Genomic DNA, 54,327 nt, shown 5'->3' with positions numbered 1-54,327 from the left:
TCCGGTCCCGCGCTGCGCACCAACGGGTTGGCATACGGAGATCCGGCCAGCCGTTCCACAATGGACATGGCCTGGGTGGGCGGAGTTTCCCCCTGGACCAGGCGGCGCAGCATGCGGCGGGCCGCTGCCGAAGAGCGGTCCTGCCGCAGGGCCGCGGCGCTGCCGGGCTGGTGGCTGGCCGGCACGGTCTTGCGGGCGCGGGGCTTCCGGGGAGGCAATGCAGTCCCCGCTGATTGATCCGGCCGCACCTTGCCGCGGCCGGCGTCAGATCCCGGGGCGGCCCGTCCGGACCCCAGTCCGCCGGAGGTGCCCTTGGGCAGAGTCTGCATCACCGAGGTGGTGGGCGGCGGCGGCTTGGGCCTGGTGCTCCGCAGCCCGCCACCGGCAGGGCCGGTGGGCAGGGCAGTGCCCTTGGACGCCTTGGATGCCTTGGACGCTTTGGACGCCTTGGGTGCTTTGCGCGGCAGTCCCGGCACGCGCGCCGGGGCACCGTCCACCGGAGTTTTGGCCGCCGTCTTCCCGGCGGCGGGCGCGGTCTTCCCAGTGGCGGGCGCGGTCTTTCCTGCGGCCGCCGGGCGCTGCCGCGCTTCCGGTGGCCGGATGACCGGAATCAGGCCCACCATGGGGTCGGGGTTCTGCGCAGGCTCTTGGCGGTCTGCATCGGACGTGTTCTCCAAAGGACTCACCCTTTCGCCTCTGTAGCCTGAATCCCATTCAGGCCTGATTGCTGTTTAGTAGAACGGCTGCTGGTGCCGGCGCCAGTAAATCTGCCGGGCAACCCGTTCACCGATGGTGTTCCAGATCTTGTACCGCAGCGGATCCAGGACCAGGTCATAGCAGCCCACAAAGTCGGTGACCGTCTTCGAGAAGCTGGTCTTGAACAGGCCGAGTCCGTGGTGCGGATGCTCCTTGTTTTTCAGCTGGTCGCTGGGAGGGGTTCCGCAGAAGTCGTACTGTTCAATGCCGAAGTCTTCCTTCAGCTCCGTGATGGCCGTCCACTGCACCAGGTGCGAGTCGCCGTACTGGTTGCGGCGCGGTTTGGAGCCGCCGTCCTTGTACGTGCCCTTCTTCCCGTAGGCGATGACGAAGGCGCCAACGGTGGGCTCGCCGTCTTCAAAGGCGAAGTAGAAGCGGCCCTGGCCGGCAGCCACGAAGTTGGACCAAAAGCGGTGGTAGTAGTCATAGGAGCGCATCCGGGCTGCGGACCGGTCCTCGATATGGCTCATCAGCTGGTACATCGTCCGCATGTTCTCTTCTGTGGGCTCCACCCGGCGCACATCGGCGGCTTCGCGGATCGCCCGGCGCACTGCATTACGTCCGCGCGAGGAGATGTTCTTCAGGACCTGATCGATCTCCGGCGTGGTGTCCAGCAGTGCGGTGGAGTCATTGGGCTGCAGGTTGAATGTCTTGACCAGGCCGGCGCCGGCAAACTGCGCGCGCACCTCGGGGCTGTCGACAATGTCCGGTTCCACCTTGATGGCGAAAACCTTGCGCTTGGATTCCTTGATCAGCCGGCGCAGCGCGTCCAGGACCTGTGGCACGTGGGCGGGCTCGGCGACGTCGGGGCCCTTGATGAGGTACCAGAGGCTGCCGAGTCCCGGGACGGACTTTTCGATGGCCAGGTTGTAGGTCGTGTAGCCCTGTCCCGTGAACACCAGGTAGATGGGGTTCCATCCGTGGTGGGACTTGACCTCGGCGTAGGAGGCGGATTGCAGCACGTTGCCGCCGCCTGGGTTGGACAGCACGTGGCTGTCCCATTTTTCAATTTCGTCGGCGGTCGCCAGGCGTGCACTAAAGTCTCGCAAAATACCTCAACTAATCGCTTGATCGCTTGATCGTTTACACCATCTGCGGCTGGTCCGCCGTAGCCTCCGCAAAACGGGCCGGGGGCCGTCCTCAAGTCTATCCGCTGGGATCATCACAGAATGAAATCCGGGCAGGTCCCGGCACTGTGAGTTCGGACCCGGGACCACGGCTAGACTAGATGCAAAATCATGGACTTTTGATGGATGGGCGGAAGAGCTACATGGCACAGCGGCTGGAACTCGGACTGGACACCTTCGGCGACGTCACCTCCGACGCGGACGGAGAACGGCTTCCGCAGCACCAGGTGCTGCGGAACGTCGTGGCCGAAGCGGTGCTGGCCGACGAGGTGGGCCTGGATTTCATCGGGATCGGCGAACACCACCGGGAGGACTTTGCAGTTTCGGCACCGGACGTGGTGCTCGCCGCGGTTGCCGGCCAGACCAGCCGGATCCGGCTGGGCTCGGCGGTGACGGTCCTGAGTTCGGATGACCCCATCCGGGTTTTCCAGCGTTTTTCCACCCTGGATGCCCTTTCCAACGGCCGGGCCGAAATCATCCTTGGCCGCGGCTCCTTCACCGAGTCCTTTCCACTGTTCGGCCTGGACCTGGCGCAGTACGACGAACTGTTCGAAGAGAAACTCGAGCTGTTTACCGAGCTGCGCCGAGAGGTGCCGGTGACGTGGAGCGGAAACACGCGGGCACCGCTGCAGAACCAGCGGGTGTATCCGCCCACCGCCGGCGGGAGTCTTCCGGCGTGGATCGCCGTCGGCGGTACACCCCAGTCCGTGGTGCGTGCCGCTCACTACCGCCTGCCGCTGATGCTGGCGATTATCGGCGGGGAGCCGGCACGGTTCGCCCCGTTCGTTGACCTGTACAAGCGTGCGCTGGCACAGTTCGGGGCTCCGATGCTTCCGGTAGGCGCCCACTCCCCCGGTTATGTTGCCGCCACGGACGAGCAGGCGCTCGAGGAGGCCTGGCCGCATTTCGAACGCATGCAGAACCGGATCGGCCGCGAGCGCGGCTGGAGCCCCACCACGCACAGCGATTACCTCGCCTCGGCCGGCCCGGACGGCGCCCTGTTTATCGGTTCTCCCGAAACCGTCGCCACCAAGATCGTCCGGGTGGCGAAGGAACTGGAGCTGAGCCGCTTTGACCTGAAATACAGCCTGGGCACCCTGCCGCATGAGCTGCTGATGAACTGCATCCGGCTCTACGGCACCGAGGTTGCACCGCTGGTCCGCGAGCAGCTCGCCTAGGCCCAACACCGGCGTCGGCCTGCGGCACACGCAGCATCAGGCCGACGCCGGCAGGAACCACCGGGTCAGCGGCGGCTCCTCCGCCAGGCCGGCGGCCTCTCCAATCAGTTTCCGGTCCTCCCCCGTGGTGCGTTCCTGCTCCTGGCGCAGGTATTCCCGCCAGGTTGCGACGTCGTAAATCTCGCGGAACTGCCTGGGATCCGTCACCGAGTGCACCAGCTCCCAATCACGGGCGCCGGTGCGCATCCGGGAAAGCCGCACCTCATGCATCACCTTGACGAAGTCAGCTGCCTTCTCCGGAGCGAGCTCGTAGGCGATCAGGACGGTCACCGGACCGGCATCGGGCTGCGGCTCCTGCGTCGGTTCGATGCCCAGCTCCGCCTCCGCAATGCTGCGGTCCAGCCGGCCGGTGCGCGGCAGCAGCGGCAGCACTACCACGCTCAGCCCCACCGCTGCCAGGGCCGCCCCGGCTGCCGCCAGCACCGGGGCATACCCGTAGGCAGTGGCCAGCGATCCCCAGACGACGGCGCCCAGGGCCTGGGCCCCGGTGGTGATCATGAGGTAGATGGACAGCCCGCGTGCCCGCACCCACTCCGGCAGGGTGAGCTGCATTGAACTGTTCAGGATGGAAAATGTGGCAATCCAGGCCATGCCCGAGAACAGCAGCAGCACGCCCAGCAGCCAGGCCGGCAGGAAGCCGGCGGCAAACGTTCCGGCCCCGAAAACCGCTGCCGCAAATCCGAGCAGCACGCTGTCATTAACCTGCCCCTGCACCCGGGGCAGCAGGATAACCCCGAGAACCGCGCCGGCGCCCAGCGCCCCCAGCAGCAGGCCATACCCGGTGGACCCGAGGCCCAGATGAGCGTTCACGGCGACCGGCAGCAGTGCATACAGCGCGCTGGCAGGGACCATGAAGAGCGCGGTCCGCAGCAGGATCCGGCGCACGCGTGGAGCCGCGCGGATATACCGGAGGCCGGCGGCGAGCGCCTCCTTCATCCGTTCCGGGTCCTCGGGTTCGGCCGGCGCCCGCCAGAGGTAGACGGCCGCTGCGGTGCCAAGGAAGGAGACCGCGTTCAGCCCGAAAACAAATGCCGGCCCCAGCAGCGAAACGAGTACCCCGCCCAGGGCCGGTCCCACGGCGCGGGCAGCGTTGACGGCTGCGCTGCTGAGGGCCGAAGCGGCACGGATCTGATCGCGTGGAACCAGCGCCGGGGTGATGGCCTGCCACGCCGGTGCACTCAGTGCCGTGCCGCATCCGATCAGGAAGGTGTACAGGAGCAGCGAATCCGGGTCCAGCAGCCCCAGCGCTGCGATGATGGCCAGCATGCCTGCCGCTCCGGCGGCGAAAAGGTTGGAGCCCAGAATCAGCCGCCGGCGGTTGAACGCATCGGCGAGCACCCCGGCGATGAGGCCCAGGAGCAGGGCAGGCGCGAGGTTGGCCGTTTGGACCAGGGATACCAGCGCCGCATTGGCGCCGCTTTCCACCAGGAACCACTGGGCACCCACGGTCTGCATCCAGGTACCGATGTTGGACCCGATGTTAGCCAGCCACAGGATGAGGAACATTCTGCGCCGCAACGGCGCCCAGGGCGAGTCCGCGTCCATGCGGGTTACCTCCGCTCCGCCGACCCTAAACCACCCGGGGGAAACCCGCCCAGGCTTTGCGGAACCGTTTCCGTGCCACTTTCCCGTGCTGTTCCTCGAGGGCATGCAGCCGCCCGTAGGTGAAACCGTTCTGGCCGGCGTCGGTGGCCGATGCGCCCAGCCGGCGCAGGTAAGCGAGACTGACCACGCTGTCTTGGTGCTCCCCGAGGATCTTCTGCACGTGTTCGGCTCCGGCAATCAGCTCGCCGGCTCCCTCCGGGCGCACCGGCTGGGCCACTTCTGCTGCGTAGCGCAGCCGTTTGGCCTCTTTGCGGGCCTCGTGCAGGGCTTCCGCCCGCTGATCCTCGCTGCTTGCTTCCCGCGCCTGCCGCACCCGCCGGTGCAGGCGCTTGCGGTCCCGCCGGAGCATCTCACCCGCGCTCTCGGCCGCCGGCATCCGGGCCTCGGCGGTAAACGCGGGTCCGGTGACCACCCGCTCCAGGCTCTGCAGCAGGCGCTCATAGCGGCCGTCGTCGAGCACCTCCCTGATGACGGCGTGCGCGGCGCGATAGTCACCCAGCAGTTCCTCGTCGATGCGCTGCTGCACCGGTCCGAGCACCAGTCCGGCCGGTTGCTCCGCCAGCAGCGCAGACAGTCTGGCCCGCATCACCTGGGCATCCCGGGCCTCCCCCAGGATCGAGGCCAGCCATTTCAACTCGCCACGCAGCTCCCGTGCCGGTTCCTCGGCCAGGACCGCCCGGTAGCTCGCCAGAGCCGAACGCATCCGCCGGGTACTGACGCGCATTTTGTGCACTGCGTCAGCCTCGTTGGCCCGCACCCGCGGGTCCTCGTGCAGCATCGCCACGAACTGCCCGCGAAGGTAGGAGCGCAGCAGCAGCCCGGTGGGTCCGTCCGGTTCCGGAGCGGGCGCCTTGATCGCGGCTACCCGCACGGCAGCCTGGGACGCCAGCCGCTCGGGCCCGGCAGGAAGTTCCGGGGCGTCCTGGTTCCGGCTGCGCTCCGACGGGCCTGGGTTCTCCTGGATCTGGGTCTCCGGTTTCTGGATTTCCGGCTTCTGGATGCTGTGCATGGCTCAGTATAGGGCGGTGAAACGTGGCTGCGGCAGGAGGTAAGCGGTGTTCGTCCAGCCCGGACCCGTCTGCCCTGTACCGGCACGAATGGCGGCGGTAGCATCGCCCCTACGGGCTGCTGGTTCAAGCCCCCGTGGATGGACGGTTGGCGCCGGGCCCGGAGCCAACCGGTGATGCGAAGGCCGCCATGAGATACGTAAAACTGGGAAACTCCGGAGCGACGGTATCGGCTGTGGGACTGGGGTGCATGAGCTTCGGAGACCCCAGCCGCGGAGCCCATTCCTGGACGCTGAGGGAGGCTGAAGCCAAGGCCGTACTCCGGCACGCCATAGAACTGGGCATCAATTTTTTTGATACCGCCAATGTCTATTCCGACGGCGGCAGCGAGGAAATTACGGGCGCCGCAATCAGGCGCTTCGCCCGGCGGGAGGAAGTGGTCCTGGCCACCAAGGTGCATGGCGAAATGGCCCCCGGGCCCAACGGCTGGGGGCTCTCCCGCAAACACATCCTGTGGCAGGTCGATGAGAGCCTGAGGCGGCTGGGCACTGACTACATTGACCTGTACCAGGTGCACCGCTGGGACGGCTCCACCCCTGTGGACGAAATCCTGGAGACGTTGGACGGCCTCGTCAGGGCAGGAAAGGTGCGCTACCTGGGGGCATCCACCATGTACGCCTGGCAGTTTGCCCGGGCGCTGTCCCTGCAGCAGGCCAACGGCTGGTCACCCTTCGTGAGTATGCAGGGGCATTACAACCTCATTTACCGTGAGGAGGAACGGGAGATGTTCCCGCTGTGCGACGCCACCGGTATCGGCTTCCTGGCCTATTCGCCCCTGGCCCGCGGCCGCCTGGCCCGGGGTTGGGGGGAGGCCAGCCGGCGGCAGCGGCAGGACGAAGTCGGCCAGTCGCTGTACTCCGGCAACGATGTCCCCAATGCCGCGACAACCGACGCGGTGCAGCGGGTCGCCCAGCGTCACGGCGTGCCGCGCGCGCAGGTGGCCCTGGCCTGGGTCCTGGCGCACCCGGGCGTGACCGCGCCGGTGCTCGGCGCCGGCAGCACCGATCACCTCGACGACGCGGTGGCGGCCCTGGATCTGGACCTTACCGCGGAGGACCAGGACGAGCTGGAACAGCATTACACCCCGCGGCCGGTAGCTGGATTCTAGGTGGACGGTGGCGTGTGCGGGTCCCGCGCTCGTCGTGGGTGCGTTGGCCGTGCTTGACTGGAACGTCATCCCGCCCGGCCGAAGGAACACCCGCCACCCATGTCCGTTTTTCTCTGGATCCTGCAGATCTTGCTCGCCCTGATGTTCATCGGGATCGGCGGCCAGCGCCTGGTCAGGCGTGAGGCACAGCTGAAACGGCTGCCCTGGACCGACGGCTATCCGCCGGCTGCCATCCGCGCCCTTGGCGTAGCGGAGCTGGTGGCCGGGCTATGCCTGCTGGTTCCGGGACTGTTCGGCTGGGCACCCGTGCTGACGCCGCTGGCCGGCGCCGGGCTGGTGGTGCTGATGGCGCTGGCGGTGGTCATGCACCTGCGCCGCGGTGAACGCCAGTCCGCCATCCTTCCGGCTATCCTGCTGGTGATGTCCGGAACCGTTGTCTGGGGCCGGCTGGACCAGATGTTGTGAGCGGAGCACCATGGCCCAAAAGGCGCAGGCAGTAACGGACCTGTACGCCCTGCTGCCCGAGGCCTTCACCGCTGCCCGCAACCAGCGCGCCGGCGAGGCTGCGAAGGCAGGCGACAAGGAGCTGGGCAAGTCCATCCGCTCCCTGCCAAAGCCCTCGGCCGGTGCATGGCTGGTCAACATGCTGGCGCTGCACCGTCCGGAACTGATGTCCGAGGCCCTTGCGCTTGGCGCGGCCCTACGGGAAGCCCAAGCCGACATGGACCAGCAGCAGCTGCGCCAGCTCAGCGGTGAGCGCCAGCGCCTGCTGCGCTCCGCTGCCCGTGAGGCCCGCAGCCTGGCCGAAGACCTGGGGCGCCCGGTCAGCCCTGCCGTGGCCGCAGAAGTGGAGCAGACCCTGTGGGCGGCAATGACGGACGCGGACGCCGCGGCGGCAGCAGCCAGCGGCCAGCTGGTGCGGACCCTCGAAGCCAACGGCTGGGAACCGGTAACCCTGGACGGCGCACTGGCCGATCCTGACTCGGTAAAGCCGCTGGCACCGGGGCAGCTGCGGGGTCCGGCGCCCGGAAAAGCCCCTCCCGGAAAAGGTGCATCCGAAAAGGCGGCGTCCGCTGCCGGGCAGGAAAAGAAAAGGGCCGAGACAGCCCGGGCACTGCGTGCGGCCCGCACCACGCTCGCGGACGCCCAGCGGGACGCAGCCGGGGCCGAGGAAGCACTGCAGCGCGCCCAGGCGGAGGTCAACTCCATCGCTGATACCCGCGACGAACTCACCGATGAAATCGACGAGCTGCGTGAGAGGATCCGCGGCCTGGAACGGGAGGTGGCCGCCGTCGACCGCCGCGCCGGTACCGCCGAACGAGCCCGCGACACTGCCCGCCGCACAGCCCGGGCCGCACGCCGGGCAGTGGAACGGGCCCAGGCCAAAGTCGAAGACCTGGGCTGAGCCGCCCGGCAAATAGGTGCAATAAATTCGCCCTAATTATCTGCATTCAACGGTGGTACGTTCAAAAAGAGCGCACAAACAGCAGATATATCTCCGTACCTTTTTGGAGGAATCATGACTGACCATGTGGCACCCGTCAGCGACTGCAGCGTCCACAACTGCGACTTCAACCATGACGGCTGTACTGCCTTCGCCATCACCGTGGGCGGCACACCCGAGCATGCTTCCTGCTCCACGTTCATCGACACCACCGAATCAGGCGGCCTGCCCAAGGTCCTAGCCACAGTGGGGGCCTGCCAGCGCAGCGAATGCAGGCACAACGAGAACCTCATGTGCGATGCCCATGACGTAAAAGTGGGCCCGGGCAGGGACCTGGCGGACTGCCTCACGTACCAGCCCCGCTGACCGGCAGGAAGGGTGACTGTGATCCACGCCTCATAAACCCTGTAACCTTGGAGGCCATTGACCTGCCTCAAAGGAGACCCATGCCAGGCTTGGATACGCCCCTGACCCCGTTACGCTTCCTGGAACGCGCAGCGCAGGTCCACCCCGCCAAGACAGCGGTGATTGACGGTGACCGGCGCCTGACCTACCGGGAATTCGCCGCTGCGGTCACGCGAACCGCGCAAGCGCTGCGGGCCTCGGGACTGGCCGTGGGAGACCGGGCGGCGTTCCTGGGCACGAATTCAGCCGAACTGTTGATTGCGCACTACGCCGTGCCGCTGGCCGGCGGGGTCCTGGTCCCGCTGAACACCCGGCTGTCGGCACCGGAGATCGCCTACATCTGCGACCATTCCGGCGCCTCGCTGCTGTTCGGTGACCCCGACCTGCTGCGCGGCCTGGGGTCCGTGGAACTGGCCTCCGTCACCGAGGTCATCACCGTTCCGCTGCAGGACGGAAGCGAAACAGCGCTGGCGGGAACGACGTCGTACACGGCTTTCCTCGACCGCGGCACCGACACTGCACTCCCGTGGGAAGTGGCGGACGAAAACACCGTCATCACCCTGAACTACACCTCCGGCACCACGGGCCGGCCCAAGGGGGTCATGTACACGCACCGCGGCGCATACCTGAATTCCCTCGGCGAAGTCCATCACCAGGGGTTCGGCGCGGACACCGTGTATCTCTGGACCCTGCCGATGTTCCACTGCAACGGCTGGTGCACCACCTGGGCACTGACCGCCGCCTCCGGGACGCATGTCTGCCTGCGGGCGGTCCGCGGCCCGGATATCTGGCGGCTGATCGACTCCTGCGGCGTGGACCACCTGGCCGGCGCACCCACCGTGCTGAGCGCGATTGCCACCGCTGCCGAGGCCCACGAGCTGTCGCACCCCCTGACGATCGTCACCGCCGGCGCGCCGCCGAGCCCCACCATCATCTCCGCCATCCACCAGCTCCGGGCCACGGTGGTGCACGTCTACGGGCTCACCGAATCCTATGGTCCGTACGCCGTCTGTGAAACGCAGCCGGCCTGGGCGGACCTCGACGGGGAGGCGCTGTCCCGGAACATGGCACGGCAGGGCGTGGGGATGCTGACTTCGGACCGGTTGCGCGTGGTCCGCGACGCTGCGGGGGCGTCCGGGGAGCTGGCCGATGTGGCCGATGACGGCGTGGAGATGGGCGAGATTGTCATGCGTGGCAACTCGGTGATGAAGGGTTACTACCGCGACGACGCCGGCACCGCCGACGCTTTCCGCGGCGGCTGGTTCCGGACCGGCGACCTGGGGGTGATGCATGCCGACGGCTATGTCCAGCTGCTGGACCGCTCCAAGGACGTGGTGGTCTCCGGCGGCGAGAACATCTCCACGATCGAGGTGGAACAGGCACTGGCCAGCCATCCTGCTGTGGCGGATGTGGCAGTAGTCGGCGTGCCGGATGAACGGTGGGGTGAACGGCCCAAGGCATTTGTGGTCCTGGCGCCGGGCCGAAACGCCACCGAGGCGGAACTGCTGGCCCACGTTAAGTCCCGGATAGCCTCCTACAAGGCCCCGCGGACAGTGGAGTTCATCATCGACCTGCCCAAAACCTCTACTGGAAAAATCCGCAAGAACGAGTTGCGCTCCCTCGAATGGGAAGGCCGCGCAGCGCGCATCAACTGATGCCCGTCCGGGCCCGCCCCGGAACCGGACGCCGTCCCTGCGCCCGCCAGGAACGTCCCCACCAAAAAGGAGCACCTATGTCCGCCGTTGTGATGGGCTGGAACCCGGTCACCGCCTTTGGCGCCGGACCCGGGCGCACCGACTACCGTGCCGCTGCCCTGACGGTTTACCGGACCGGACTGTTTGGCACCCGGTGGCGTGTATCCCGCGGGCAGCAGCTGGATCCCGGCACCGATGTCTGGCTTTTCGCCCAGGGCCAGCACGGCCGCGGGCTGCTGGGCCACGGCGTGGTGGCGGCCGCGCCTCAGCCCGGCCCCGCCCTTCCGGCCCGGTTGGGCCTGCTCGCCGGCATCGTTTTTGACCTGCTGTTGCCCCCGGGCGAGGCATTGCCCGCCGAGGAGCTGGAGATCCGGGTGCCGGAGGTGAACTGGAATGCGGTGCGGAGCACCGGAACCGGGGTCCCGGGCACAGCGGAAGGGGCCCTGCGGGCAGCTTGGACCGCTTTCCTGCACACCTCGCCCGCCCCCGAGTACGACCTCGGGGTCGCCGACCCGACCGTGCCCTTGCCCGGATCGCTCCCCCAGGACAGCCTGCGCCATGTGGCGGTGAGCCGCTACGAGTACGACGCCGATGCCCTCCGGCAATGTGTGGCCTTCCACGGGCTGCGCTGCGCGGCCTGCGGACTGTCCATGGAGCAGATCTACGGCCCCGCCGGCGCCGCCTTCATCCAGGTGCACCATATTGTTCCGCCCGCTGCCATCGGCCCGGACTACACCCTGGATCCGGTGGCGGATCTGGTGCCACTCTGCCCCAATTGCCATGCCATGGCCCACCGCGGCGCACCCGATGCCTTCACCCCGGCCGAACTCCGGCGGATGCTCGCGGAAGCAGCCGGGCCGCTGCCCTCCGCCAATTCCATCTCCGGCTCCGTGTTCACTGCCGAGGAGGCCGGCGCGCACGACGACGCCGCGCGGCTGAAGAACATGCAGCAGGACCGGGACACCCAGTAGAATCGGTAGCTCCATGACCATTCCCGGCAGTACCTCCAAGTCCGTCCGCGTGGATGCCTGGCTGTGGGCCGTCAGGGCCTATAAGACCAGGTCCGCGGCCACGGCTGCCTGCCGTGCCGGCCACGTCCGGCTCAACGGAAACCCGGCCAAGGCCGCGCAGCCAGTCCAGCCCGGCGACACCGTTCGGGTCCGCCAGCCCGGCTACGAACGGATCCTCGAGGTCCGCCAGCTGATCGCTAAACGGGTGGGGGCCGAGGCCGCCTCGCACTGCTTCACGGACCATACCCCGCCGCGTCCGGTGGGACCGGTGCTGGGTGTTCCCCTGCGCGACCGGGGCGCCGGGCGGCCCACGAAAAAGGACCGCCGCGAGATCGACCGGCTGCGCGGCGGGAACTGACACCGCTTTTCGGGCCGGCTGCCGCGGTCACTGACCTCCCGGGCAGCTACCGGGCCGGAGCCGGCGCAAGCTGGTCGTCAACAAACCGCGGGGCCGCGGCAGCAATGCCGGCAGCCGCCATCACCGCCGAGGCAGCGATCAGGATGATCAGCGGTGCCGTCCAGCTGCCGGTGGCCTGGTGCAGCGCACCGATGGCGAACGGTCCAGCCGCGGCAAGGAGATAACCCACCGGCTGGCAGAAACCGGACAGTTCAGCGGTGATCTGCGGATCGCGGGAGCGGGCGGTGAGCAGGGCCAAGGCCGTCGGAAAGGCGAAACCTCCCAGCCCGAGCAGCACCGCCCATAGCCAGGGCGCCTGGGTGGGCGCCAGCAGCAGGCCCAGATAGCCGGCAGCCGTACACGCGGCAAGGCCGGTGATGTAGAAGCCCAGACCCCGCGCCCGTGCCACCAGGGACGGCATGATCAGCCCGCCCGGGATCCCCAGCGCCGCGAGCACCGCCACCGCCAGGCCGGCCTGGGACTGGGTCAGCCCGGCGTCACGGTAAATCTGCGCTGCCCAGCCGAACTGGACGTAGGCGTGCATGGACTGCACCCCGAAGTACACACACAGGGCCACGGGGGTACGGGAGGAACTGATGTGCGCCCGGCCGCGCCGGCGCCGCCCAGGCCCTGCGCCGGCGTCGGCCACGCCCGCCCGCCCCGCTGAACGCCTGCCTTGGAAGGAAACCAGCGCCCAGGGAAGAACGGCCACGGCCGCCGCCAGGCCCCACACCCGCAGGCTCAGCTGCCACCCGTCCTCGCCGCTGGCCGCCAGCGGCGCCACAATCAGCAGGGGCAGGGTGGCGCTCAGCGCCAGGGTGGTGCCGTACACCGAGTTCAGCAGCGCAATCCGTGCTCCCCCGTGCCGCTTGATAAACGCCGGCACCAGGATGTTCCCCACCGCCATCCCGGCAAAGGCCAGCACGGTGAGCAGCAGGAACAGCACCGTGGAATCCACCATCGACCGCAGCAGCAGTCCCGCGGCAACCACCGCCAGCCCCACGGTGATGGTCAGGTTGGAGCCCGCCCGCCGGGCCAGGAGAACGGCCACGGAACCCACGACGGCGAAGGTGAGCCCCGGCAGCGCCGTCAGCACCCCTGCCTGCGCCGAATCCATCCCCAGGCCGGCCTGCAGTTCCGCCAGTACCGGGCCCACCGACGTCGCGCCGGCCCGCAGGTTGAGGCCGGCAAGGACGACGGCGGCTACGGCCGCCCAGAGCGCCAGCGGAACGGCTGCCGGCCTGCCGGCTCCCTGCTTCCTGGTTTCACTCATCTGAGCTTTGTAGCACGCGCCGGGCCGCAACGCCCCAGCCGGTACGTCACCTGGTTGTCATAGAGCGCCCGTCAGGCGGAGGCATCCGCCGGGATCCGGCTGTCGCCGGTTTCGACAAACCGCTGGTGCCAGGACAGTGCTTCATCGAGCAGGTGCGGGGTGTGCTTGCCGAAGCTCTCCCGGGACGCCCGGTCGAAGTAGTCCTGCAGCAGCGGCTGGAAGTCCGGGTGCGCGCACTTGTCGATGATGGTCCGGGCCCGCTGCTTGGGTGAGAGCCCGCGCAAGTCGGCGAGGCCGCGTTCGGTGACGACCAGCATGGTGTCATGCTCGGTGTGGTCCACGTGGCTGACCATCGGCACGATGCCGGAGATCTTGCCGCCCTTGGCCGTGCTCGGGGACAGGAACGCGGACAGGAAACCGTTGCGGGCGAAGTCCCCGGAGCCGCCGATGCCGTTCATCATGGCGGTTCCGGCCACGTGGGTGGAGTTCACGTTGCCGTAGATGTCGGCCTCGATCATCCCGTTCATGGCGATGCAGCCCAGGCGGCGGATCAGCTCGGGGTGGTTGGAGATCTCCTGGGTGCGCAGGATGATGCGCTTGCGGTAGAACTCGATGTTGGAGTTGAACTCTTCAATGCCGGCCGGGCTCAATGAGAAGGAAGTAGCAGAGGCCACCCTGATCACGCCGTCGCGGATCAGGTGCAGCATTCCGTCCTGGATCACCTCGGTGTACGCGGTCAGCCCGGTGTAACCGGAGGTGGCCAGCCCGCCCAGGACGGCATTGGCAATGTTGCCGACGCCGGACTGCAGCGGCAGCAGCTTGTCGGTCAGGCGGCCGGCCTTGATCTCGTCGCCGAAGAAGTCGATCAGGTGGGCCGCGATCTGCTGGGATGTTTCATCCGGGGCGGCAAAGGGCGTCATCCGGTCGGGCGCATCGGTCTCGACGACGGCGATCACCTTGTCCGGGTCCAGCCGCAGGTAGGGCTCGCCGATGCGGTCGTCCGGGTTCACGAGCATGATCGGCTTGCGGTGCGGCGGCAGTGCCGTGCCGTAGTAGACGTCGTGCATGCCGTCCATGTCAGCCGACTGCTGGATGTTGACTTCCAGGATGATCTTGTCGGCCTGCTCGATCCAGGTCTTGTTGTTGCCCACCGAGGACGAGGGGATGAGGGAACCGTCCTCGTTGATGCCCACCACTTCGATCACGGCCAGGTCGATGTGGCCGTAGAACCCAAACCAGGTGTACTGGGCCACGTGCCCGAGGTGGATGTCGATGTACTCCAGTTCGCCGTCGTTGATCCGCTTCCGCAGCGTGGGATCGGACTGGTACGGCAGGCGCAGTTCCATGCCGCCGGCCTTGGCCAGCACACCGTCAAGCTCGGGGGCCGTGGAGGCACCGGTGAGGACCTTGATCTGGAAGTCCTCGCCGCGGGCGTGGGCCTCCTCCATCTGCATGGCCAGTGCCTGGGGCACCGCCTTGGGGTAGCCCGCGCCGGTGAACCCGCTCATCGCCACGGTCATACCCGGCTTGATCAGAGTTGCTGCCTGTTCGGCGGACATCCTGCGCTGAAGCAGTCCTTCGTGGTGAATGCGGGCGTGCATGGCGGGCCTTTCTTAGATGGGACCAACCAACACTATCCGTTATGTGCCGTGCCTCATATTTGACCCTCTCCCACCCTTGAACTCCGCTGCCGTTATCAGGCCTGCCCGGCTATTGCCCGAATTCACCATTGCGGGTAGTCCTAGAGCCTTATGGAGAAATTTGGGGAAAATTGTTGACAATCCTGTATACCAAAAATAGCGTGTGTGTGACCTAGCTAACTCTTAAAAGAACCGGGGATAAGATATGAAGCCATTCCTCAGGGTGCTGGCCGCTTCCACGGCCGTCCTTGCGCTCGCCGCGTGCGGATCCGGATCGCCCAGCGGCGGCTCCGAGGACACCGGCTCTGCTGACGACGGCGGGGAGCTCACTCCGGTAACGGTGGGCGTTATCCCGATTGTCGACGTCGCGCCGATTTACCTCGGGGTCCAGGAAGGCTTCTTCGAGGAGGAAGGCCTGGAGCTGGAACTGCAGCCGGCACAGGGCGGCGCGGCCATTGTTCCCGCGGTCATGAGCGGCAGCATGGACTTCGGCTTCAGTAACATCTCCTCGATGCTCCTGGCCAACTCCAAGGGACTCGATGTCCAGGTTGTGACGGCCGGCGCCGCCTCCACCGGCGAGGATGGAGCCGACTTCGGCGGCGTCCTCACGACCCCCGGGGCAGGTGTCACCACGGCTGCCGACCTGAGCGGCAAGAAGGTCGCGGTGAACACCCTGAACAACATCAACGACACCACGGTCCGCGCCTCCGTGCGCGAGGCCGGCGGTGATCCCACCACCATCGAGTTTGTGGAACTGGCCTTCCCCGACATGCAGGCAGCGCTGGAACGCGGACAGGTGGACGCCATCCAGGTCGTCGAACCCTTCCTCACCGGCGGCATGAATGCCGGATCCACGCTGGTCGCATCGAACTACGTGGACACCGCCGATGCCCTCACGATCGGCGCCTACTTCACCACCGGAGCCGTGGCGGACAGCGACCCGGAGCTGGTGAAGAAGTTCACCAACGCCATGAACAAGTCCCTGGACTACGCCCAGGAGAATCCGGATGCCGTGCGCGATGTCCTCCTGACCTACACAAAGATCGACGCCGCCACCGCCGGGGCGCTGATCCTGCCCAGCTTCGTCACGGAGATCAACCGCTCCGGCGTGGAAACCCTCGCCGAGCTCTCCCTCAGCGACGGACTGATTACTGAAGACCCGCAACTGGATGAGCTGCTGCCGTAATGAGCACTGAAGTCCTGAGGACCGGGCGGACCGCGCAGCGCAGCGCGGTCCGCCCCGGCGCGCGCCGCATCCCCAAGGCGGTCTTGGGCGGGGCAGGCGTGCTCGCCTTCCTGCTGATCTGGGAACTGATTCCGGCCGTGGGCCTGGTGGAAGCGCGGTTCCTGCCGCCGGCTTCCGAAGTCATCATGGCCCTGATCCGCGACTTTGGCCTCACCGCCTTCTGGGCGGCCGTGGGCGAGACACTGCTGGCCTGGGCACTGGGCCTGGCCGCCGCCGTCGTCTCAGCCGCCGTGCTGGGCCTGATCATCGGCATGAGTCCCTTCCTTCGCCGCTTCACCAATTCCACGATCGAGTTCCTGCGGCCGGTCCCCTCGGTGGCACTGATCCCCCTGGCCGTGCTGCTCTTCGGCGTGAAGATCGAGTCGTCACTGATGCTGATCATCTACGCCTGCTTCTGGCAGGTGCTGATCCAGGTCCTCTACGGGGTGGCCGACGTCGACAACGTTGCCACCCAGACGGCGCAGTCCTACGGCTTTTCGCGGCTGCAGCGGATCCGCGACGTCGTGTTTCCCACCGTGCTGCCCTACCTGATGACCGGTATCCGGCTCGCAGCCTCCGTGGCGCTGATCCTGGCCATTACGGCGGAACTGATCATCGGGTCTCCGGGGCTTGGCCGGGAGATCGCCAACGCCCAGTCCGGCGGAGCGATCTCCGGGATGTACGCGCTGGTGCTGGCCACCGGCCTCCTGGGGGTGGCCATCAACATGGTGATGCGGCTGGTCGAAAGGCGCGTGCTGGCCTGGCATCCGTCCGTGCGCGGAGAGGTTGTCCTGTGAAAATGCTCCGGAGTTTCCTGTATGTCATAGCCCTGCCGGTCCTGCTGGTGCTGCTGTGGTGGGCCTCCACCCTGGGCGATCCAAACTTCTTCGTGCCCACGCCGGCCCAGCTGGTGGAAGCCTTTGGCCCCACCTGGCTCGAGGGCCGGATCCTGGACGACGTCCTACCCTCCGTCACCCGCCTGCTCGCCGGGCTGGCCATCGCGATTGTGCTGGGCATCGTCGTCGGCCTGCTGGTGGGACTGAACCGGACCCTTCGGGCCATCACCGAACCGGTGTTTGAGTTCTTCCGCGCCCTGCCGCCGCCGGTCCTGGTTCCGGTGCTGATCCTGCTGGTGGGCCTGAACGACGTCATGAAGGTGGCAGTCATTGTGGTGGGCTGCGTCTGGCCGGTGCTGCTGAACACCATTGAGGGGGTCCGCTCCATCGACCCGGTACAAAATGAAACCACCCGCTCCTACGGCATTTCCGGATTCAACCGGATCCGCTACCAGGTGCTGCCCTCCGCCGCGCCCATCATCATGGCAGGAATCCGGCAGTGCCTGTCCATCGGCCTGATCCTGATGGTAATTTCCGAAATGTTCGGATCCTCCTCCGGGCTGGGCTTCACCATTCTCCAGTTCCAGCGCTCATTCGCGATTCCCGAAATGTGGTCCGGCATTTTGGTGCTCGGATTGATCGGCCTGTTGCTGTCCCTGATCTTCCAATGGTGCGAGCGGCGTATCCTGCGCTGGTACCACGGCCTTAAAGAGGTAGAAAATGCAGCCTGACGCTATGCCCTCCAAGGAAACGCCGACGACGACGGCCGCCGTTCCGGCCGGCCGGACCCTTCCCGAGGGTGAGGCGCTGCTGTCGGTACGGGGCCTGAAAAAGGTCTACTCCACCGACGGCGGACCCATCGAGGCGGTCCGGAACCTCACCTTCGATTTAGGCCACGGCGAACTGGTCTGCCTCGTGGGCCCGTCCGGCTCCGGCAAGACCACCCTGCTCAAGTGCATCGCCGGGCTGCTCAGCGCCACCGAGGGCGAGGTGCTGCTGGACGGGAAGCGGGTCACCGGTCCGCCGAAAAAGATGGCGGTGGTGTTCCAGGAATACGGCCGCTCCCTCTTTCCCTGGCTGCGGGTGGCGGACAACGTGGAGCTGCCCTTGAAAAACGCCGGGGTGCCCAAGGCCGAACGCCGCCAGCGGGTGGCCGATGCCCTGGAAGCGGTGGGGCTGGAGCATGTGCCCCGCTCCTACCCCTGGCAGCTCTCCGGCGGAATGCAGCAGCGGGTGGCCATCGCCCGCGCCGTTGCCTACCAGCCGGAGGTCCTGCTGATGGACGAGCCGTTCGCCGCCGTCGATGCCCAGACCCGCGCCGATCTGGAGGACCTCACCCGCCGGCTCTGGAAGAGCCTGGGGATGACCATCCTGTTTGTCACCCACGACATCGACGAATCGGTGTATCTGGGCGAGCGCGTCATCATCCTGTCCTCCTCGCCCACAGTGATCCAGGAGGACATCGTGATCGACCTGCCCGAGGCCCGGGACCAGCTGGAGACCCGCGGCATGCCGCGCTTCACCGAGCTGCGCCACCACGTCTACGAGCAGATCCAGCTGGCCAAAAAGGGCCACCGGCCCGACGCTGCGCTGCAGCAGCCCTAGCGCCGGCCGGGGGCTTAGTCCCCCGGTCCGCTGACCGGCGGAGTGCCATGGGTGTGGAAGGTGTCGATGGTCTTCATCCCCCAGGCCTGCCCTTTGGCGCGTTCGGCCTCGGACCATTCGATGGTCTTCCAGTCCGGCGCCAGGATGAGGCGTGCCCCGGCGTTGCAGAATTCGATCCGGTTGCCGCCGGGCTCATAGACATAGAGGAAGAAGGTCTGCTGGATGGCGTGCTTGTGCGGGCCGGTTTCGATGTGGATGCCGTTTTCGAGGAAGATGTCGGCGGCCTTGAGGATATCCTCGCGGGTGTCGGTGGCGAAGGAGATGTGGTGCAGGCGGCCGCTGCTGCCGGTCCAGTCGCCGCTGTAGACCAGGTCGTAGGACTTGTTGGAGAAGGTGAACCACTGCCCGGCGAGGTCCCCGCTGTCGAGGCGGATCTGCTCGGTCGGTTTCCCGCCCAGGACCTCCTCCACGAAGCGGCCGTTCTCGGCGACGTCGGCGCCCAGGAAGTTGACGTGGTCCAGGCGGCGCGCGTTCACGCCGCGGCCGGGAAACCTGTCCGCCTGGTTCTTCAACGCCGGACGGAATTCCTCGGTGGGCACATGCCAGGCGCTCTCATAGTAAATGTCCATCGGATGCCCGTCCGGGTCGGTGAAGGCGTACGTCTTGCCCATCCCGGGGCCGCCGTCGTGCCAGCCGATGCCCCGCCCGGACGCCTCGATTGCCGCCACGCGGCGCTGCAGCGCTTCCTCGCTGGAGGCCCGCAGGCCCAGGCAGCCGGCGCCGGAGGTCTCGTGCGCGGTCAGCTTGATGGTGTGATGCTCGTAGTCATCCCATGCATGCAGGTAGGCGGAGTTGCCCTCGCGCGCCACTTCGCGCATCGCCAGCAGCTCGGTGAAGAACCAGAGGCTCTTGTCGAAGTCGGGTGTGTACAGCTCCACGAAGCCCAGATGGGCCACGTCGCGAAATGCAGAAACCATGTCTATTCCTTTACGGCTCAACGGGAGAACAGACGCTTCAGCAGCGGTCCGGCTGTGCTGCGTCGGCCCGGGAAGCGGTGTTTGGAGTCAACCAGCCACCCCAACGATTGTCAACAATTTTGCAACCAACGCGTTTGAGTGGGAACAGGACTGTTCAGCCGCGCTCCGCGGCCAGCGAGGACAGCCAGCGCAGCGTCCCCTCGGTCATCCATGACGGCGTACCGAGGGACTGCAGATAGGCCAGCGAGTCTTCCACCTCATGCGTGCGCCGGACGGCGTGGGCATGGGACCCCTCAATAAGGCGGGCAACCAGTGCCGGACCGTCCGGGCCAAGCTCCCCGGCGATCTCCTCGAGCAGCCAGTGCCCAGTACCTGCCGCTTCACCGGCTGCCTGGCATTCCAGCACCAGCCCGGCCAGGCCCTTCATGAAGACACTGCGAAGCAGTTTTCGTCCGGCGGCAGCCCCGGGTGCCCCGGGCACGGTTTCCACCGGCGCACCCAGCGGTGCGAGCAGTGAGGCAAAGGCCTCCGCTGCTTCTCCCGATACCGCCAGCGGTGTCCGGCTGCCCGAGCGTGGCACCGGAGCCATGACCGCCACGTCCACCATATTGATACCGTGCTCCGCGGCCAGTCGGGAGAGGTCGGCTTTCTCCTCCGGGCCGGACGTATTGAAATCGGCAAAAACCGCTGACCCGGGCATCAGGGGCACCGCTTCCGCAGCGACGGCCCGGGCCGCCTTGGCGCCGACGAGGCTGATCACCAAATCCGCACCGGCCAGCGCCTCGGCGAGCGAGTCGAACTGGCGGATTCCCGCGTCGCGCACATCGGCAAACGGGTCATAGCCGCGGATCTCAGCCCCGGCCTCCATCAGGCCCAGGGCGTACAGCCGGCCGGCTTCCCCGAGCCCCAAAACGGTTATCGCAATCATTCAAGGATTCCTTCCGTGCGTCTGCTGCGAATTATTCACACCATTGTCAACAATTCAAAGGCCGGAAGCCTCAGGACCCGTGACGGCGGTGATAACTTGAGGTCAAAGACAAATGGAATGCGGGCGGTTGGGCACTGTGGTGCCGGGAAGTTTGAAAAATGACAGCAGAACCAACAGCAACCAAAACCAGTGCCGTCCAGGTTGCCGGCGCCATCCGTGCCGCCATCATGAACGGCGAACTGGTCCCCGCCCAGCGGCTGGTGGAAGCGGACCTGTGCACGCAGTTCGGTGCCAGCCGCAGTGCGGTGCGTTCGGCCCTGGCGGAGCTCGCCGTGGAGGGTGTGGTGGAGCGGGTGCAGAACCGCGGTGCACGCGTCCGCTCCGTCTCGGTCGAGGAAGCGGTGGAAATCATCGAGGTCCGCGGTGCGCTGGAGGCCCTGTGCGCCCGGAAGGCAGCGGAACGGATTACCCCGGAACAGGTCACGGAACTGCGGAAACTGGCAGCGGAGATGAGCCAGGCCGTTGCAACGGGTGAACTGGCCCGCTATTCCGCCACCAATTCGGAGCTGCACCGCCGCATCGTGGAGATCAGCGGGCAGGGCACCGCCGGCGCCACCATCGAACGGCTGCGGGCGCAGAATGTCCGCCATCAGTTCCGCCTGGCGGCGCAGCCGGGCCGGGCATCGGTCTCGCTCCCCGAGCACGTGGAAATTGTCGAGGCCATCTGCGCCGGCAACGCCGCGGAGGCCGCCCGCATGATGGAAGCCCACATGACGAGCATTGCCGATGCCATCCGGCGGTCCGCCGCGGCGTCGGCATCCTGATCCGGCCGGCTGTCAACCGTTAGTCCCGCGCCCACCCGTCAGCAACCCGAGGCTTAGCCCGGTCCGGTCCGGCTCCGGAATTCCGGCAGCCTCTTTTGTCGCCGTGATTGTCAACAATATGGTTGACGAGGTAGGTTCTTGTGCTGAAGGCCACAAGAGGGGACGCCATGGACATCGCCGCACCACCTGCCGCCGGCCGGGCTCACCGGCAGGGAAGCCAAACCGCATTGCCGTGCTGGTTCATGCGGGGCGGCACGTCCCGGGGACCGTTCTTCCGCCGGGATGACCTGCCAGCCAGCACACCGCTGCGGGACGCGGTACTGCTGGCCGCATTGGGCTCCCCCCATCCGCTCCAAGTGGACGGACTTGGCGGCGGCAATCCGCTGACCAGCAAGGTCGGGATCGTGGCGGTCAGCGACCGCGACGGCCTGGACCTGGAATTCCAGTTCGCCCAGCTCCAACCCACGGGTGAGAGCGTGGATACCACCGCCAACTGCGGCAACATGCTCGCCGCCGTCGTGCCTTTTGCCGTGGAATCCGGGCTGCTCACCCCTGGCGCCGACACCACCACCGTCCGGGTGCTGACACTGAACACCGGCATGGTGGCGGAAATCAGCGTGGAGACGCCACAGGGTCCCGACGGCCGCTATGTGGAATACGCCGGGCAGAGCCGTATCGACGGCGTCCCAGGCACCGCCGCCGCGGTCACGGTCAACTTCCTGGACACCGCCGGCTCCGTCTGCGCCGCGCTGCTGCCCACCGGCAACCCCAGCGACACCGTGGACGTGGACGGGGTTGGCACAGTGGAGGTCACCTGCATCGACAACGGGCAGCCGCTGGTCATTGTGCGCGCCAGCGACCTGGGCCGCACCGGGTACGAAACCGTGCAGGACCTCAACCGCGACGGCGAGCTCAAGGAAAGCCTGGAAGCCCTCCGGCTCACCTGCGGAAAGCTGATGGGCCTGGGTGATGTGTCCGGGAAGAACTACCCCAAGATGACTCTGGTGGCTCCGCCCGCCGGCGAAGGCACCATCAGCACCCGCAGCTTCATTCCGCACGTCTGCCACGAGTCCATCGGCGTCCTGGCCGCGGTCACCGCCGGCACTGCCTGCGTTATCGACGGCACGGTGGCCCATCGGGTTGCCGCAGCTGGTGCCGGTGCTGGAGCAGGTGCCGGCGACGGCAGCGGCAGCGGCAGCATCACCGTCTCGGTGGAACACCCCTCCGGCGAATTCACCGTGGAGCTCGGCCTTGATCCGCAGGATCCCCAACACGTCACCAAGTCGGCCCTGCTGCGCACCGCGCGGCTGATCATGGCCGGCGAAGTCTATGTACCGCTCAGTCTCTGGTCCCCCGGGACCTCCGGCGTTCAGGAAGGTCAGTAATGATTATCGACTGCCACGGCCACTACACCACCGCGCCGCCGGCCCTGGGCGCCTGGCGGGACCGCCAGGTCAGCGCCCTGGCCGGTCCCGCCTCCGCCCCGGATCCGGCAGAGCTGCGGATCAGCGACGACGAACTGCGGGAGAGCATCGAGTCCAACCAACTCAAGCTGATGGATGAGCGTGGCATCGACCTGACCGTCTTCTCGCCCCGGGCCTCGTTCATGGCCCACCATGTCGGAGATTTCTCCACCTCGGCGCAGTGGGCGGCCATCTGCAACGAACTGTGCTTCCGGGTCAGCCAGCTCTTCCCTGAGCGGTTCGCCCCGGCCGCCATGTTGCCGCAGTCCCCCGGCGTTGATCCGGCCAGCTGCATTCCGGAGCTGGAGCGCTGCATCCGGGAGTACGGGGCGGTGGCCCTGAATCTGAACCCTGATCCATCCGGGGGTTACTGGACCTCGCCGCCGCTGACCGACCGATCCTGGTATCCGGTCTACGAAAAAATGGTCGAATACGATCTGCCGGCCATGATCCATGTGAGCACCAGCGTTAACCCTGCCTTCCACACCACCGGGTCGCACTACCTCAACGCTGACACCACCGCCGTGATGCAGCTGATCCAGGGTGACCTGTTCTCGGACTTCCCGGAGCTGAAGTTCGTTGTTCCGCACGGCGGCGGTGCCACCCCGTACCACTGGGGACGCTTCCGCGGGCTGGCCATGGCGCTGAAAAAACCGCCGCTGGAAGAACACCTGCTGCGGAACGTCTTCTTCGATACCTGCGTCTACCATCAGCCCGGCATCGACCTGCTGCTGGAGGTGATGCCCACGGCCAACATCCTCTTCGCCTCCGAAATGATCGGCGCCGTCCGCGACATCGACCCGCAGACCGGGTTCAACTTCGATGACACCGGCCGGTACCTGGCTGCCGCCGGGCTTACCGCCGAGGAACTTGCCGACATCCAGGAGCACAACACCCGCGCCGTCTACCCCCGCCTCGACGCCCTGCTCACACAGCAGGGCCGCGGCACCCAAAGGAGCAGCACCCATGCATGAGCTTGGAGTGGTCCACCGCAGCATCACCCGCGCCGCACCCGACGACGTCGCAGCCCTCGCCCCGTACGGCACCAGCACCGTGCATGAAGCCATGGGCCGCCTGGGCCTGATGCGCCCCTACATCCGCCCCGTCTACCCCGGCGCGAAACTCTGCGGCCCCGCCGTCACCGTATTGCTGCAGCCCGGCGACAACTGGATGCTGCACGTCGCCGTCGAGCAGCTCCAGCCCGGCGACGTGCTGGTCGCCGCCTGCACCACCGAGTGCGAGGACGGTTTCTTCGGCGAGCTGCTGGCCACCTCGGTGCGGGCGCGCGGCGGTGTGGGCCTGGTGATCGACGGCGGCTGCCGGGACGCCGAGGCGCTGGAGGCGATGGGCTTTCCGGTGTTCTCCCGGGCGATCAATTCCAAGGGCACGGTGAAGGCCACCCTGGGGTCGGTCAACGTTCCGGTGGTCTGCGCCAACGCGCTGGTCACGCCCGGTGACGTGGTGGTGGCCGACGTCGACGGCGTCGTCGTGGTTCCGGCGTCGCGCGCCGCGGAGGTGGCTGAGGCCTCCCGCAAGCGCGAGGACAACGAGGCCGCCAAGCGCGAGCGCCTGGCGGCCGGGGAACTCGGGCTGGACATGTACTCGATGCGTGGGCCGCTGGAGGCGGCCGGGCTGCGCTATCTGGACTGAGCCTCTGATGGCTGCCGGTGTCCGGGAGACGGGTTCAGAAGTCGATCCGCATGACCACCCGGCGCGGTGTCGGGTGGCTGACCTGCTCGAATCCCGCTGCCTCAAAAACGCTGCGGCTGCCCACGTACAGCTCGCCCCAGGCGATGTCCTTTCCCGGCTCGGTGATCATCGGATAGCCCTCGAGCGCGCGGGCGCCCCGGTCCCGGGCGAAGCCGACGGCAGCACATGCCAGTGCGTAGCTGACGCCCCGGCGCCGGTATCCGGTGCGGGTGACGAAACAGCTGACCGTCCACACGCCGTCGTCGCCTCGGCCCTCCTGCCGCCCGCTCCACGGGACCCGGCTGCGGAGCAGCCGCGGATAGGCGGTTCGCGGCTCGACGGCGCACCAGCCCACTGGCTCCCCGCCAAGGTAGGCCACCAGCCCGCTGGTGCGTGCGTCCGGATTCCCGCAGCCGGCTTGCTCCTGCAGCCGCGCCGCTAGTTCCTCCACCGGGACGTCCCGCCATTGGCTGGACGGAACCTTGAACCATTGGCACTGGCAGCGGTGCGCTTCCCCGCGGGGACCGAACACCGCCTGCAGATCTTTCCAAGGCGCCTCATTCGCTGGCACCACGCTTGGTGCGTCGACAGTGGACTCAGCGGCTGGTGTCTTCGGCATGCTTTTCCTCCCGGCAGGCGTACGCGGGCCAGCGTGCCACCGTGCAGGCGGCCGGTCAACGGCGGCATGCTCGGCGGCCCGGCCAGGAGGCCAAAACCACGGCGCTTAGGGGGCGCGGTGGTCCTTGTCCAGCTCCGCTTCCAGCGTTGCACCGGGTTCAATGACTACGCCGTCTTCGCGCTGCTGAACGCCTGGTTCCTGCGGTGCCTGCTGTCCGTGCCCCTGGAGACGGGTCGCGACCGTCTCAAGTTCGGTGCTGAGCTCGGCCAGGCGGGCGGTGCCGGTTTCGACGGCGAGCGCAGCCACCAATTCGGTCTGGCGGGCCCGCAGCTGGGTAAGGGTTGGCTCTGATCCGGTGTTATCCATGCCTCATCGTACAAACCGTCCCGCTACACTGCCCAAGGCGGCCCGTGAAAAACAATCGGAGGAACGGAACCATGAGCACCCCCACGGATGATGTTGCAGACCAGTGGCTTCGCTTTCGCGCTGCACGGAACAAGGACCTTGCGCAGGCGCACGGCTGGCTGACCCTGACGTCGCTGCAGTGGCTGCTTGATGATCCCGCGGCGCTGGACGGGGTTCCGGGGCTGTGGTCCGGAACCGACACCGGAGCCGTGCTGTCTGCCTCCACCGCAGACGGGCTCGTCCTGGTGGAGACCGGGCAACCGGTGACGGGCACGGTCACCGCAACCCTCGCCGATGAGGAGTCCCTCCTGTGGGTGCGCTACGGCGGGCACGACGGCGGGCAGGTGGTAGTGGAGCTGGCCCGGCGGGGTGGGCGTTACGCGGTCCGCACCCGGGACGCGGCGTCACCGGTGTTCCTGGCGTTCGACGGCGTCCCGGTCTTCGACTTCCGGCCGGAGCTGGTCCTGGACGCCCGCTTCGAAGCCTATGAACAGCCGGTGGACGTACCGGTCCGGACCGCCAATCCGGCCGTGGACGGGGCCCACCGGACGGTGGGCGAACTGGCCTTCCGGCTTCCCGAATCCAACAAGGACCTCCGGCTGCAGGTCAGTGCCGAAGGGCCGCAGACGCTGGCCATGGCCTTCCACGACGCCACCAACAACCAGAGCACCGCCGCGTGGCGCAAGGTCACCTTTTCGGCTCCGGCGCCGGGGACGTCGACAGTAACGGTGGATTTCAACCGGGCGGTCAACTATCCCAGCGCCTTCACCCCGTACGGGACCTGCCCGATGCCGGTGGGCAGCAATATCATCGGCGAGCCCGTCGAGGCCGGGGAGAAGCTGCCGCAGCAGCGCTGATCATGGTGTCGGTTCATCTGGCCTGCCCGGCGCCGGTTTTCTTCGGCCCCTTGCATAGGCCGGACACCGTGGCCATCATGGCACCAAGCCGTTGGCCGGCGAAGGGGTTGTCCGGGAGCCGGAGCATTGCGGGCACGGTGATTGGAGTCAACGATGGCCATCCCAGCAGCCACCTCCGAATGGCGCCGGGTCCCCATGAGCAGCGCCCTGGTGCAGACGCGGATCATTGCCATCCTGCGGGCAGGAGACACATCCGGCTCGGATGCCGTGGTGGACACCCTGATCGGGAACGGAGTGCGCTGCCTTGGGCTGACGCTGACCACCCCCGGCGCCCTGTCAGCCGTCGAACGGCTGGCTTCCCGTGTGCCGGACGGGGTCGAAGTGGGACTCGGCACGGTCATGACTCCCGACCAGGTACACCGCGCGGCCGACGCCGGCGCGCGCTTCGTGATGGCGCCCAATGCCGCCGCCGATGTCATCCATACCGCCCGCAGTTGTGGGATCGCCAGCTATCCGGGCGCCATGACCCCCAGCGAGATCCATCTCGCCTGGCGGGCCGGAGCAACCGCGGTCAAGCTGTTCCCCGGCGGGATCCTCGGCACCAGGTACCTTGCCGCAGTCAGGGAGCCGCTGCCGGACATTCCCCTGATACCCACCGGGTCGGTGCGCTGCGGCGAAGCTGCCGATTGGCTCTCCGCCGGTGCCGCCGCCGTCGGGCTCGGCGGTGCCCTGCTCGGTGACGCCATGAACCCCGGCGGCGACCTGGCGGCTTTGGCCGAACGGACGCGCCGGGTCTGTGAAGCGGCCGCGCTCAGGACCTGAAAGCTGGACCGCCCGCAGCAGACCGGCAACCTTTTGTAAGCACTTTGCCGCCACACCGGGGCCGCAGCACCCGCCGGCCTGACCCGGAGTAGGACCGATCGGGTGTTTCCGCGAGATCATGGAAGAAACACGCCCCCAGGCTCGACAACAGGAAACGAGATTCCATGACACTCAAAGAACAGCTCCAGGCCGATGTGAAGGCCCACATGAAGGCCGGCAACCGCACCGCCCTCATGACGGTCCGTAATGTGCTCGGCGAAATCGAGACCCGGGAAAAGTCCGGCAAGACCCCGGTGGAGCTCGACGACGTGCAGGTCGTGGCGCTGCTGCAGAAGGAAGCGGCCAAGCGCCGGGACACGGCGGGTATCTACCGTGAGGCCGGCGAGGACGAGCGCAGTGCCGCCGAGGTCGCCGAGGCGGAAATCATCGAGGCCTACCTGCCCGAGCCGCTCACCCGTGCCGACGTGGAAGCCATCGTTGACGAGACCATCACGGAGCTGGCGGCGGACGGCACGGAACTGTCCATGCGCCAGATGGGCGCCGTCATGAAGCCCGTCACCGCCAAGGTGGCAGGCCGTTTCGATGGCAAGGCCGTCAGCGAGATCGTCCGCAGCCGCCTGGCCTGATCCGCTAAGCCTCCGGAGCCGCCACGAACGCGGTGGCGGTGTCCGGGGCAATCTCGGTCATGCCGGCGTCCACGATCAGCGGCCCGGCGCCCTCGGCAGCGGCCAGCGTGGCAAACTCCGTTCCGGGAGCCGGCCGGACACTGACCCGGCTGCCGGCCTCGCTCCAGGCATCCCGGTTCTCCTCGGAAAGGGTCAGGTACCAGGCCAGCAATGCGTGAGCGGCCTGCGCGCCGGCCTTGCCGGTGGACATCTCGAGGTCGGCGTTGATGATGATCACCGGCGCACCGGGGCTGCCCGGCACGGCGTCGTCGTCGGGCAGTTGGGTACCGGAGACCTGCAGCGCCCGGATTTTCCTGGGCATTTCCTCGTAGCTCACCGGTTCGAACGCGATGGCCCTGGCCCGGCCGACGGCGACGGTGCCCGACGGCGCGTGCCCGGCCAGCTTCGCGAAGGACTTCGGGCCGGCGCGGCGTACCGTCTTGGTGAACCGCCCATAGACCCAGTTCTCCCAGGCGGCGTCGTCGGTCCGGCGGGCATACGCGCTGACACTCGCGGCCGCAGCTGCGGCCACCGCATCCAGGTGGGCTGCCGGCTCTTCCTTGTCGACGAGCAGGACGATCGGCTGGACGGTGTCACTGGGTTGCATCCCTCTAGCTTTTCACGCCGCAGGGCGGGTCCCCGTCACCGAGGCCTCCGCCGGAACCGCAGGGTCAGGATTTCGAATGGCCGCAGCTCCAGCGACACCCCGCCCGCAGGTTCTCCCGTGCCGTCAGCCACGGCGTCGGAGGCCACCGGCCGTTCCAGCAGGTCGGTGGCGCTCACGCCGTCGTGCCCGAACGCCGGCCGCAGCACTGCCCTCGCCCGCCCGCCGTGGGCCTCGTACAGCCGCACGATCACGTCGCCGCTGCGGTCTTCGGCGAGCTTGACCGCTTCCACCACCACGGCCGGGTTGTCCACGTGCAGGACAGGTTCCACCGCAGTTGATGAGACGCCGGAGACCTGCCGCAGCGGAAGGTTCAACCGGTATCCCTCCCTCACCGCCTCGGCGATTCCCGCCCCCGGCCGGAGCGAGAACCGGAACCTGTGCGTGCCCTGGTCGGTTTCCGGATCCGGAAACAGCGGTCCGCGCAGCAGTGACAGACGGACCGTGGTGCAGATTCGCCCGTCGACCGCTTCCCGAAAGGTGTCGTGTCCGTAGGTGGAGTTGTTGGCTATGGCCACTCCATAGCCTGGTTCACCGACGTGGATCCACCGGTGGGCCACTGTCTCAAAGCGGGCGGCATCCCAGGACGTGTTGGCGTGGGTGGGACGGAAGATGTGGCCGAACTGGATTTCAGAAGCGGCACGGTCAGCGTGCACGGCCAGCGGAAAGGCCAGTTTGAGCAGTTTCTGCTGCTCGTGCCAGTCCACGTCAACCTCGATCTCCACCGCCCCGCCGTCGGGGCTGAGCGAAATCCGCTGCAGCAGGGAGGAGTTTCCGAAGGAGCGGGTGATCCGCAGGACGCGGCCAGCGCTGCCCGGTTCCAGGTCCATGGCGTCAGGCTGCATCAGGTCCTTGGAGCTGTAGCGGTAGTGCGCATCCAGGTCCCAGGCGTCCCACTGGTTGGGGGTATCGCGGAAAAGCTGGAACAGGTTGCCCGGCCGGTCGGGCAGGAAGACCTCCCGTCCGCCGGGAACCTCCGTGAGGGAGCGGAACAGGCCGGCGTCGTCCACCCTCAGCGACAGCTCGCCACTGGTGATCCGCCACCCGCCGCCCTCGCGTTCCCAGAGCCAGGGCGTTGGTGCGGGAACCGGCCCGGCGCCGGCCGCGGCGATCCCGGCCACCGGATACGGCCCGGCATTCAGCGCCGCCACCTGGCCGCCCGGCCCCAGCAGCGCCCGCGCCGAGTTCTCGATCAGCATCTGCAGCCCGGCGGCCACCTCTGCGTAGCGGCGCTCAGCTTCCTGGTGCACCCAGGCAATCGAGGTGCCGGGCAGGATGTCGTGGAACTGCTGGAGCAGCACAGTAGACCAGGCCTGTTCCAAGGCGTCGTACGGGTATTCGGTGCCTCCGGCGAGGGCCGCCGCCGCGGCCCACAGTTCCGCCTCGCGCAACAGATGTTCGCTGCGGCGGTTGCCCTGCTTCGTGTTGGCCTGGCTGGTGTAGGTGCCGCGGTGGAACTCCAGGTACAACTCGCCCGACCACACCTGCGGGTCGGCCAACTCCTCCTGGGCGGCGGCGAAGAACTGTTCCGGGGTGGAGAGCTTCACCTTCGGTGAGCCTTCCAGGGACGCCGTCCGGTGGGCGGCCGCCAGCATTTCCCGTGTAGGCCCGCCGCCGCCGTCGCCCCAGCCAAACGGCACCAGCGAGGTGTTGCCGAAGCCCTTTTCGGCGTACTGCCGCTGGGCGCGGGCCAGCTCCTGCCCGGACAGCTCGGCGTTGTAGGTGGCCACCGGAGGAAAGTGGGTGAACAGCCTGCTGCCGTCAATTCCTTCCCAGGAAAAGGTGGAATGGGGCATCGCGTTGGTGTCGTTCCAGGAGATTTTCTGGGTCAGGAACCAGCGGCAGCCTGCGGCCCGGGCGATCTGCGGCAGGGCCGCGGAGTAGCCAAACGAGTCCGGCAGCCACACCACTTCCGGTTCCACGCCGAAGTTCTCGGCAAAGAACCGCTGGCCGGCCACGAACTGCCGGGCCATCGCCTCCCCGCCGGGCATGTTGGTGTCCGCCTCCACCCACATTCCCCCGGTGGGTACAAACCTCCCCTCGCGCACCCGCTGCACCACCCGGGCGAAGAGCTCCGGGTAGTACTGCTTCAGCCAGGCGTACTGCTGGGCCGAGGACGCAGTGAAGATGAAGTCGGGGTCCTGCTCCATCAGCTCCAGCACGTTCGCGAAGGTCCGGGCGACCTTGCGCACCGTTTCCCGGACCGGCCAGAGCCAGGCGCTGTCGATGTGGGCATGCCCCACGGCGTGGATCCGGTGTGCGCTGGCGGCAGCGGGCTGGGCAAGCACCCCGGCCAGCTGTTCCCGTCCGGCTGCCGCCGTGCCGGAGACATCGGCGGGGTCGACGGCGGTGACGGCCCGTTCCATGGCGCGGAGGATTTCGTACCGGCGCGGCTGGTCCATCGGCAGTTCGTGCATGAGCCCGTTCAAGGTCCAAAAGTCCTGGGCCAGGTTCCAGGCCGTGGTGTCCAGCAGGGCCAGGTCGGCGGTCCGAAACACGTACAACGGCGCCCGCCCCGCCGTCGCCGGGTCGCCCATCGGAGTTGGCGCATAGGTGAAGCCGGTGATCAGGTTCGGGTTGGAGGCCGTTTCCACGTAGAACTCGAAGGTCTCCCCGGGGCCCTGCCCGAGCGGAACATGCAGGTTCCGGGGTTCCACGGCTTTGACGATGTCTCCGGCCGGCGTGTAGACCAGCGCCTCGGCTTCAAACCCCGGTCCATCCCCGCTGAACCCGAGGTCGAGCAGCAGTTCAGGCCGGTCGCCCTGCCCGGGGCCGGATTCCGGACCCGGCCACTCCCCCGGAACCGTCCCGGAAATGCGGAACCAGGTGGTCCCCCAGGGGGCTCCCCAGGGCTGGCCGGTGTCGAAGGTGCGGTATTCCTGCGCCCTGGCCTGGACAAAAGGAACAGGTTCCCCCGGCGCCTCCCAGACCTCGATCAGCGCCGCCCGGCGGTCCTTCCAGAGGTTCCCGCCGAGCCGTTCGCGGAGAAAACGGTTGATCCGCGCTTCGATGTGTTCACGGTTGTCGTGCACGCGGCACCTCTTTCGCCGTCCCGGACCGGTCACTCATGGTCCCACCCGGGGCGTGCACGCTCAAGGAGCGGTGCTGCTCGGAACGTCAGGCAGCGGCGGGGTTTTCCTCCGCTATGCCCGCCCGCCGTGACGCGTCAGCGTGTCGGCAGCCGGTCCGCCGGCAAGGCCAGTTCCCGGCTGAGGGCGGTGGTCATCTCGTTGACAAAGGCCTCGGTCTCGGCCGCGTTCCGGAAGCCGTAGGACACCTCACGCACCGCGTCCGCACGGGAGGCGGGGACGGGGTGGTATTTATCTGCTGCGAAGTTCCCGGGTTCGCTGACCGGTGCCACCAGCGGCCGGTGGTTCAGGTGCGGGAACTGGCGCAGCGTGGGGTCGATCCGCCATTGGGCCGTCTCAATCCAGAAGTGGTCGCCCATGCCGGAGCTTCCGCTGGCCACCCGGATATCCGCCAGCCCGGCACCGGCCAGCAGCCAGGCCAGGGTGAAGGACGCCGGGGCGCCCAGCCCGGAGGCGTAGGGAATATGGCCTTCCGCGACCGCCGCTGTCTGCTCTGCAAGGCGGGTGGCTTCCTGGAGGCTGAGTGTCTGCATGCTCCTATGATCCCAGCCTGCGGCCGAGAGTACCTATTTGGGGCTGGTTTGGGGCTTACAGGGGGCGCCGGCGCGGGTGGCGGCGGTACCGTTGAAGCATGAACGACCGCGACACGCACCAGCGGCACAGTTCCCATCCAGCCGCTGCCAGCCGATCTGTTCCGTCCGGGAAGGCCGCCCAGGCCCTGTGGCAGGCCATGGAGAAAGACGGCCTGTACACCATCACCGAAGCAGCGCTGCGTCTTGGCTTCGGTTACGGGCCCAATGCCCGCGCCAGCCGGCTGACGGGCAAGGGCAAAGTCCTGGCCGTGAAGCGCGGCGACAAGTTCCTGTATCCGGCGTTCCAGTTTGACGAGCCGGGCGGGCGTTTGCTTCCAGCGGTCAAGGACGTGATCCGGATGGGCCGCTCGGCGGGCTGGACGGATGAGCAGGTTGCCTTGTGGTTCTACGCCACCAACCGGAGCCTGCGCGGCAAACGGCCGGTCGAGGTCCGCGACGACGAGGAACAGCTGATCGGCACGGCCCAGAAGGACATGGCCGGCTGACGCCCTGAGGCTCCCGGGCAATACAACCTAGACCGGCCACCGGCCTGTGGCAAACAGTTCAGCGAGCGCCGCCGACGCCGGCTCCGGGTCCAGTCCGCGGGCGGCCAGCCAGTCATCGTCGCCGTAGGAGGCCGCATAGCGGTCCCCCGAATCGCACATCAGCGACACGATGCTTCCGGCGCGGCCTTCGGCTTCCATCTGCGCTGCCAGTTGCCACACGCCCCAGAGGTTGGTGCCCGTGGACGGACCGGCGTGCAGTCCGGAAATGGCGCGCAGGTGCCGCGCTGCGGCGACCGACGCGGCGTCGGGCACCTGGATCATGTGGTCGATAACGGCCGGCACGAAGCTGGGCTCCAGCCGCGGCCGGCCAATCCCCTCGATCCGGGACGGACCGCCCGCAGCGGGAACGCCGGGGGTGCGCCAGGCCGGGTAGAACGCCGAGTTCTCCGGGTCCACCACGGCCAGCCGGGTGGCATGCCGGTGGTAGCGGATGTACCGGCCAAGCGTGGCGGAGGTGCCGCCGGTGCCGGCTCCCACCACAATCCACTCCGGCACGGGGTTCTCCTCCAGCGCCAGCTGCCCGTAGATGGATTCGGCAATGTTGTTGTTGCCGCGCCAGTCGGTGGCCCGCTCCGCGTAGGTGAACTGGTCCATGTAGTGGCCGCCGGTGTCCCGGGCGATCTTCTCGGCGGCGGCATAGACCTGCGACGGGTCGTCCACGAAGTGGCAGGTGCCGTTGTACTGCTCGATCAGCGCGATCTTCTCCGCACTGGTTGTGCGCGGCATGACCGCAACGAAGGGCAGGTCCAGCAGCTGGGCGAAATAGGCTTCGGACACCGCGGTGGAGCCGGAGGAGGCCTCCACGATGGTCATGCCGCGGTTGATCCAGCCGTTCACCAGGCCAAAGAGGAACAGCGACCGGGCGAGGCGGTGCTTGAGGCTGCCGGTGCGGTGGGTGGACTCGTCCTTGAGGTACACCTTCACCGACCAGCCGGCGGGAACCGGGATCTGGAACAAATGGGTGTCGGCCGAGCGGGTGCTTTCCGCTTCGATCCGGCGGATGGCGTCCTCTGACCAGCGGCGGTCCTGCGCCTGGGAAATATTCACCCGGTTCAGCCTACAGGCGGCCCCTGCAGGTGAACGAGCTTGTCCGGGTTCCGCATCGAGTACACCCCGCTCACCCGGCCCCCGGCCAGGCTGACCTGGAAGACCGTGGTGATGGCTCCGTCCTCCCGGAAGGCCACCCCCGGCAGCCCGTTGAGTTCCAGGAATTCCGGCACCGCTCCGGCGGAGTACTTGGATGCCAGCCCCAGCATCAGCCGGGCCACCTTCTCGGGCCCGTGGACCGGCCGCAGGGCCGCAAGGGCCTTGCCGCCGCCATCGGAGAGCAGCACCACATCCGGGGCCAGCACATCCAGCAGGGCCTGGATCCGGCCGGTCAGCGTGGCTTCCAGGAAGCGTCCGACGACGGCGCGGTGCTCGGCGGCGTCGGGCACACTCCCGGGCGCTCCCGCCTGAACCCGCTCCCGGGCCCGGTGCACCAGCTGCCGCACGGCCGGCTGCCCGGCGTCCAGCGCTTCAGCGACTTCCGGATAGCCGAAGCCGAACACCTCGTGCAGGATGAAGGCCGCCCGTTCCGGGCCGCTCAATGCCTGCAGCACCACCAGCATGGCGGTGGAGACCTCGGCGGCGGTCAGGGCGGCGGTTTCCGGATCGACCGTGATGCCGGGCGTGGGGCCGGTTCCGGTGGGGAGCGGCTCGGGCAGCCACTCCCCCGGATACTCTTCCCGTCTCCGGGCGGTGGAGCGGACGGAGTTCAGCGCCTGCCGGGTGGCGATCCGCGCCAGATAGGCGCGCGGGTTGGCCACCGGCTCCCGCACCGCCCGCCAGCGCAGATAGGTTTCCTGCGTTATGTCCTCGGCGTCGGCCACGATCCCGGTGAGGTCGTAGGCGATGGAGAACACCATGCCGCGGTGCGCCAGGAAATCGGCGTCGCGGCTCAGTTCCACGCCGGCGCCTGCTGCTGCGCCGTCGCCGTCGTCCTGCGCGGGCCCTTGGGCCATGTATACGCTCCGCTCCGTTTGGCTTCGTTGCGGATCCAGCGCAGCGTCATCCGGCAGATGATTTCCTTCAGGACCGCCGCGGTCCGGCCATGCACGTGCAGGCGGACCGGGGTGTCATCCGCGGTGACAAACTGGACCATTCCATCGGTGCGGCCCAGACTAACGCACTGGCCGCCGAATCCGCTGTCGTGCCGGACTGCGGGAAGCGCATCCAGCGACCGGAGAATGTTCGTCGCCGCATCGGCACCCATGGGCATCGCCGCTGCGCAGCTCATCCGCAGGTAGGCGTAGTCGGCTCCCGCGATCACGGCCGCATCTCCGGCGCCGTAGATCCGCTCCTGTCCGGGGACCTGCAGGGTCGGGTCCACCAGCAGCCGGCCCGCGGCGTCGACCGGCAGGCCGCTGGCAGCTGCCAGTTCCGGCACCCCGAAGCCGGCGCACCAGAGCACGACGTCGGCGCCAAGGTGAGTGCGCGGGTCGCCCGACGCCGGCACCCGGGTTCCGGCGTGCAGCTCTACGCCCATGCGGCGCAGGCTCCGTTCCAGGCCCCGCCGGGCGCCCGCGCCCACCTGCGGCGCCGGGAGGCCCGCGGCATGCAGGCCCACGCTCAGGCCCGGGTAGCGGCGGGCCGTTTCGGACGCCGTTTCGATCGCGGTCAGTCCGCCGCCCACCACGGCAACGCGTCCCCCGGGAGGCAGCCCCGCCAGCGCCCGGCGGGCTTCGTCAGCGCCTTCGAACTGTTCGACGGCGTAGCTGCCTTCCGGAACCTTCCCGCGCCCGGAGCCGACGGCATACACCAGGTAGTCGTATTCCAGCCGTCGGCCGCCGGCCAGCTGCACGGTCCGGGTCCCGGCGTCGATCCGTTCCGCTGCGTCCCGCACCTGCCGCACGTCTGGATTCAGGACGGAGGCGAAGGAGACCGTGGGATCGTTCCGGGTTCCGGCGGCATACTCATGCAGCCGGATCCGTTCCACGAACCGTTCCCCTGGATTGACGAGGACGACGTCGAGCCCGCTCCGCCCCGTCGCTGCCAGCCGGTTGGCTGCCATCACTCCGGCGTATCCCCCGCCCACAATGACCACATTCGTCTTCATGACCTGCTCCTGTTCCGTCTGTGCCTTCCCGGCCGGCTGCCGGGTTGTACATAAGACACCGGCCGGGGCGGATTTGTGACAGGAGCTCGGTCCCGGGATCTTTAACTTTGTGCCGGGATCTTTGTGGCAGGGCACCGTGGGACGGACACATCGCTGCCGGAGCCAAGGCCGGGGAGATGTGCCGTCAGTCGACAGCGCCGGCTATCGCCCGCAGTGCGCCGACGTGCCCGTCGAAGGCTTCCCTGCCCTTTCGGGTGAGCCCCACCCAGGTCAGCCGCCGGGCGTCTTGCCGGTCAGCCGAGGCGGCCTTGTCCAGCCGGATGTAGCCGGCATCGGCCAGCGTCTTCAGATGTTTCGATAGCGTGGCATCCGATAATCCCAGCCCATCGCGGAGGACGGCAAAATCCATCTGGTTAACGGCCCGCAGCAGGCCGCAGATCCGCAGCCTGGTGGGAGCATGGATGAGGTCGTTGAACTGTGCCTCAGGCATGGCGCAGGCGCTCTAGTGCCGAGCGGTAGGCGACCAAGGCTAGCCAGGTCACGGCGCCAAAGGCGGCCAGGCTCGTGAATGCCACGGCCCACCCCGCGCCCAGCGACACCAAGCCGAGTGAGACAGAGAACAGCGTCAAACAGACCACGAGTATCGCCACCATGGCCATGGCAGCCCCTGGCCCCATGCGCTGGAAACGGATTCCGGTTTCACGGTTCATGAGATGGGTGATGATCAGCACGGCCACCAGCGCCAGCCATCCGGAGGTCGGCGGTTCGTAGTTTTCCCCCGGGCTGGCCGCCGCAGCACCGGCCACCCACCACGCGGCGACGCCGCCGTAGGCAGCCAGCAGCACCCGCGGAACCCGCGTGCCGTCGGCCAAAGTGCGGCGGTCACCGGACATTTCACTCAGCCGAGCAGCTGCCTCGTCCGCGGAGGGCAAGCCCCGAAAGTCGTTTTCCATAGCGGCAAGCCTAAAGGTTACTTTCCATCGTGGCAAGGAACCTAGGCAAGATTCGGGACCCGCGCCGCCGTCGGGGAAGAAGTCCCTACTTTTCCTGCAGCAGCCCCGCCAGCCGGTTCATCTCCGCGGACGTGTCCAGAACCATCTTTTCTGCGCTGGCGACGAGCCCCAGGATGTTCTTGGCTCCGGCGTCGTTGGAGGCATGGTTGGTCCCGGGCAGCAGCCGTGCCTGGATCCGCACATAATTGGAGTCCAGCATCTGCCGCAGGTTTTCCCGCATGAGCTGGCCGGGCCCGCCGAAGACCATGGCAAAGTCCTGCTCCAGCGCCTGCAAATCGGCCGTGTCCTTGGTCTGCTCAGCGTTCAGCAGCAGGCCGATGGACGCCCCGGAAGTACCGGTTCCCAGCGAGACCAGCAGCGCGCCCTCGTCGTACCGCGGCATCGAAAGCCCCAAGGTGTAAGCCACCAGGGCCGGATCGTCGGCGGCCAGCCCGCCGTCCACCAGCTCGCGGACCTGCCCGCCCGGATCGGTGTAGGTCACTGCGGGGAAGAACCGCGGCAGCGAGCCCGTGGCGCGGGCGGCGAGCGCCATGGGCGCATCGCCGAGCTGGGACTGGTCCAGACCCCCGCCGGCGAAGTGCAGGGCCTGGGTATGGGCCATGTCGCAGGTCGTCACCGCCACAGGCAGGACGGCTTCCGAGAGCTTGGCGTCACCAAGGACCTCGGTCAGGAACTGCTGCAGGGGGTGCGCCGAGTACATTGCGCCGCCGGGCGGAATGGCCGCCAGGTTGGGCATGGCCTGCCGGCGCGGGAAGATCGCCTTTGCGCTCTCAAAGTTCAGGTGCCGCAGGTCCCGGGCGCCGTAGGGCACGCCGCCGTCGCGGGGACAGGTCAGCGCCAGAGCAATCATTCCTCCGACGGACGTACCGACAATCAGGTCAAAGAGCTCGGCGGTCCTGCGGCCTGTCCGCCGTTCCAGGTGCATCAGCCAGATGATCGGAATGATGCCGCGGACACCGCCGCCGTCGATGGAAAGTATGCGCAACATGCGGTCTCCTGTGTGGCGAAGTGTCCCCCGCTCCGGGCCTGCTGGTTCCTGGCGCTGCGGAGGGTCGAGGCGCCCGGCGCACTGGTTCTAACGCCAGTAGTTGTTGGCAGCGGCAACCGTGGCGAACTCCGTGGCCACCACCTGTGAGGCAGCGATCAGGCCGTCCGGGCTGTTGGCATAGGCGTCGCGGACAATCGTTTGGACATGCTCGTCGGGCTGGATGGCGAACGACGTCTGCAACGCGAGGCTGATCGCCAGCCGCCGGCCCTCCTCCGGGGTACCGCAGATGAGCGAGTTGCCTGGAACCAGGTCCATGGTGTGGTCCTCTCCTGGAGTGCGGCGAGTACGGTGCCGCCTGGATCATTGTGGCTGCGGCGGCACCGGGAGACAAGGGCGGAGCGCGGACAACGCGCATCCAGGCGCGACGTAGGGCAACGGCACGATCCCGGGGGTCCAATAGTGCTGGGGGCGGGTATCCTGCTGGCAACCAAGGAGGCCGTCATGGATGAGTTTGTGATCCTGCTGCCCGACGACGAGGCGGCTTGGGAGCGCCTTGGCCCGGCCGGGCAGGAAGCGGTGTACGAGCAGCACCGTGAATTCGCCCGGCGTCTCGAGGAAGGCGGACATGTCCTGGCCGGGGGCGCCGAACTGGATCCGCCCCGGACAGCCAAGACCGTCCGGCGGGTGGCCGGCCGGACCATCGTCAGCGACGGCCCGCCGACCGACGCCGCCGAGCAGCTCAGCGGTTTCTACCTGGTTCAGACAGCGGATCCCGAGGGACTGGTGCAGGCATGCTCGCTGCTCGCCGCCGGCTCGCCTGTCGAGATCCGCCGTGTTGCCCGGCACGATACCGACTGACGAAGAGCCTGCGGGAACGAAGGGACGCTGATGATCCTCACTGATTTCCCGCGGGATCTGCTCATGACCGGGGCGATCTTCGGTGTTGCCGCGTTTGCCTGGACCGGGTGGGCACCGGAATCCTGCTCACCGCAGCCGCGGTGGTCTCCGGCGTTGTTCCGGACCGCGCCGTGGCGCGCAGCTTCTGGTGCGGCCTGCTCGGCGGCGGGACGCTGCTGGTCGTCGGGTGGGTCTGCGCGGCGGCCGGTTTCGAGGCCGTGTACTTTTCGAGGGCCTGAGCCTAGGGGCGGAAGCGCCTCGCCAGAAGCAGGAGCAACACTGTTCCGGCGGCCGAACCCAGCAGAATCAGCACAAGGCCGATGACGGCGAGCCCTGAGTCATCACCCCTGGCACTCAGCGCGAATCCGCCGGCAATACCACCGCTCACCGCCGGAACAATGGCAGCTGCCGGCACAAAACGCCTCGCGGCGACCACCAGAATCCCCGCCGAAAGCACAAACCCTGCCACCTGCCACCACGAGTACGGTCCGCTCAGGCTCCCGGTTACGGGATCGACGTCATACTCCGTATCCCAGCCCAGCCAGGCACACCAGAGCCCTAGGGCCGCCGCGGCCACCAACACGAAATACGCTATCGTCTGGGCGGCCCCGGGTCGGTCAGTGGTACGGCTGGAGGTCATGGCTTTATCGTGCCACGGTTTCCGTAAACGACAACGGCGCCGCCCGGACCGTGGAAGCGGTCCGGCGCGGCGCCGTCGTGCGTTGTTCTGTCCTCATCCCCCTCTGTGGAGGGAGCCTTGCCTTACAGCTTGGAGGCAACCAGGCCGGTGAGGTCCACCAGGCGGTTGGAGTAGCCCCACTCGTTGTCGTACCAGCCGACGATCTTGACCTGGTTGCCCATGACGCGGGTCAGCCCGGAGTCGAAGATGCAGGAGGACGGGTCACCCACGATGTCCGAGGACACGATCGGATCCTCGGTGTAGGTGAGGATGCCGGCCCAGCGCGGGTCCTGTGCAGCCTTGGCGTAGGCGGCGTTGATCTCCTCGATGGTGGCTTCCTTTTCCAGGGTCACCGTCAGGTCGGTCACGGAACCGGTGGGGACCGGGACGCGGATGGCGAAGCCGTCCAGCTTGCCCTTCAGCTCCGGCAGGACCAGGCCGATGGCCTTGGCGGCACCGGTGGAGGTGGGAACCATGTTCACCGCGGCGGCGCGGGCACGGCGCAGGTCGCTGTGCGGGCCGTCCTGCAGATTCTGGTCCGCCGTGTAGGCGTGCACCGTGGTCATGAGGCCCTTTTCAATGCCGAAGGCATCGTTGAGGACCTTGGCCAGCGGACCCAGGCAGTTGGTGGTGCAGGAAGCGTTGGAGATGACGTCGTGCTTCTCGGCGTCGTAATCGCCGTCGTTCACGCCCATGACCACGGTGAACGCGTCACCCTTGGCCGGTGCGGAGATCAGGACCTTCTTGGCGCCGGCGGTGATGTGCTTGCGGGCATCCTCGGCCTTGGTGAAGAAACCGGTGGACTCGATGACAATGTCAACGTCCATTTCGGCCCAGGGCAGGTTGGCCGGATCGCGCTCGGCGAGGACGCGGATGTTGCGTCCGCCGACTACCAGGTTGCCTTCTTCGACGGAGACCTTCTCGCCCAGGCGGCCGGCAACGGAGTCGTACTTGAGCAGGTGGGCGAGCTGGGCGGGGTCGCCGAGGTCGTTGACTGCGACAACCTCGAAGCCTTCGCCGTGCTCCAGTGCTGCTCGCAGGAAGTTGCGGCCAATGCGACCAAAACCGTTAATACCGACGCGTACCGTCATGAGGGCCTCCTCAGGCTCGATAAGATTAAATTTAGAGACTAAATTTATTACCTCCTATAATTATGCTGTTATCGCCGCCACACGTCAAAAAAGGCCAATCATGGACGCCACCACCAGCACCCCGCAGCTCCTGCGCCGCACCAATCTGCGAGCCGTGCTCGAGGTGCTCCGCGCCGTTCCCTCCGCTACCGGAACCGACCTCATTACTGCCACCGGCCTGACCCGCGCCACCGTAATCGCGCTGTGCGATGACCTAATCGCCCGCGGCTGGGCGATCGAGCGGGAATCTCCCCGGGTCGGCGGGCAGAAGGGCCGTCCCGCCCGCCGCTTTGAGTTCAACTCAGCCGCCGGATATGTCCTGGGGCTCGACGTCGGGATCGCCACCGTCCGCGTGCTGGTCGCGGACCTCTCCGGCGCCGTCGTCGGCGGGTCCGAGGCGCCCTTCCCGCGTCACGGCGGTGAACCGGATCAGCGGCGCCGCGTGCTCACCGCAGCCGTGGACGCGGCCTTGGCCGACGCCGGCACCACCGCGTCCGCCGTGCTGTGCGTGGGGATGGGCGTTGCCGCCCAGGTCTCCGGGGATGGCGCCATAACCCCCGGACAGGAGGTGGCGCCGATGTTTGACCTGGGCCTGCAGAAGGAATTCGGCGACGGACACGGCTGGCCGCTGCTGGTGGAAAACGACGCCAAGCTCGCCGCCCTGGCCGAGCGGTGGCGCGGCGTGGGCGCCGGCGAGAAGAACCTGGCGGTGATCCTGGCCGGCGAGCGCCTGGGCAGCGGCATCATTGAATCCGGCCGCCTGCTGCACGGCGCGTCCGGCGGCGCCGGCGCCATGGACGCCCTGGCACTGATTGCCGGAGTGGGCAACGAGGACGGCATTGCCAAGCTGGCCCGGTTGTGGGGCAGCGCGGCGTTGAAGGACGGGCACGACGGCGGCATCCGGGCCTTGGTGGGCCCGGACACCGACCGCGCCTCGGCCCGGCTGGTGTTTGAGGCCGCAGCGGCGGGCGACCCGGTGGCCGGGGAAATCCTGGACCGGATTGCCCGGCGGATGGCCCGTGTGCTGGCCCTGGTCTCGTCGTTCTTCGATCCGCGGCTGATCGTGATCGGCGGCGCCGTCGCAGCCTCCGCCACCGCGCTCCTGCCGGTGATGACCGCGGAACTGGCGAACTACGTGAGCGAGCCGCCGCGGATCGCCGTGTCGGATATGGGCAAGATGCTGGTGCCCACCGGCGCCGTGCGGCTGGCCCTGGACTATGTGGAGGACCATATGCTGGAACTGGTTCCGGAGCTGCGCCGGCCTGTTTAGCTGCCGGGCGGTTTAGCCCCGGCCAGGCAGCGCCAGCGGCTCAGGGCATCTCCTGGATCCGCAGCAGGTTGCCCGCCGGATCCCGGAAGGCGCAGTCGCGCATCCCCCAGTCCTGCTGCATCGGCTCCTGGACCACTTCGGCGCCGGCGCCCACCACCCGTTCGAAGGTCTCATCCAGATCCGGGGTGGCGAACACCATGCCGCTGTAGGTGCCCTTGGCCATCATCTCGGCGATGGTCCGGCGTTCCTCATCGGTGACCCCCGGGTCAGCCGCCGGCGGCTGAAGCACGATCGTCGTCGTCGGCTGTTCCGGAGGTCCCACCGAGATCCAGCGCATGCCGCCGTAGCCGACGTCGTTCCGGACCTCGAAGCCGAGCACGTCCCGGTAGAAGGCCAGCGAAGCATCCGGGTCGGAGTGTGGAAGGAAAACGGAGTTGATCGTGATGTCCATGGCTCTTCATCCTTACTGCGGCTTCTGCGGCCGCCGTTGATGTTTCCTGATCGGCCGCGCCGCCTGTTTGACGACGCAGGACGGCAGCCCGGCGAGCGCACCGGCTGCCTGCCGCCGATACTCCGCCGGCGGCATCCCCACCAATTCGGTAAACCGGGTACTGAAGGTGCCCAACGACGAGCAGCCGACGGCGAAACACACCTCCAGCACGCTGAGGTCCCCGCGGCGCAGCAGTGTCATCGCCCGTTCAATCCGCCGGGTCATCAGGTAGGCGTACGGTGATTCCCCGTACGCCATCCGGAACTGCCGGCTGAGATGGCCGGCAGAGATGAACTCGCCCCGGGCCAGCGCTGCTACATCCAGCGGACGCGCGAACTCGCGGTCGATCCGGTCGCGCACGCGGCGCATCCGGGTCAGGTCATCCAGCCGCTGCGGTTGCTGTACCGCCTCGGCGGTTCCTGCCGCGCCCATATGGCTGCTCCTCGTGCCGGTGTCCTTCTGGCATCCTTCGCCTTTGACGTCCTTTGGCGGCCGATGTCTTTAGTGGATATGCCCCCACGCTAGTGACGTTCCCGGGCCGTGCGCTTCTTGATTCCTGACCGATCCATCGGTGCCTTTTTGTTATGGTTCCACACCACAGGCGGACGGGCACCCCCTCCCCAAAGGACTGGTACCACCGCTCTGGGTCAGGAACAGTTCGCCGCCGGGCACCATCCGTACGGCAAAGGACTGGTCCGAAACCAGCAGACACTGATCCCCGGCTAACTCTGGGCGGTTGAGGCGTAGAGCGTGCAGGACGTGTCGAAGTACTGCTGCATCACCTCCGGGTTTCCGGCTGCTGCCGGGGCCACGAAAAAGCCCAGGAAGTCATCGGGATTTGGATAAGCCAACTGCCCTGCGGGCGTGTGGACGTAGCCGGAAATGTGCTCGATTGCGAGGGCGCGGGGTTCCGGGCCCGAGGCACCGCTGGGGTCCAGATAGACATCCATCCACGAACACAGCCAGTAGTTGCCCGCCATCCCCTGGTAAAGGTCCTCTTCCACCGTCAACACAGGCGGCAAGTCCGGATTGATTCCCGATATGTCCGGGGGCTCGGCCGGCCAATCAACCCCGGCCGGCAGAGGTTTGGGAAATGCCGCAGTAACGTCCGGCCAGGGCACCTCTTCGACGATCACACGGGCGGGCGCCGCGAGGGTAGGTGCGGGGCGGGTCAGCTCGGGAGACGCGGGCGGAAGGTTTGCGGCCGTATCCGCAGCGCAGCCGGTGAGGAGGGCAGCACCCGCAGCAACAACAAGGGCAGGCGCCAGGCGCCTGCCTGCCCGTCCGCCGGACGGCGTGAAAAGCGGCCAACTGCGGTTATGGATCCACGAGTGTAACTCACTTGGCCGGCCGGATCAGCGGCGGGCTCAGGTACTCGTCCCGGACAGTGAACACCGCAGCCGGGGCGCCCTTGCCGTGGGTGACCTTGCGTCCGCTGTCCTGCAGCGCCCCGGTCATTTTGCGGGTGAAGTTCCCGGCGTCGAGCCTGGTGGTGTTCCAGACCGCCTGATAGACGCGGCGGAGCTGGTTCAACGTGAATTCCTCCGGCAGAAGCCGTGCCGCAGTGAGCGTGTACTCGATCTTGCCAGCCAGCCGGCCCAGCGCGGCGGCAAGGATCTCCCGATGGTCGAACGCCAGGTCCCCGTCGGCAAGAACGTTGTATACGGGCAGCCACTCGGCCGCGGCGGCATCGCTCCCCCTGGCCAGGTCCGGCAGGGTCCGCCCGTCGGTGGCCAGCAGGGCCAGATGGGCAACTGACACCACCCGCATACGGGGGTCCCGCTTCGGCGAGCTGAAGGTGGCCAACTGCTCAACGTGGGCGCGGTGTTCGCCCAGATCCAGCCCGGTCTCCTCTTCCAGTTCACGCCAGGCAGCCGTCAGTGCATCTTCGTCCGGCAAGACAAACCCTCCGGGCAGCGCCAGGGCATCCTTGAAGGGGTGGTTCCCGCGGCGGACGAACGCCGCGTTCAGGGTGCTGCCGGTGACTGCGAAGACCACCAGGTCAACGGCCAGCGCAACGGACGGATATTCCCGGGGGACGTAGTCCTTGAGGAACCGTTCTTCTTCAGCGGACATCAGCTTCCTGCCAGTACGGTTCGGGTTGCCCAGGGCGGGGAGATGAACTGCTCCCTGTCGGCAATGATCAAGTCAACGATCTCAGTTGCCGTGGCCAGCCGCTCGGCGTGGTTGCCGGAAACGAGGATCCAGGACGCGCCCGCCGCGGTGAGTTCTTCCTTGAACCATTCGGTCATCTCCTCCCGCGGATGTTCCGCCTCGCGCCAGCCGTCGTCCTCGAACGGCACCCCCTCATGATCGGTAATCAGGTAGAGGTCGCGGCGCGGGATCCGGTCCACGGCCAGGTACGAGCCGTAGCTCTGCTCGCCGATGTAGACCCGTTCGAAGAGCGCGGTGGTGACGACGTCCGTATCCGCAATCACCAGCGGACACCGTTCCGCTGCCTCGTTCTCCAACCGGTTCTGCCGTTCACCAATGACGGCAAAATCCGCCGCAGTCCACACCATGCCGGACAGGACGGCATCGGGATTTTCGGCCTGCGCCGCCGCGAACTTGTCATAGGTGAACTGGCGGCCGTATTCCGGCACATCCGCGAGCTCCGGGTAGCGTGGCCGGTAGTGCCGTGTCAGGGCCGTGGCCAGGGTAGTGGTTCCCGTGGACTGCGCACCCACCACGATGATCCGCACGGCCAGGTCCTGCCGCGCCGGCGCAATGATGCTGGGCCAGGCCGCACGGAGGTCGTCACGGCACAGGGTGCCGCTGACCGGGTTGTCCGTGCGGTTCCGATCGACCATGACGTGGGCAGCCCCGAAGTCCTCCGCCAGCTGCCAGCCGTAGTCCTCCGAACTGAACACGGCGTCCACTGCCATGATGCCCTTCATCTTCAAGGCCATGCGCAGCACCTCGTTATGCGCCTTCCAGATGGCCCGGGAGGCGTAGTCCACCGGGCAGTCATCCGGCATTCCGATGACGGTGACATTGGTTCCCTCAAACTCGGCGGCCAGCCACTTCACGCGGTCGTTGAGGCCGATACTCTCGAACCGGCTGCCCAGGACAACAACTGCGAGCCGGTCGGACTGCTCCGCCGCCTGCGTGATGAGGTGCCGGTGGCCGGCATGAGGCGGGTAGAACTTGCCGATGACCACCCCCTGGCCGAAGCGGTTCATGCCGCCACTACTCCTGCTTCGGCGCCCTGCACGGTTGCCTGCCGGGTCCGCCTCCAACCCACCAGGCCGTAGACGCAGAGGGCCGTGAATCCGATATACAGGATGGCGGTGAGGTTAAGGCCGCGGGAGAAATAGAGCGGGATGCTGACCAGGTCGATCACAATCCATACGTACCAGTGCTGGAAGATCTTCCGGGCCTGCCAATACGTGGCCAGGAGCGAGGCGGCCAGGACAAACGCGTCCGGCCAGGGGACCACGGAATCGGTGCCGTGCGTGAGGATCATGGCAACGCCAATGGTGGCTAGCACGACGGCGCCGAGGCCGCCGGCCATTTCCATCCTGCTCCCGTCGCGGATAGGCAATCCGCCCTTCCCCACGATGGTTTTGGCGCCCCGGACCCAGTTGTACCAGCCATAGACGGACACGGCGGCGAAGATGGCCTGAAGTACGGTCTCCCCGTACAGCCCGGCGCCGAAGAACAGGATCATGAACGCCACATTGTTCACGATGCCAACCGGCCAGTTCCAGGCCTTCTGCCGGGCGACGCCGTACACACAGGCTGCGCCGGTAACAAAACCGATCACTTCAATCCAGCTGACCGGTGCTCCGAGCAGCGTTGCTGCCGGGGAGTTCATCCAATCCAGTACTGCGTCCATGTCGCGCTCCTGATTTATTGTCACTCTGACAATAAAGAGCCTAGGGCAGTGTGATGAAAATGACCAGCCCTCATCAGTGGTGGATAACAGGGCGATTTCGGGTACCTTCACATCCACCGCGCTCTGCCGCGCTGCTTGCTCACCCCGCGCAGCTCACCGCGGCCGGTGCACGCCCTGCGGCGCGGCACGTGCATCAAGCCGGCGCACCGACTCCCGCACGGCGCCGTGCAGCATGATCTCCAGATCGCCCACCACGCGGTAGGGGTGTTCGACCATGCCGTTCTCGACCCATCTCAGCACCACGGCAAGCACGGCCGAGGTGTAGAAGTCGACCACCAGCACCCGGTCCCGGGGATCCGCCGGCCGGCCGCCGTCCTGGTCCACCACGGCCTCGGTGATGGGGCGCATCTGCCTGAACAGGAAACGCTCCAGTCCGGGCTGTCCCACCCCGTTGAGCACCCCGAGCGTCGATCCACGGTTCTTTCGCATGTAGAGCATCAGCCGCACCAGTCCATCTGCCCAGCCCACCTCCGCCGCGAAAGCGCGGACCTGCCGGGCCACCTCTGTCTCGAACACCCAGACGGCAAGCTGCCGCACATCCGGGAAATGGTAATAGAACGCCTGCCGCGTCAGCCCGCAGTCCCGCACCAGTTCGGTGACTGTCACCTTATCGAGCGGCTGGGAGCGCAGCCGGGCCTTGAGTGCGGCTGCGAGAGCCGCTCTTGCATCCGTAGAACGCTTCGCCGGAGGGACCTCATCGGTCATGTCTGAAGGTAACACCGGGCCTGACTGGACACATCGCACCACCTGTCTAATGACCCGGGGCGCTGGCGTTTTTACCTTTAATCCGAAGGCATTAATTCCACCGGGCTGCTAAGGAAAGGTCCCGAGATGTTCTTGTACGAATCGATTCCCTGGTATTCCTGGGCGATGTTCGGCGTCGTCCTGGTTGCCCTCATTGCGCTTAACGAAGTGACGCGACGCTGGAAGTGGGCCGGTCTGGCCATCTTCGTGGCGCTACCCATCCTCCTGACCGTGTTCGTGTGGCCCACGACGGCCGGAGAAGGATCGTCCACAGGAACGTGGTTCCACTGGGTGAAGGTGTACTCGGCACTCCTCGGGTGCCTGGGCTTCATGCTCATCCGGTACGTCCCGCGCTTGGCGAAGAACCGCTGGATGCTGATGTTCCCTGCACTGATCCTTGCGATCAACATCGCCGAGGCGGTCATCCGAGACTTTGAGGTGGCGGGCCTGCAGGGCATGCACGACGGCGTTTTCATGGTCGGCGGTCCATGGAACTACATGAACGCCATCGCTGGCATCCTGAACCTCCTCACCATCTGCGGCTGGACGGGCATCATCGTCTCTCGCGACAAGTCGAAGGACATGATCTGGCCGGACATGATGTGGTTCTGGATCATCGCGTACGACCTGTGGAACTTCGCCTACGTCTACAACTGCGTCGGTGACCACTCGTTCTACGCCGGTGCCGCACTGCTCATCTCCTGCACCATCCCCGCGTTCTTCATCAAGAAGGGTGCGTGGCTGCAGCACCGCGCCCACACCCTGGCGCTGTGGATGATGTTCACGATGGCGGTCCCGACGTTCGTAAGCACGTCTCCGTTCGCCGTCGAGTCCTCGCACAACCCGACCGCACTGTTCATCGTGTCTGCCATCTCGCTGGCGGCCAACATCGCCGTCGCGGTTTACCAGGTGTTCACCATCCTCAACCGGCACCGCAACCCGCTGCGCGACGAGCTGTACACCTACCTGCCTCAGTACCAGGAGGTGCGCGACGCGAACCTCCCCGACGAGTCCCCGGCTGCCCTGCCTGGGTCCCCGGGAACGGGCCGACCGGTCACCGTCTGACTCCGCCGCCGCCGCTCCGGCCGGTGGCGCCTCGAACACCACGCGCCGTGGTCGAGCCTCACGTGCTCGGCCACGGCGTTGTGGTTGGAATGCTCATCAACGGCTGCACTCCGGTGGCTAACCCTGGAGCCTGATGGTGGTGGGTGCCTTGGAATCCTGCGCAGGCCCGGCGGCCGGTTCCGGCAGCAGCGTGACGGCCGGCGCGGGGCCGTCCGCCGTCGCTGCGTGCCCGGCGAAGGCATCCAGCATCGCCTGCCGGTCGAACTGGCCTTCCCACTTGGCCACCACGAAGGTGGCCACACAGTTGCCCATCAGGTTGACGACCACCCGCATGGAATCCATCAGACGATCAGCGCCGAGCAGGAGGGCAACTCCGGCAACGGGGAACAATCCGAGGGCCGCCGCCGTGGCCGACAGAGCCAGAAAAGATGACCCGGGAACCCCTGCCATGCCCTTGGACGTGAGCAGCAGGATGCCCAGGGCACCCAGTTGCTGCTCGAAGCTCAGATCAATGTTGAATGCTTGGGCGAGGAAGACCACTGAGATGGACAAATAGATAGCTGCGCCGTCCAGATTGAACGAGTATCCGGTGGGAATGACCAGGCCGGTTGTTGCACGGGAACACCCGGCGTTGGTCAGTTTGGTCATGATTCGGGGCATCACGGATTCGGTTGAAGCAGTTCCGAGCGCCAGCAGGAACTCTTCGCGGGTGTACTTGATGAACTGCCACAACGGAACGCCTGCGAAAACTCGGGCAATCACGAACAGAATGCCGATGAACAGCAGTGCTGCGCCGTAGCAGGCGGCGATCAGTTTGGCATAGGTCCCGAGAGTTGCCAGACCATACTGGCCGATAATGAAAGCCATGGCGCCGAAGGCGCCAATCGGTGCCAGCCGCATAATCCAAGACATGACCTTGAAAATGATTTCAAGCGTCGCTTCCATCACTTTAAGAACCGGTTCACACGTCTCGCGCCCTATCACCACGGCGGCTGCGCCGAAGAATACGGCGAAGAAAAGCACCTGCAGCAGTGAATTCGACGCAAACGCGTCTATGACACTCACCGGGATGATGTTGAGGATAAATTCCGTAGGCGATGCCACCTCAGCAGAGGTTTTCGAATCCAGGGCAGAGGTGTCCAAGGTGCCGGGGTCGATGTTCAGCCCGGCGCCGGGACGCACCACGTTGCCTACCACCATGCCAAACAGCAGGGCGAAACTGGACGCGGCAAGAAAGTATGCGAGGGCTTTGACCCCCACCCGGCCCACGGCGTTCACGTCACTGATATGGGCTATGCCGGTCACAATGACAAGGAAAATCAGCGGGGCAATGATCATCTTGATGAGCCGGATAAAACCGTCGCCCAGCACCTTGAACGCCGCGCCTACCTCAGGCCAGACGTAGCCCACGACAATTCCGAGTACCACCGCGACAAGCAATTGCACGAACAATGATTTGTAGAACCTGGGGCGCTGGGGCGTTGTTTGCTCGGTCATGACAACACATTAGGAAGTGGTGGTTTCCCCTGTGTTTCCGGCGTGCAACACCTGGATGCATGTTTGAGCAGATCATGCTCTGTGAGAGGGATGAGGAAAGGTGGGCCGGGCAAGCATGTAACTCGCCCCCATAGAAAAACCCCTCCTGGTGGGCGTTATGCCTGAGCAGGAGGGGTTTCGTGGAGCCCCCTGCCGGATTCGAACCGGCGACCCCCTGTTTACAAGACAGGTGCTCTGGCCAGCTGAGCTAAGGGGGCGGTACCGGCCAAGCCGGCTGCGCGCCGTCGTCGTGCGCCAAAAAAACAAAACACGGCAACTGCGCTAGTCAAGGTTAACCCAGAGCGCCCGTTCCCGCGAAACCCAAACGGGTTGCACGCAGAACGGGCGCTGCCGGCGAAGCCGGAAGAACCTACTTGTTGGCGTCGATCGCGGCCTGGACCGTGGTGGTGAAGTCGTTGGCGTTGGTTTCGGCACCGTTGACGTAGACGGTGGGCGTTCCGCTGACGTAGTCCACGCGGGCCAGACGGTCCGCGTAGTTCACGAAGGCGCGGAAGCCGTCGTTCTGGATGCAGTCGGAAGCATTCCCGGCACCCACAGACTCGGCCATGGAAGCCAGCTCCGCGTTCTTGATCTCGCCGTTGTCGTAGTTGGCGAAGATGGAGGTCATGAAGTCCCAGTAGGACTCGGGGTTGGTGTCCGCCACGCACGCGGCGGCATTGGCGCCACGCGAGGAATAGTTGGTGGGCGAGCTGCGGTCCAGGAACGCGACCGTGCGGTACTCGAAGGTGACCTCGCCGGCGTCCAGCCAGGACGCGATCTGTCCGTTGTAGGTTTCCTCGAACTCGGCGCAGTGCACGCAGTTCACATCCACGTAGACGACAATCGGGACAGGCTCGCCCTCGGCAGCCGGAGCGATGCCTGGCGGAATCGGAGCTTCATCGTTTGCCTCGGTCGGCTCGGCCGGCAGCGTGGCAACATCCACGGCAAAAGGCTCCGACGGTTCCAGCGCCGTGGTGGAGGTGAGGGTAATTCCGCCAAATTCATTGGCATTGGCCGGAGACTGCCCGGTCTGGGCCTCCGCACCATTACCGCCGCGCATGGAGTTAATCACGATGAGCGCTACGACCACGATGATCGCTACGACGGCAGCAACCACGCCCCACCGCACCAGGAGCTTGTTGCGCTGCTCCTTCTTCTTCTGGGCTTCACGCATGGCGCGCGCCTGTTCACGCGCAGCAGCCGTGCGATCGGCCTTGCTGGGCTTGGGGTTCCGCTCAGTCATAGTTCCTCATGTCTCTCTCACGCCTACCCGTTTGGGCACGCGGCCGGCAGGCAACAGTTTAGGCCAATGAGCCACGCCGCCTTTACCTCCAACGCCCGCACCGGACACAAAGTTTCCGGGCTTGGATAGAGTGGCATAAACACAAAAGCCAACCAAGGGGTGCATATCGTGAACGCTGCTGCCGCTGATCCTGCAGACAACAATGCCACGGACGGGTATGGCGATTTCGATTTCATCGTGGTTTCCAACCGGCTCCCCGTGGACCGGGTGAAGTCCGACGGCGAGGAAAGCTGGCGCCGCTCCCCCGGCGGGCTGGTCACTGCGCTGGCCCCTGTGATGGGCAAGGCCGACGGCGCGTGGGTGGGCTGGCACGGAGCTCCGGACGAGGAAGTCGACCAGTTCGACCACGACAATATGCATCTGCTGCCGGTGCCGCTGAGTTCCTCCGAGGTGGAGCTGTATTACGAGGGCTTCTCCAACGCCACCCTGTGGCCGCTCTATCACGACGTGATTGCACCCCCGGAGTTCCACCGCACCTGGTGGGACTCCTACCGGACCGTCAACCGCCGGTTCGCCGACGCCGCCGCCTCCATGGCGGCCAAGGGCGCCACGGTGTGGGTCCAGGATTATCAGCTGCAGCTGGTCCCGCAGATGCTGCGCAAGGACCGCCCGGACCTGAAGATCGGCTTCTTCAACCACATTCCCTTCCCGCCGCTGGAGATCTTCGCGCAGCTGCCCTGGCGCCGCGCCATCATCGAGGGCCTGCTCGGAGCGGACCTGATCGGTTTCCAGCGCCCCTCCGACGCCAGCAACTTCCTGCGCTGCGTCCGCCGCTTCGCCGGGCACACCGTCCGCCAGCAGCAGGTCCAGGTCCAGACGGAGGAAGGCATCTCCTATGTCTCCCGGGCCGAGTCCTTCCCCATCTCCATCGACGTGGACCAGATCACCGAACTGGCCAAGCGGGAAGACATCGTCGAGCGCTCCAAGCAGATCCGGCGGGAGCTCGGTGACCCCAAGACCGTGCTGCTGGGCGTTGACCGGCTGGACTACACCAAGGGCATCAGCCACCGGCTCAAGGCCTACGGCGAACTCCTCGAGGACGGCACGCTCACCGTCGAGGATGCGTCCCTGATCCAGGTGGCCAGCCCCAGCCGCGAGCGCGTGGAACAGTACCGGCTGCTGCGCGAAGAGGTTGAAGGCACAGTGGGCCGGATCAACGGCACCTACGACACCATGGGCAGCACCGCCATCCGCTACCTGCACCACAGCTACCCGGTGGAGGAAATGGTTGCCCTGTACCTGGCAGCAGACGTCATGCTGGTGACCGCACTGCGCGACGGCATGAACCTGGTCGCCAAGGAATACGTTGCGGCCCGGACCAACAACACCGGCGCGCTGGTGCTCAGCGAATTCGCCGGCGCCGCGGACCAGCTGCGGCAGGCCGTGCTGGTGAACCCGCACGACATCGACGGTCTCAAGAGCGCCGTACTGGACGCCATCAACATGCCGGACCGCGAGGCCCAGCGGCGGATGCGCCTGATGCGCCGCCAGGTGCTGCAGAACGACGTCGAACGCTGGTCCAAGAACTTCCTCAATGCGCTGCAGCAGACCGAGCCCGGGGAGGAAGGGTGATCGCCCTGCCCGCGGACCTCACCCGGGCCCTTGAACGCCTGGCCGCCGCCGACCCCCTCCTCGTGGCGCTGGATTTCGACGGCGTGCTCGCACCCCTGGTGGAACACGCCGACGACGCCCGGCCACTGCCTGCGTCCGCCGCCGCCGTACAGGCGCTGGCCGCCCTGCCCCGCACCTTCACCGCCCTGATCTCCGGGCGGGCGCTGGGCAGCCTGCGGCTGGTGGCCAGTCCGGATCCGGAAACCCTGCTGATCGGCAGCCACGGGGCCGAAGCCTGGACCGGGCCCAACGCCCAGCCGCTGCAGCTGACCCCGGAGCAGGCCCATCTGCTGGCACGCGCCCGGGACGCGGTAAACGCCGTAGTGAAGATCCATCCGGGCACGTGGCTGGAAGAAAAGCCGGCCGGCGTCGTCCTCCACACGCGCAGCGCCGACGACGACGTAGCTGCCGCCGCCGTCGACGCGGCACGCCGGCGCCTGGGAGAGCTGGACGGGGTGCAGGTCACCGACGGTAAGCGCGTGCTGGAAACATCCGTGGTCCACACCAACAAGGGTGAGGGGATCCGTGCGCTGCGCGGACTCACCGGCGCCGCAGCAGTCCTGTTCGCCGGCGACGATGTGACCGACGAACACGGCTTCGCAGCGCTGCAGCCCGGCGATGTGGGGGTCAAGGTCGGCCCCGGTGACACCCGGGCACCCTTCCGGGTGGCATCCCCCGACGAGTTCACTGCCGTGCTGGAGATGCTGCTGGAACTGCGGCGGACGCGCCAGGCCCGCTAGCCCCAACCCTGTGGCATACTGACCCTGTGACATCGGCCACACTGGCTGACGCGCGTCTTTAACTTCATAAGCACTTCACTACGGATCGTCGGGCACGTACCTGCCCGTGAAGGAGAAACACCATGGCAACGGTAACGTTTGACCAGGCCACACGCCTGTACCCGGGCACTGAACGCCCGGCGGTAGACAGCCTCAGCCTGGAAATCGCCGACGGCGAGTTCCTGGTCCTTGTTGGCCCCTCGGGCTGCGGCAAGTCCACCTCGCTGCGGATGCTCGCCGGACTGGAGGACGTCAATTCGGGCCGCATCCTCATCGGCGACCGGGACGTTACCGACGTTCCCCCCAAAGACCGCGACATCGCCATGGTCTTCCAGAACTACGCCCTGTACCCGCACATGTCAGTCGCCGACAACATGGGCTTCGCCCTGAAGATCGCCGGCATCGGCAAGGAAGAGCGGATGGAACGTGTCCGCGAGGCGGCAAAGCTGCTGGACCTCGAGGACTATCTGGACCGCAAGCCCAAGGCGCTCTCCGGCGGCCAGCGCCAGCGCGTTGCCATGGGCCGCGCTATCGTCCGCAACCCCCAGGTGTTCCTGATGGATGAGCCGCTCTCCAACCTGGATGCCAAGCTGCGTGTGCAGACCCGCACCCAGATTGCGTCGCTGACCCGCAGGCTGGGTGTCACCACCGTCTATGTCACCCACGACCAGGTCGAGGCCATGACCATGGGCGACCGGGTGGCCGTCCTCAAGGACGGTGTGCTGCAGCAGGTTGACACCCCGCGCAACCTCTACGACTACCCGAAGAACGTGTTCGTGGCCGGCTTCATCGGTTCCCCGGCGATGAACCTGCTGGAACTGCCCGTGGTCGACGGCGGTGTCGCGTTCGGCGGCTCCGTCTACCCCGTTGCCAGTTCCATTCTCGGTGCCGCTGCGGGCAACACCGTGACCCTCGGCGTCCGGCCGGAGGACCTGGAGCTGGTGGATTCCTCCAGCGACGGGCTGAAGGTGGAGGTCGACGTCGTTGAGGAGCTCGGCGCCGATGCCTACGTCTACGGACACACCACCCTCGATGGCACCGACCGCGACATGGTGGTCCGCGTGGACGGCCGGCGCCCCCCGCTGAAGGGCGACACCCTGTACGTCCGCCCGCAGCAGGGACATGTGCACCTGTTCGACATCCGCGACGGTGAGCGCCTGGCCGACCACGCCTGACGCCGACCGCTGAAAATGCGGTGGCCCCCCGCCTGTCCTAGACTGGAATAAAGGGGCCACCGCATTCGCTGTTTAAACGGAT

58 protein-coding genes and 1 tRNA gene (1 of these 59 only partly in view) are annotated in these 54,327 nt (G+C 67.0%); 27 read left to right on the top strand and 32 right to left on the bottom strand.

What is annotated here, in order from left to right:
* Positions 1 to 686, bottom strand: the start of a protein-coding gene (locus tag KKR91_RS02800; RefSeq protein WP_420481415.1) for a threonine/serine exporter family protein. It extends 1,264 nt beyond the left edge of the window; the window shows 686 of its 1,950 coding nt (coding positions 1-686); the start codon lies at positions 684 to 686; its stop codon lies off the left edge, out of view.
* Between the two features lie 45 nt (positions 687 to 731).
* Positions 732 to 1,805 carry a lipid II:glycine glycyltransferase FemX gene (locus tag KKR91_RS02795; protein ID WP_210231729.1) on the bottom strand — a complete coding sequence of 358 codons (1,074 nt, stop codon included), beginning with the start codon at positions 1,803 to 1,805 and terminating at the stop codon, positions 732 to 734.
* Between the two features lie 221 nt (positions 1,806 to 2,026).
* Between KKR91_RS02795 and KKR91_RS02790 the strand changes: the two genes are divergently transcribed.
* Entirely contained in the window at positions 2,027 to 3,061 is a 1,035-nt protein-coding gene (locus KKR91_RS02790; RefSeq protein WP_210231791.1) for an LLM class flavin-dependent oxidoreductase, read from the top strand.
* A 36-nt stretch (positions 3,062 to 3,097) separates the two neighbouring features.
* On the opposite strand, the gene KKR91_RS02785 is transcribed toward KKR91_RS02790, so the two are convergent.
* Together KKR91_RS02785 and KKR91_RS02780 are read right to left on the bottom strand one after the other, a co-directional pair.
* The gene (locus KKR91_RS02785; protein ID WP_210231730.1) at positions 3,098 to 4,666 is read right to left on the bottom strand and encodes an MFS transporter; all 1,569 of its coding nucleotides are present in this window, start codon (positions 4,664 to 4,666) and stop codon (positions 3,098 to 3,100) included.
* 25 nt (positions 4,667 to 4,691) lie between these two features.
* Entirely contained in the window at positions 4,692 to 5,735 is a 1,044-nt protein-coding gene (locus KKR91_RS02780; protein ID WP_210231731.1) for a CHAD domain-containing protein, read from the bottom strand.
* Positions 5,736 to 5,923: 188 nt separating this feature from the next.
* Between KKR91_RS02780 and KKR91_RS02775 the strand changes: the two genes are divergently transcribed.
* From KKR91_RS02775 to KKR91_RS02745, 7 genes are all read left to right on the top strand, one after another.
* Positions 5,924 to 6,901, top strand: a complete 978-nt coding sequence (locus KKR91_RS02775; RefSeq protein WP_210231732.1) for an aldo/keto reductase — start codon at positions 5,924 to 5,926, stop codon at positions 6,899 to 6,901.
* 99 nt (positions 6,902 to 7,000) lie between these two features.
* Complete coding sequence (locus KKR91_RS02770; protein WP_210231733.1) at positions 7,001 to 7,366, top strand: DoxX family protein; 366 nt, start codon at positions 7,001 to 7,003, stop codon at positions 7,364 to 7,366.
* A 10-nt stretch (positions 7,367 to 7,376) separates the two neighbouring features.
* On the top strand, positions 7,377 to 8,306 hold the full coding sequence (locus KKR91_RS02765; protein WP_210231734.1) for a hypothetical protein: 930 nt from the start codon (positions 7,377 to 7,379) through the stop codon (positions 8,304 to 8,306).
* Between the two features lie 114 nt (positions 8,307 to 8,420).
* Positions 8,421 to 8,711 carry a DUF1540 domain-containing protein gene (locus tag KKR91_RS02760; RefSeq protein ID WP_210231735.1) on the top strand — a complete coding sequence of 97 codons (291 nt, stop codon included), beginning with the start codon at positions 8,421 to 8,423 and terminating at the stop codon, positions 8,709 to 8,711.
* Between the two features lie 80 nt (positions 8,712 to 8,791).
* Entirely contained in the window at positions 8,792 to 10,405 is a 1,614-nt protein-coding gene (locus tag KKR91_RS02755; RefSeq protein WP_210231736.1) for an AMP-binding protein, read from the top strand.
* Positions 10,406 to 10,482: 77 nt separating this feature from the next.
* Complete coding sequence (locus KKR91_RS02750; protein WP_210231737.1) at positions 10,483 to 11,415, top strand: HNH endonuclease; 933 nt, start codon at positions 10,483 to 10,485, stop codon at positions 11,413 to 11,415.
* A 13-nt stretch (positions 11,416 to 11,428) separates the two neighbouring features.
* Complete coding sequence (locus KKR91_RS02745) at positions 11,429 to 11,812, top strand: RNA-binding S4 domain-containing protein (protein ID WP_210231738.1); 384 nt, start codon at positions 11,429 to 11,431, stop codon at positions 11,810 to 11,812.
* A 46-nt stretch (positions 11,813 to 11,858) separates the two neighbouring features.
* On the opposite strand, the gene KKR91_RS02740 is transcribed toward KKR91_RS02745, so the two are convergent.
* Together KKR91_RS02740 and KKR91_RS02735 are read right to left on the bottom strand one after the other, a co-directional pair.
* Positions 11,859 to 13,124, bottom strand: a complete 1,266-nt coding sequence (locus KKR91_RS02740; RefSeq protein WP_210231739.1) for an MFS transporter — start codon at positions 13,122 to 13,124, stop codon at positions 11,859 to 11,861.
* A gap of 71 nt (positions 13,125 to 13,195) precedes the next feature.
* A complete protein-coding gene (locus tag KKR91_RS02735) occupies positions 13,196 to 14,725 on the bottom strand; it encodes an acetyl-CoA hydrolase/transferase family protein (protein WP_210231740.1) in 1,530 nt (509 codons plus the stop codon).
* Positions 14,726 to 14,969: 244 nt separating this feature from the next.
* On the opposite strand from KKR91_RS02735, the gene KKR91_RS02730 reads away from it, so the two are divergent.
* The 4 genes from KKR91_RS02730 to KKR91_RS02715 are packed head-to-tail and all read left to right on the top strand — an operon-like array spanning position 14,970 to position 18,430.
* The gene (locus KKR91_RS02730) at positions 14,970 to 15,950 is read left to right on the top strand and encodes an ABC transporter substrate-binding protein (protein WP_210231741.1); all 981 of its coding nucleotides are present in this window, start codon (positions 14,970 to 14,972) and stop codon (positions 15,948 to 15,950) included.
* On the top strand, positions 15,950 to 16,786 hold the full coding sequence (locus KKR91_RS02725; RefSeq protein WP_210231742.1) for an ABC transporter permease: 837 nt from the start codon (positions 15,950 to 15,952) through the stop codon (positions 16,784 to 16,786). The genes KKR91_RS02730 and KKR91_RS02725 overlap by 1 nt, the downstream gene beginning before the upstream one ends.
* Complete coding sequence (locus KKR91_RS02720) at positions 16,783 to 17,556, top strand: ABC transporter permease (RefSeq protein ID WP_210231743.1); 774 nt, start codon at positions 16,783 to 16,785, stop codon at positions 17,554 to 17,556. Before KKR91_RS02725 ends, KKR91_RS02720 begins: the two co-directional genes overlap by 4 nt.
* Entirely contained in the window at positions 17,546 to 18,430 is an 885-nt protein-coding gene (locus KKR91_RS02715) for an ABC transporter ATP-binding protein (protein WP_237687457.1), read from the top strand. Before KKR91_RS02720 ends, KKR91_RS02715 begins: the two co-directional genes overlap by 11 nt.
* Before the next feature lie 14 nt (positions 18,431 to 18,444).
* On the opposite strand, the gene KKR91_RS02710 is transcribed toward KKR91_RS02715, so the two are convergent.
* On the bottom strand, positions 18,445 to 19,407 hold the full coding sequence (locus KKR91_RS02710) for a catechol 2,3-dioxygenase (RefSeq protein WP_210231744.1): 963 nt from the start codon (positions 19,405 to 19,407) through the stop codon (positions 18,445 to 18,447).
* Between the two features lie 154 nt (positions 19,408 to 19,561).
* Complete coding sequence (locus KKR91_RS02705; RefSeq protein WP_210231745.1) at positions 19,562 to 20,335, bottom strand: NAD(P)-dependent oxidoreductase; 774 nt, start codon at positions 20,333 to 20,335, stop codon at positions 19,562 to 19,564.
* A 158-nt stretch (positions 20,336 to 20,493) separates the two neighbouring features.
* On the opposite strand from KKR91_RS02705, the gene KKR91_RS02700 reads away from it, so the two are divergent.
* The 4 genes from KKR91_RS02700 (at position 20,494) to ligK (ending at position 24,272) form a co-directional block, all read left to right on the top strand.
* Complete coding sequence (locus tag KKR91_RS02700) at positions 20,494 to 21,159, top strand: GntR family transcriptional regulator (RefSeq protein ID WP_210231746.1); 666 nt, start codon at positions 20,494 to 20,496, stop codon at positions 21,157 to 21,159.
* Between the two features lie 167 nt (positions 21,160 to 21,326).
* A complete protein-coding gene (locus tag KKR91_RS02695) occupies positions 21,327 to 22,544 on the top strand; it encodes a 4-oxalomesaconate tautomerase (RefSeq protein ID WP_210231747.1) in 1,218 nt (405 codons plus the stop codon).
* On the top strand, positions 22,544 to 23,596 hold the full coding sequence (locus KKR91_RS02690; protein WP_210231748.1) for an amidohydrolase family protein: 1,053 nt from the start codon (positions 22,544 to 22,546) through the stop codon (positions 23,594 to 23,596). Before KKR91_RS02695 ends, KKR91_RS02690 begins: the two co-directional genes overlap by 1 nt.
* Entirely contained in the window at positions 23,589 to 24,272 is a 684-nt protein-coding gene (ligK, locus tag KKR91_RS02685; protein WP_210231749.1) for a 4-carboxy-4-hydroxy-2-oxoadipate aldolase/oxaloacetate decarboxylase, read from the top strand. The genes KKR91_RS02690 and ligK overlap by 8 nt, the downstream gene beginning before the upstream one ends.
* A 34-nt stretch (positions 24,273 to 24,306) precedes the next feature.
* Here ligK and KKR91_RS02680 read toward each other — a convergent pair whose 3' ends face one another.
* Together KKR91_RS02680 and KKR91_RS02675 are read right to left on the bottom strand one after the other, a co-directional pair.
* Positions 24,307 to 24,930 carry a GNAT family N-acetyltransferase gene (locus KKR91_RS02680; RefSeq protein ID WP_210231750.1) on the bottom strand — a complete coding sequence of 208 codons (624 nt, stop codon included), beginning with the start codon at positions 24,928 to 24,930 and terminating at the stop codon, positions 24,307 to 24,309.
* Between the two features lie 105 nt (positions 24,931 to 25,035).
* Entirely contained in the window at positions 25,036 to 25,296 is a 261-nt protein-coding gene (locus KKR91_RS02675; RefSeq protein ID WP_210231751.1) for a hypothetical protein, read from the bottom strand.
* A 71-nt stretch (positions 25,297 to 25,367) separates the two neighbouring features.
* On the opposite strand from KKR91_RS02675, the gene KKR91_RS02670 reads away from it, so the two are divergent.
* The 3 genes from KKR91_RS02670 to KKR91_RS02660 all read left to right on the top strand — a co-directional run bounded on the left by KKR91_RS02670 (position 25,368) and on the right by KKR91_RS02660 (position 27,640).
* Positions 25,368 to 26,192, top strand: coding sequence for a DUF1684 domain-containing protein (locus KKR91_RS02670; protein ID WP_210231752.1), 825 nt, complete (start codon positions 25,368 to 25,370; stop codon positions 26,190 to 26,192).
* A gap of 153 nt (positions 26,193 to 26,345) precedes the next feature.
* Positions 26,346 to 27,014 carry a bifunctional 4-hydroxy-2-oxoglutarate aldolase/2-dehydro-3-deoxy-phosphogluconate aldolase gene (locus tag KKR91_RS02665; protein ID WP_210231753.1) on the top strand — a complete coding sequence of 223 codons (669 nt, stop codon included), beginning with the start codon at positions 26,346 to 26,348 and terminating at the stop codon, positions 27,012 to 27,014.
* A 164-nt stretch (positions 27,015 to 27,178) separates the two neighbouring features.
* Positions 27,179 to 27,640, top strand: coding sequence for a GatB/YqeY domain-containing protein (locus KKR91_RS02660; RefSeq protein ID WP_210231754.1), 462 nt, complete (start codon positions 27,179 to 27,181; stop codon positions 27,638 to 27,640).
* Positions 27,641 to 27,644: 4 nt separating this feature from the next.
* On the opposite strand, the gene KKR91_RS02655 is transcribed toward KKR91_RS02660, so the two are convergent.
* The 3 genes from KKR91_RS02655 to KKR91_RS02645 form a co-directional block, all read right to left on the bottom strand.
* Positions 27,645 to 28,286 (bottom strand): aminoacyl-tRNA hydrolase, encoded by a 642-nt coding sequence (locus tag KKR91_RS02655; protein WP_210231755.1) that lies wholly within the window; start codon positions 28,284 to 28,286, stop codon positions 27,645 to 27,647.
* Positions 28,287 to 28,321: 35 nt separating this feature from the next.
* Positions 28,322 to 31,375: an alpha-mannosidase gene (locus KKR91_RS02650; protein ID WP_210231756.1), complete on the bottom strand. Its 3,054-nt coding sequence runs from the start codon at positions 31,373 to 31,375 to the stop codon at positions 28,322 to 28,324.
* A 134-nt stretch (positions 31,376 to 31,509) separates the two neighbouring features.
* Positions 31,510 to 31,965 (bottom strand): hypothetical protein, encoded by a 456-nt coding sequence (locus tag KKR91_RS02645; protein ID WP_210231757.1) that lies wholly within the window; start codon positions 31,963 to 31,965, stop codon positions 31,510 to 31,512.
* Positions 31,966 to 32,063: 98 nt separating this feature from the next.
* Between KKR91_RS02645 and KKR91_RS02640 the strand changes: the two genes are divergently transcribed.
* Entirely contained in the window at positions 32,064 to 32,510 is a 447-nt protein-coding gene (locus KKR91_RS02640; protein WP_210231758.1) for a hypothetical protein, read from the top strand.
* A 27-nt stretch (positions 32,511 to 32,537) separates the two neighbouring features.
* On the opposite strand, the gene KKR91_RS02635 is transcribed toward KKR91_RS02640, so the two are convergent.
* The 7 genes from KKR91_RS02635 to KKR91_RS02605 all read right to left on the bottom strand — a co-directional run bounded on the left by KKR91_RS02635 (position 32,538) and on the right by KKR91_RS02605 (position 37,983).
* A complete protein-coding gene (locus tag KKR91_RS02635) occupies positions 32,538 to 33,617 on the bottom strand; it encodes a PLP-dependent cysteine synthase family protein (protein ID WP_210231759.1) in 1,080 nt (359 codons plus the stop codon).
* A 5-nt stretch (positions 33,618 to 33,622) separates the two neighbouring features.
* Complete coding sequence (gene sigJ, locus KKR91_RS02630) at positions 33,623 to 34,573, bottom strand: RNA polymerase sigma factor SigJ (RefSeq protein WP_210231760.1); 951 nt, start codon at positions 34,571 to 34,573, stop codon at positions 33,623 to 33,625.
* Positions 34,510 to 35,667: an NAD(P)/FAD-dependent oxidoreductase gene (locus tag KKR91_RS02625; RefSeq protein WP_210231761.1), complete on the bottom strand. Its 1,158-nt coding sequence runs from the start codon at positions 35,665 to 35,667 to the stop codon at positions 34,510 to 34,512. The genes sigJ and KKR91_RS02625 overlap by 64 nt, the downstream gene beginning before the upstream one ends.
* A gap of 184 nt (positions 35,668 to 35,851) precedes the next feature.
* The gene (locus KKR91_RS02620) at positions 35,852 to 36,157 is read right to left on the bottom strand and encodes a transcriptional regulator (RefSeq protein WP_210231762.1); all 306 of its coding nucleotides are present in this window, start codon (positions 36,155 to 36,157) and stop codon (positions 35,852 to 35,854) included.
* The gene (locus tag KKR91_RS02615) at positions 36,150 to 36,620 is read right to left on the bottom strand and encodes a hypothetical protein (protein ID WP_210231763.1); all 471 of its coding nucleotides are present in this window, start codon (positions 36,618 to 36,620) and stop codon (positions 36,150 to 36,152) included. The genes KKR91_RS02620 and KKR91_RS02615 overlap by 8 nt, the downstream gene beginning before the upstream one ends.
* An 85-nt stretch (positions 36,621 to 36,705) precedes the next feature.
* Positions 36,706 to 37,668 (bottom strand): patatin-like phospholipase family protein, encoded by a 963-nt coding sequence (locus tag KKR91_RS02610; protein ID WP_210231764.1) that lies wholly within the window; start codon positions 37,666 to 37,668, stop codon positions 36,706 to 36,708.
* Positions 37,669 to 37,755: 87 nt separating this feature from the next.
* On the bottom strand, positions 37,756 to 37,983 hold the full coding sequence (locus KKR91_RS02605; RefSeq protein ID WP_210231765.1) for a hexameric tyrosine-coordinated heme protein: 228 nt from the start codon (positions 37,981 to 37,983) through the stop codon (positions 37,756 to 37,758).
* 186 nt (positions 37,984 to 38,169) lie between these two features.
* Here KKR91_RS02605 and KKR91_RS02600 point away from each other — a divergent pair, with 186 nt between their 5' ends.
* On the top strand, positions 38,170 to 38,526 hold the full coding sequence (locus KKR91_RS02600) for a YciI family protein (RefSeq protein WP_210231766.1): 357 nt from the start codon (positions 38,170 to 38,172) through the stop codon (positions 38,524 to 38,526).
* Positions 38,527 to 38,633: 107 nt separating this feature from the next.
* Entirely contained in the window at positions 38,634 to 38,804 is a 171-nt protein-coding gene (locus KKR91_RS02595) for a hypothetical protein (RefSeq protein ID WP_210231767.1), read from the top strand.
* A 2-nt stretch (positions 38,805 to 38,806) separates the two neighbouring features.
* Here KKR91_RS02595 and KKR91_RS02590 read toward each other — a convergent pair whose 3' ends face one another.
* Both KKR91_RS02590 and gap read right to left on the bottom strand, forming a co-directional pair.
* Positions 38,807 to 39,205, bottom strand: a complete 399-nt coding sequence (locus KKR91_RS02590; RefSeq protein ID WP_210231768.1) for a hypothetical protein — start codon at positions 39,203 to 39,205, stop codon at positions 38,807 to 38,809.
* Between the two features lie 122 nt (positions 39,206 to 39,327).
* Positions 39,328 to 40,335 carry a type I glyceraldehyde-3-phosphate dehydrogenase gene (gap, locus tag KKR91_RS02585; protein WP_210231769.1) on the bottom strand — a complete coding sequence of 336 codons (1,008 nt, stop codon included), beginning with the start codon at positions 40,333 to 40,335 and terminating at the stop codon, positions 39,328 to 39,330.
* 100 nt (positions 40,336 to 40,435) lie between these two features.
* On the opposite strand from gap, the gene KKR91_RS02580 reads away from it, so the two are divergent.
* The gene (locus tag KKR91_RS02580; RefSeq protein WP_210231770.1) at positions 40,436 to 41,644 is read left to right on the top strand and encodes an ROK family transcriptional regulator; all 1,209 of its coding nucleotides are present in this window, start codon (positions 40,436 to 40,438) and stop codon (positions 41,642 to 41,644) included.
* A 40-nt stretch (positions 41,645 to 41,684) separates the two neighbouring features.
* Here KKR91_RS02580 and KKR91_RS02575 read toward each other — a convergent pair whose 3' ends face one another.
* The 7 genes from KKR91_RS02575 to KKR91_RS02545 all read right to left on the bottom strand — a co-directional run bounded on the left by KKR91_RS02575 (position 41,685) and on the right by KKR91_RS02545 (position 46,737).
* Positions 41,685 to 42,095 (bottom strand): VOC family protein, encoded by a 411-nt coding sequence (locus KKR91_RS02575; RefSeq protein WP_210231771.1) that lies wholly within the window; start codon positions 42,093 to 42,095, stop codon positions 41,685 to 41,687.
* A 12-nt stretch (positions 42,096 to 42,107) separates the two neighbouring features.
* Entirely contained in the window at positions 42,108 to 42,566 is a 459-nt protein-coding gene (locus KKR91_RS02570) for a helix-turn-helix transcriptional regulator (protein WP_210231772.1), read from the bottom strand.
* Positions 42,567 to 42,856: 290 nt separating this feature from the next.
* Complete coding sequence (locus tag KKR91_RS02565; RefSeq protein WP_210231773.1) at positions 42,857 to 43,156, bottom strand: hypothetical protein; 300 nt, start codon at positions 43,154 to 43,156, stop codon at positions 42,857 to 42,859.
* 316 nt (positions 43,157 to 43,472) lie between these two features.
* A complete protein-coding gene (locus KKR91_RS02560) occupies positions 43,473 to 44,210 on the bottom strand; it encodes an NUDIX hydrolase (protein WP_210231774.1) in 738 nt (245 codons plus the stop codon).
* Complete coding sequence (locus tag KKR91_RS02555) at positions 44,210 to 45,316, bottom strand: AAA family ATPase (protein ID WP_210231775.1); 1,107 nt, start codon at positions 45,314 to 45,316, stop codon at positions 44,210 to 44,212. The genes KKR91_RS02560 and KKR91_RS02555 overlap by 1 nt, the downstream gene beginning before the upstream one ends.
* Positions 45,313 to 45,972, bottom strand: a complete 660-nt coding sequence (pnuC, locus tag KKR91_RS02550; RefSeq protein WP_210231776.1) for a nicotinamide riboside transporter PnuC — start codon at positions 45,970 to 45,972, stop codon at positions 45,313 to 45,315. The genes KKR91_RS02555 and pnuC overlap by 4 nt, the downstream gene beginning before the upstream one ends.
* A 153-nt stretch (positions 45,973 to 46,125) precedes the next feature.
* Positions 46,126 to 46,737 (bottom strand): TetR-like C-terminal domain-containing protein, encoded by a 612-nt coding sequence (locus tag KKR91_RS02545; RefSeq protein WP_210231777.1) that lies wholly within the window; start codon positions 46,735 to 46,737, stop codon positions 46,126 to 46,128.
* A 126-nt stretch (positions 46,738 to 46,863) separates the two neighbouring features.
* Here KKR91_RS02545 and KKR91_RS02540 point away from each other — a divergent pair, with 126 nt between their 5' ends.
* A complete protein-coding gene (locus tag KKR91_RS02540) occupies positions 46,864 to 47,841 on the top strand; it encodes a DUF5692 family protein (RefSeq protein ID WP_210231778.1) in 978 nt (325 codons plus the stop codon).
* A gap of 117 nt (positions 47,842 to 47,958) precedes the next feature.
* On the opposite strand, the gene KKR91_RS02535 is transcribed toward KKR91_RS02540, so the two are convergent.
* The 3 genes from KKR91_RS02535 to KKR91_RS02525 all read right to left on the bottom strand — a co-directional run bounded on the left by KKR91_RS02535 (position 47,959) and on the right by KKR91_RS02525 (position 50,620).
* Complete coding sequence (locus KKR91_RS02535; RefSeq protein ID WP_210231779.1) at positions 47,959 to 49,338, bottom strand: cation:dicarboxylate symporter family transporter; 1,380 nt, start codon at positions 49,336 to 49,338, stop codon at positions 47,959 to 47,961.
* Between the two features lie 180 nt (positions 49,339 to 49,518).
* Positions 49,519 to 49,595: transfer RNA gene (locus KKR91_RS02530), tRNA-Thr, on the bottom strand.
* A 152-nt stretch (positions 49,596 to 49,747) separates the two neighbouring features.
* Complete coding sequence (locus KKR91_RS02525) at positions 49,748 to 50,620, bottom strand: DsbA family protein (protein ID WP_210231780.1); 873 nt, start codon at positions 50,618 to 50,620, stop codon at positions 49,748 to 49,750.
* Between the two features lie 168 nt (positions 50,621 to 50,788).
* Here KKR91_RS02525 and otsA point away from each other — a divergent pair, with 168 nt between their 5' ends.
* From otsA to KKR91_RS02510, 3 genes are all read left to right on the top strand, one after another.
* Entirely contained in the window at positions 50,789 to 52,252 is a 1,464-nt protein-coding gene (gene otsA, locus KKR91_RS02520; RefSeq protein WP_210231781.1) for an alpha,alpha-trehalose-phosphate synthase (UDP-forming), read from the top strand.
* Positions 52,249 to 53,031, top strand: coding sequence for a trehalose-phosphatase (otsB, locus tag KKR91_RS02515; protein ID WP_210231782.1), 783 nt, complete (start codon positions 52,249 to 52,251; stop codon positions 53,029 to 53,031). Before otsA ends, otsB begins: the two co-directional genes overlap by 4 nt.
* A gap of 122 nt (positions 53,032 to 53,153) precedes the next feature.
* Positions 53,154 to 54,245 (top strand): ABC transporter ATP-binding protein, encoded by a 1,092-nt coding sequence (locus KKR91_RS02510; protein WP_210231783.1) that lies wholly within the window; start codon positions 53,154 to 53,156, stop codon positions 54,243 to 54,245.
* The last annotated feature ends 82 nt before the right edge of the window (positions 54,246 to 54,327 follow it).

Origin of the sequence: Arthrobacter jiangjiafuii, assembly GCF_018622995.1 — a bacterium.
GTDB classification, from domain to species: domain Bacteria; phylum Actinomycetota; class Actinomycetes; order Actinomycetales; family Micrococcaceae; genus Arthrobacter_B; species Arthrobacter_B jiangjiafuii.
This window is presented reverse-complemented; position numbering and strand designations above follow the sequence as displayed.

Bases quoted from the DNA above. Each gene is read 5' to 3' on its own strand.
- KKR91_RS02680 (WP_210231750.1), bottom strand. From the start codon at position 24,930: ATGCCGAAGACACCAGCCGCTGAGTCCACTGTCGACGCACCAAGCGTG.
- KKR91_RS02510 (WP_210231783.1), top strand. From the start codon at position 53,154: ATGGCAACGGTAACGTTTGACCAGGCCACACGCCTGTACCCGGGCACT.
- gap (WP_210231769.1), bottom strand. From the start codon at position 40,335: ATGACGGTACGCGTCGGTATTAACGGTTTTGGTCGCATTGGCCGCAAC.
- KKR91_RS02780 (WP_210231731.1), bottom strand. From the start codon at position 5,735: ATGCACAGCATCCAGAAGCCGGAAATCCAGAAACCGGAGACCCAGATC.
- KKR91_RS02735 (WP_210231740.1), bottom strand. From the start codon at position 14,725: ATGCACGCCCGCATTCACCACGAAGGACTGCTTCAGCGCAGGATGTCC.
- KKR91_RS02785 (WP_210231730.1), bottom strand. From the start codon at position 4,666: ATGGACGCGGACTCGCCCTGGGCGCCGTTGCGGCGCAGAATGTTCCTC.
- KKR91_RS02665 (WP_210231753.1), top strand. From the start codon at position 26,346: ATGGCCATCCCAGCAGCCACCTCCGAATGGCGCCGGGTCCCCATGAGC.
- KKR91_RS02725 (WP_210231742.1), top strand. From the start codon at position 15,950: ATGAGCACTGAAGTCCTGAGGACCGGGCGGACCGCGCAGCGCAGCGCG.
- KKR91_RS02660 (WP_210231754.1), top strand. From the start codon at position 27,179: ATGACACTCAAAGAACAGCTCCAGGCCGATGTGAAGGCCCACATGAAG.
- pnuC (WP_210231776.1), bottom strand. From the start codon at position 45,972: ATGGACGCAGTACTGGATTGGATGAACTCCCCGGCAGCAACGCTGCTC.
- ligK (WP_210231749.1), top strand. From the start codon at position 23,589: ATGCATGAGCTTGGAGTGGTCCACCGCAGCATCACCCGCGCCGCACCC.
- KKR91_RS02575 (WP_210231771.1), bottom strand. From the start codon at position 42,095: ATGGACATCACGATCAACTCCGTTTTCCTTCCACACTCCGACCCGGAT.
- KKR91_RS02765 (WP_210231734.1), top strand. From the start codon at position 7,377: ATGGCCCAAAAGGCGCAGGCAGTAACGGACCTGTACGCCCTGCTGCCC.
- KKR91_RS02715 (WP_237687457.1), top strand. From the start codon at position 17,546: ATGCAGCCTGACGCTATGCCCTCCAAGGAAACGCCGACGACGACGGCC.
- KKR91_RS02730 (WP_210231741.1), top strand. From the start codon at position 14,970: ATGAAGCCATTCCTCAGGGTGCTGGCCGCTTCCACGGCCGTCCTTGCG.
- KKR91_RS02695 (WP_210231747.1), top strand. From the start codon at position 21,327: ATGGACATCGCCGCACCACCTGCCGCCGGCCGGGCTCACCGGCAGGGA.
- KKR91_RS02600 (WP_210231766.1), top strand. From the start codon at position 38,170: ATGGATGAGTTTGTGATCCTGCTGCCCGACGACGAGGCGGCTTGGGAG.
- KKR91_RS02540 (WP_210231778.1), top strand. From the start codon at position 46,864: ATGTTCTTGTACGAATCGATTCCCTGGTATTCCTGGGCGATGTTCGGC.
- KKR91_RS02615 (WP_210231763.1), bottom strand. From the start codon at position 36,620: ATGGAAAACGACTTTCGGGGCTTGCCCTCCGCGGACGAGGCAGCTGCT.
- KKR91_RS02690 (WP_210231748.1), top strand. From the start codon at position 22,544: ATGATTATCGACTGCCACGGCCACTACACCACCGCGCCGCCGGCCCTG.
- KKR91_RS02640 (WP_210231758.1), top strand. From the start codon at position 32,064: ATGAACGACCGCGACACGCACCAGCGGCACAGTTCCCATCCAGCCGCT.
- KKR91_RS02570 (WP_210231772.1), bottom strand. From the start codon at position 42,566: ATGGGCGCGGCAGGAACCGCCGAGGCGGTACAGCAACCGCAGCGGCTG.
- KKR91_RS02555 (WP_210231775.1), bottom strand. From the start codon at position 45,316: ATGAACCGCTTCGGCCAGGGGGTGGTCATCGGCAAGTTCTACCCGCCT.
- KKR91_RS02750 (WP_210231737.1), top strand. From the start codon at position 10,483: ATGTCCGCCGTTGTGATGGGCTGGAACCCGGTCACCGCCTTTGGCGCC.
- KKR91_RS02705 (WP_210231745.1), bottom strand. From the start codon at position 20,335: ATGATTGCGATAACCGTTTTGGGGCTCGGGGAAGCCGGCCGGCTGTAC.
- KKR91_RS02760 (WP_210231735.1), top strand. From the start codon at position 8,421: ATGACTGACCATGTGGCACCCGTCAGCGACTGCAGCGTCCACAACTGC.
- KKR91_RS02625 (WP_210231761.1), bottom strand. From the start codon at position 35,667: ATGAAGACGAATGTGGTCATTGTGGGCGGGGGATACGCCGGAGTGATG.
- KKR91_RS02645 (WP_210231757.1), bottom strand. From the start codon at position 31,965: ATGCAGACACTCAGCCTCCAGGAAGCCACCCGCCTTGCAGAGCAGACA.
- KKR91_RS02700 (WP_210231746.1), top strand. From the start codon at position 20,494: ATGACAGCAGAACCAACAGCAACCAAAACCAGTGCCGTCCAGGTTGCC.
- KKR91_RS02535 (WP_210231779.1), bottom strand. From the start codon at position 49,338: ATGACCGAGCAAACAACGCCCCAGCGCCCCAGGTTCTACAAATCATTG.
- KKR91_RS02755 (WP_210231736.1), top strand. From the start codon at position 8,792: ATGCCAGGCTTGGATACGCCCCTGACCCCGTTACGCTTCCTGGAACGC.
- KKR91_RS02740 (WP_210231739.1), bottom strand. From the start codon at position 13,124: ATGAGTGAAACCAGGAAGCAGGGAGCCGGCAGGCCGGCAGCCGTTCCG.
- KKR91_RS02790 (WP_210231791.1), top strand. From the start codon at position 2,027: ATGGCACAGCGGCTGGAACTCGGACTGGACACCTTCGGCGACGTCACC.
- KKR91_RS02545 (WP_210231777.1), bottom strand. From the start codon at position 46,737: ATGACCGATGAGGTCCCTCCGGCGAAGCGTTCTACGGATGCAAGAGCG.
- KKR91_RS02610 (WP_210231764.1), bottom strand. From the start codon at position 37,668: ATGTTGCGCATACTTTCCATCGACGGCGGCGGTGTCCGCGGCATCATT.
- sigJ (WP_210231760.1), bottom strand. From the start codon at position 34,573: ATGGCCCAAGGGCCCGCGCAGGACGACGGCGACGGCGCAGCAGCAGGC.
- KKR91_RS02675 (WP_210231751.1), bottom strand. From the start codon at position 25,296: ATGGATAACACCGGATCAGAGCCAACCCTTACCCAGCTGCGGGCCCGC.
- KKR91_RS02605 (WP_210231765.1), bottom strand. From the start codon at position 37,983: ATGGACCTGGTTCCAGGCAACTCGCTCATCTGCGGTACCCCGGAGGAG.
- KKR91_RS02775 (WP_210231732.1), top strand. From the start codon at position 5,924: ATGAGATACGTAAAACTGGGAAACTCCGGAGCGACGGTATCGGCTGTG.
- KKR91_RS02620 (WP_210231762.1), bottom strand. From the start codon at position 36,157: ATGCCTGAGGCACAGTTCAACGACCTCATCCATGCTCCCACCAGGCTG.
- KKR91_RS02745 (WP_210231738.1), top strand. From the start codon at position 11,429: ATGACCATTCCCGGCAGTACCTCCAAGTCCGTCCGCGTGGATGCCTGG.
- KKR91_RS02560 (WP_210231774.1), bottom strand. From the start codon at position 44,210: ATGTCCGCTGAAGAAGAACGGTTCCTCAAGGACTACGTCCCCCGGGAA.
- KKR91_RS02710 (WP_210231744.1), bottom strand. From the start codon at position 19,407: ATGGTTTCTGCATTTCGCGACGTGGCCCATCTGGGCTTCGTGGAGCTG.
- KKR91_RS02525 (WP_210231780.1), bottom strand. From the start codon at position 50,620: ATGACTGAGCGGAACCCCAAGCCCAGCAAGGCCGATCGCACGGCTGCT.
- KKR91_RS02655 (WP_210231755.1), bottom strand. From the start codon at position 28,286: ATGCAACCCAGTGACACCGTCCAGCCGATCGTCCTGCTCGTCGACAAG.
- KKR91_RS02670 (WP_210231752.1), top strand. From the start codon at position 25,368: ATGAGCACCCCCACGGATGATGTTGCAGACCAGTGGCTTCGCTTTCGC.
- KKR91_RS02580 (WP_210231770.1), top strand. From the start codon at position 40,436: ATGGACGCCACCACCAGCACCCCGCAGCTCCTGCGCCGCACCAATCTG.
- KKR91_RS02590 (WP_210231768.1), bottom strand. From the start codon at position 39,205: ATGACCTCCAGCCGTACCACTGACCGACCCGGGGCCGCCCAGACGATA.
- KKR91_RS02770 (WP_210231733.1), top strand. From the start codon at position 7,001: ATGTCCGTTTTTCTCTGGATCCTGCAGATCTTGCTCGCCCTGATGTTC.